General features: G+C 61.4%; 29 protein-coding genes, 2 tRNA genes and 1 pseudogene (1 of these 32 cut by a window edge). 17 read left to right on the top strand and 15 right to left on the bottom strand.

Annotated elements, in window-relative coordinates; all coding sequences use genetic code 11:
* Positions 1 to 613: 613 nt before the first annotated feature.
* Positions 614 to 844: pseudogene (locus PCA31118_RS27710) on the top strand (hypothetical protein); the annotation flags it as partial.
* Positions 838 to 1,281, top strand: a complete 444-nt coding sequence (locus PCA31118_RS22780; protein WP_150627252.1) for a hypothetical protein — start codon at positions 838 to 840, stop codon at positions 1,279 to 1,281. The pseudogene PCA31118_RS27710 and the gene PCA31118_RS22780, both read left to right, overlap by 7 nt.
* 191 nt (positions 1,282 to 1,472) lie before the next feature.
* Here PCA31118_RS22780 and PCA31118_RS22775 read toward each other — a convergent pair whose 3' ends face one another.
* Positions 1,473 to 2,345 carry a LysR family transcriptional regulator gene (locus tag PCA31118_RS22775; protein WP_150627251.1) on the bottom strand — a complete coding sequence of 291 codons (873 nt, stop codon included), beginning with the start codon at positions 2,343 to 2,345 and terminating at the stop codon, positions 1,473 to 1,475.
* A gap of 265 nt (positions 2,346 to 2,610) precedes the next feature.
* Between PCA31118_RS22775 and PCA31118_RS22770 the strand changes: the two genes are divergently transcribed.
* The 8 genes from PCA31118_RS22770 to PCA31118_RS22735 all read left to right on the top strand — a co-directional run bounded on the left by PCA31118_RS22770 (position 2,611) and on the right by PCA31118_RS22735 (position 12,287).
* Positions 2,611 to 3,936 (top strand): MFS transporter, encoded by a 1,326-nt coding sequence (locus PCA31118_RS22770; RefSeq protein WP_150627250.1) that lies wholly within the window; start codon positions 2,611 to 2,613, stop codon positions 3,934 to 3,936.
* 171 nt (positions 3,937 to 4,107) lie between these two features.
* On the top strand, positions 4,108 to 5,298 hold the full coding sequence (locus tag PCA31118_RS22765) for a M20 aminoacylase family protein (RefSeq protein ID WP_150627249.1): 1,191 nt from the start codon (positions 4,108 to 4,110) through the stop codon (positions 5,296 to 5,298).
* Between the two features lie 6 nt (positions 5,299 to 5,304).
* Positions 5,305 to 6,396 carry a M14 family metallopeptidase gene (locus PCA31118_RS22760; RefSeq protein WP_150627248.1) on the top strand — a complete coding sequence of 364 codons (1,092 nt, stop codon included), beginning with the start codon at positions 5,305 to 5,307 and terminating at the stop codon, positions 6,394 to 6,396.
* A gap of 138 nt (positions 6,397 to 6,534) precedes the next feature.
* Positions 6,535 to 7,413, top strand: coding sequence for a MurR/RpiR family transcriptional regulator (locus tag PCA31118_RS22755; protein WP_150627247.1), 879 nt, complete (start codon positions 6,535 to 6,537; stop codon positions 7,411 to 7,413).
* A gap of 302 nt (positions 7,414 to 7,715) precedes the next feature.
* Entirely contained in the window at positions 7,716 to 9,176 is a 1,461-nt protein-coding gene (locus PCA31118_RS22750; RefSeq protein WP_150627246.1) for an MFS transporter, read from the top strand.
* Positions 9,177 to 9,205: 29 nt separating this feature from the next.
* Positions 9,206 to 9,883: an aspartate/glutamate racemase family protein gene (locus tag PCA31118_RS22745; RefSeq protein WP_150627245.1), complete on the top strand. Its 678-nt coding sequence runs from the start codon at positions 9,206 to 9,208 to the stop codon at positions 9,881 to 9,883.
* Between the two features lie 193 nt (positions 9,884 to 10,076).
* Entirely contained in the window at positions 10,077 to 11,435 is a 1,359-nt protein-coding gene (locus PCA31118_RS22740; RefSeq protein WP_150627244.1) for an MFS transporter, read from the top strand.
* A 318-nt stretch (positions 11,436 to 11,753) separates the two neighbouring features.
* Positions 11,754 to 12,287 carry a DUF4410 domain-containing protein gene (locus PCA31118_RS22735; RefSeq protein WP_150627243.1) on the top strand — a complete coding sequence of 178 codons (534 nt, stop codon included), beginning with the start codon at positions 11,754 to 11,756 and terminating at the stop codon, positions 12,285 to 12,287.
* Positions 12,288 to 12,424: 137 nt separating this feature from the next.
* Here the strand turns inward: PCA31118_RS22735 and yiaY are convergent, their stop codons facing one another.
* On the bottom strand, positions 12,425 to 13,573 hold the full coding sequence (yiaY, locus tag PCA31118_RS22730) for an L-threonine dehydrogenase (RefSeq protein ID WP_150627242.1): 1,149 nt from the start codon (positions 13,571 to 13,573) through the stop codon (positions 12,425 to 12,427).
* Between the two features lie 225 nt (positions 13,574 to 13,798).
* Positions 13,799 to 15,319 (bottom strand): acetaldehyde dehydrogenase ExaC, encoded by a 1,521-nt coding sequence (exaC, locus tag PCA31118_RS22725; RefSeq protein WP_150627241.1) that lies wholly within the window; start codon positions 15,317 to 15,319, stop codon positions 13,799 to 13,801.
* Between the two features lie 323 nt (positions 15,320 to 15,642).
* Between exaC and PCA31118_RS22720 the strand changes: the two genes are divergently transcribed.
* The gene (locus PCA31118_RS22720) at positions 15,643 to 16,557 is read left to right on the top strand and encodes a sigma-54-dependent Fis family transcriptional regulator (protein ID WP_246190387.1); all 915 of its coding nucleotides are present in this window, start codon (positions 15,643 to 15,645) and stop codon (positions 16,555 to 16,557) included.
* Between the two features lie 348 nt (positions 16,558 to 16,905).
* Here PCA31118_RS22720 and PCA31118_RS22715 read toward each other — a convergent pair whose 3' ends face one another.
* From PCA31118_RS22715 to PCA31118_RS22665, 11 genes are all read right to left on the bottom strand, one after another.
* Positions 16,906 to 17,580: a GNAT family N-acetyltransferase gene (locus PCA31118_RS22715; RefSeq protein WP_150627240.1), complete on the bottom strand. Its 675-nt coding sequence runs from the start codon at positions 17,578 to 17,580 to the stop codon at positions 16,906 to 16,908.
* Positions 17,577 to 18,914: an aminotransferase class I/II-fold pyridoxal phosphate-dependent enzyme gene (locus PCA31118_RS22710; RefSeq protein WP_150627239.1), complete on the bottom strand. Its 1,338-nt coding sequence runs from the start codon at positions 18,912 to 18,914 to the stop codon at positions 17,577 to 17,579. The genes PCA31118_RS22715 and PCA31118_RS22710 overlap by 4 nt, the downstream gene beginning before the upstream one ends.
* Positions 18,915 to 18,982: 68 nt before the next feature.
* On the bottom strand, positions 18,983 to 26,734 hold the full coding sequence (locus tag PCA31118_RS22705; protein ID WP_246190386.1) for a type I polyketide synthase: 7,752 nt from the start codon (positions 26,732 to 26,734) through the stop codon (positions 18,983 to 18,985).
* A gap of 15 nt (positions 26,735 to 26,749) precedes the next feature.
* On the bottom strand, positions 26,750 to 28,282 hold the full coding sequence (locus PCA31118_RS22700; RefSeq protein WP_150627238.1) for an LTA synthase family protein: 1,533 nt from the start codon (positions 28,280 to 28,282) through the stop codon (positions 26,750 to 26,752).
* A complete protein-coding gene (locus PCA31118_RS22695; protein ID WP_150627237.1) occupies positions 28,283 to 29,068 on the bottom strand; it encodes an SDR family NAD(P)-dependent oxidoreductase in 786 nt (261 codons plus the stop codon). It abuts the gene before it with no gap.
* On the bottom strand, positions 29,058 to 30,269 hold the full coding sequence (locus tag PCA31118_RS22690; protein ID WP_150627236.1) for a capsule biosynthesis protein: 1,212 nt from the start codon (positions 30,267 to 30,269) through the stop codon (positions 29,058 to 29,060). The genes PCA31118_RS22695 and PCA31118_RS22690 overlap by 11 nt, the downstream gene beginning before the upstream one ends.
* Before the next feature lie 12 nt (positions 30,270 to 30,281).
* On the bottom strand, positions 30,282 to 31,406 hold the full coding sequence (locus PCA31118_RS22685) for a polysaccharide biosynthesis/export family protein (RefSeq protein WP_246190385.1): 1,125 nt from the start codon (positions 31,404 to 31,406) through the stop codon (positions 30,282 to 30,284).
* Positions 31,407 to 31,605: 199 nt separating this feature from the next.
* A complete protein-coding gene (locus PCA31118_RS22680; protein ID WP_217431292.1) occupies positions 31,606 to 33,201 on the bottom strand; it encodes a glycosyltransferase family 4 protein in 1,596 nt (531 codons plus the stop codon).
* Positions 33,191 to 33,862, bottom strand: coding sequence for an ABC transporter ATP-binding protein (locus tag PCA31118_RS22675; protein ID WP_150627233.1), 672 nt, complete (start codon positions 33,860 to 33,862; stop codon positions 33,191 to 33,193). Before PCA31118_RS22675 ends, PCA31118_RS22680 begins: the two co-directional genes overlap by 11 nt.
* Positions 33,859 to 34,587 (bottom strand): ABC transporter permease, encoded by a 729-nt coding sequence (locus PCA31118_RS22670; protein ID WP_150627264.1) that lies wholly within the window; start codon positions 34,585 to 34,587, stop codon positions 33,859 to 33,861. The genes PCA31118_RS22675 and PCA31118_RS22670 overlap by 4 nt, the downstream gene beginning before the upstream one ends.
* 70 nt (positions 34,588 to 34,657) lie before the next feature.
* A complete protein-coding gene (locus PCA31118_RS22665; protein WP_246190384.1) occupies positions 34,658 to 35,818 on the bottom strand; it encodes a KpsE/RkpR family capsule polysaccharide export protein in 1,161 nt (386 codons plus the stop codon).
* A 616-nt stretch (positions 35,819 to 36,434) separates the two neighbouring features.
* Here PCA31118_RS22665 and PCA31118_RS22660 point away from each other — a divergent pair.
* The 6 genes from PCA31118_RS22660 (at position 36,435) to PCA31118_RS22635 (ending at position 41,704) form a co-directional block, all read left to right on the top strand.
* A complete protein-coding gene (locus PCA31118_RS22660) occupies positions 36,435 to 37,601 on the top strand; it encodes a glycosyltransferase family 4 protein (RefSeq protein WP_150627232.1) in 1,167 nt (388 codons plus the stop codon).
* On the top strand, positions 37,601 to 39,556 hold the full coding sequence (locus PCA31118_RS22655) for a capsular polysaccharide export protein, LipB/KpsS family (RefSeq protein ID WP_150627231.1): 1,956 nt from the start codon (positions 37,601 to 37,603) through the stop codon (positions 39,554 to 39,556). The genes PCA31118_RS22660 and PCA31118_RS22655 overlap by 1 nt, the downstream gene beginning before the upstream one ends.
* Entirely contained in the window at positions 39,553 to 40,986 is a 1,434-nt protein-coding gene (locus PCA31118_RS22650; RefSeq protein WP_150627230.1) for a mannose-1-phosphate guanylyltransferase/mannose-6-phosphate isomerase, read from the top strand. Before PCA31118_RS22655 ends, PCA31118_RS22650 begins: the two co-directional genes overlap by 4 nt.
* An 84-nt stretch (positions 40,987 to 41,070) precedes the next feature.
* Positions 41,071 to 41,146 (top strand) — tRNA-Ala (locus tag PCA31118_RS22645).
* 17 nt (positions 41,147 to 41,163) lie between these two features.
* Positions 41,164 to 41,239, top strand: a tRNA-Glu gene (locus PCA31118_RS22640).
* Between the two features lie 240 nt (positions 41,240 to 41,479).
* Positions 41,480 to 41,704, top strand: a complete 225-nt coding sequence (locus PCA31118_RS22635) for a hypothetical protein (RefSeq protein WP_044457238.1) — start codon at positions 41,480 to 41,482, stop codon at positions 41,702 to 41,704.
* 82 nt (positions 41,705 to 41,786) lie between these two features.
* Here the strand turns inward: PCA31118_RS22635 and PCA31118_RS22630 are convergent, their stop codons facing one another.
* Positions 41,787 to 41,932 carry the 3' end of an acyltransferase family protein gene (locus PCA31118_RS22630; RefSeq protein ID WP_150627229.1) on the bottom strand. Its footprint extends 1,048 nt past the window's final position, so the window shows 146 of its 1,194 coding nt (coding positions 1,049–1,194); the start codon falls outside the window, past its right edge — the gene reads right to left on this strand; it ends in the stop codon at positions 41,787 to 41,789.

Here is a 41,932-nt window from a genome sequence, read left to right as displayed (position 1 = left end):
TCGCTTCTTCACTTCCGTTCCCCTTCGTTGGAACGGACTCTACACCGTCTGCGGACTATTCAGGGGGAGCAGGTCAATTCCACCGGGGACTGTTTACTTTACCGGCGTTGCAGCTCCTCAAGGCGGGCTGGTCGGCGGAGGAAATCAGGTAGTCTTTCCCCCGGATTTAGAGTGGATCAATCATGGATAAAGTGACCATGAACGCATGTAACTGGGAGGAGATTCATGGATTTGAATCTCCGAAGGAATCGGAGCGGTTTTTGACGTGGCTTTCCGCGCAGATTGACGTTGGCGTGACAGAACGCATTGCGGTAACCGCCCCGAGCGTGGACCTAATTTACGGGTTGGAGGAGCGATGGTATCGCTGTGTGCAATCGGGGGAGGTTTGGCGTTGGGTACTTCCTCAGAGCCCATTTCGTGGGTCATGGGAGCCTCTTAGATGAATACTCGACGTTTTGCTAGTTGTTGGACGTTTGAGTTCAATCCGGAGGAACAGGCATTGCTCAGATCATCCGAAAACTAACGAAGTGGCGAAGGATTTCTGTGAGGTGGTCTCGAAGCGCGTCGAATGTAGCAAGGAAGTTCGCGAAGTCGACGCAAGCATTATGCTTCTTACAAGGAAAGCTACTGCGAGGCATACGTCGATCAGCAGTCGGGCAACTCGTCGATCATCGATGCAGGGAACAATCTGACGATCAACGCCGGGTCGTTGACGGACGTCGGCAGCCTGATCACGGCGGGACTTAACGCGACGATCAACGTCAGCGGCCCGGTGGTCAACAGTGCGCAGACGCCCAATGCCTACTGGCATTCGCATTGGGTGCAAGAGAATTCGATATGGACCTAAATAATCGAAACGTGAAGCTGAGCGAGAAGGAATTTTTAGAATTGAGAAGCCTTATTCACGATGACGGCTCTCTCAATCGCTCAAATGTTGCTCGCAGAGGTTGGCTCACGTTCGAAATTGACGATAAGGCATTGTTTGACAAAGATGCGTGTCACCTTGCGAGCGCATTCAAATCTCAGGGGGCTCAATACTTTTTTGTGATTTCGATAGCAGCGCTTCTGTCGAAAAAAACCGTCTACGTTGCCTATAGATTCGAGGTTAGTGAAAAAGAAATCGAGGATTTTCAGGGAAGCGAGTGGTACCACTTGAACCTTGATGATTGCATGATGTTCAATCTTCCGATTACTTGTGCAGTTCGGCGGCCGGGGATTGTTGACGTGACGACATTTGTTGGAGACAGGCAGTTCATTGATGCGATCTCGAGGACGGAGTGATACAGAGAGGGAAATCCATAGCCTGACACTGGCTGGTCGGAAACGTCGGGCAAAGGCCTTGATCACGAATTTTCCAAAGAAGGGTTCGACCGCCACGGCCCTCATACCGCAGAGTACTTGCCAGACAACTTCTCGGCGTCATAAGCGTTCTTGAGCTCTCGATACACAGGATAGCCGCGTGGCGTCGAGACTCACCCCTGCGCCATCACCTGCTGCGCAATGGCCGCAGTCATTCCCATCTTGTCGTGACGGGTTCGTTCGAGCAGTCCGATGCTGCGTTGCTCGGTAACGCCTGGAAGGGGCATCACGCGCAGCGAATCTTCCTGTGCCCAGGAGGCGCTTCTCAGCAGCGGGACAACCGCGATCCCGACACGTTGGCGAACTAAAGCCACGATCCCTTCTATCGACGTCAATTCCAGAAAGTCGCTGACTTTCACGTGCTGACGTTTCACCGCCCGGTCGATCAGCGCCCCGGTGCGTTGCGTCCGGTCGAATCGCAAAAACCGCTCCGTCTCAAGCAACTTCGTCACTGACCCCGACTTCAACGCCGACGACGCCAGCAGTACCAACGGCTCCCGATACAACGGCGTCCATCGCACGCCGGCGGGGCGCCTCCCTGAAGCCTCCACCAGCACCGCGCAATCGATCTCGCCCGCATCGAGCTTCGCCGTCAGTTCGATGGACCGGGCCGTCTGAATCAATATCTCAAGATGCGGCTGCGCCTGCTTGATTTGCGACACCGCCCGGGCCAACGCACTCACCGCCGACTCCACCGCGCCAATCGTGACCGGACCCGCCGTCGATTCAATCCCTGCGGCCAACATCCGCATCGTCTGATACTGCGCCAGCAGTTGTTCCGCGTGCGGCAGCAAAACACGTCCCATCGCGTTGAGCGCAACCGAGCGTCCCACGCGGTCAAACAAGGGATGTCCGAATTCCTCCTCCAGCGCCCGCATTTGCATGCTCACCGCCGACTGCGTCATCGCAAGATGTTCGGCTGCCGAAGCGAACGACCCATATCTCGCGACCGTCGCGAATGTCTTCATAAAACGCAAATTGCTCATGACTCGCTCGCAAGGGTTGCTGAAAATGCATTGGAATTCGGAAGGCGATTCGTGACGAAACGCGCTCAATTCCCGCCGAACGACCCACCCGAGACCCGTTCGACACCAAGAAAACATCTCGAAACTCACCCGTCAATTCATCAAAAAAGTTGCGATGAAAGACCACAAATTCTAGCTTTTATTGGTTTTTTGGCACAAGCAGAATGGGGCGAAGCGAGTGCGGTCGGCTTGCCGCGAAAACCCTTCATAGAAGAGGAGTCTCCCCATGGAAGTTTCGGTTGGGCGCGACAGCGCCGCAAACCCTGCGGTTACCGAACGATCAGGTAAGCGCATCGACGTCGGCGTCATTGCGGTGTCCACCATCGGCAATGCGCTCGAATGGTTCGATTTCACCGTCTTCACGTTTTTCGCCGCGAACATCGCCCGTCAGTTTTTCCCCAGCGATAACCCGACCGCCGCACTGCTCGCCGCATGGACAACTTTCGGTGTCGGCTTCCTCACGCGCCCGCTGGGCGGTATCGTCCTCGGCGCCTATGCCGACAGGCACGGCCGTAAATCGGCCTTGCTGGTGACGATCTCCGTCATGGCGCTCGGCGTCGCCGTCATCGCTTTCGCGCCGACATACGCACAGATCGGCATGGCTGCGCCCGTGCTGATGCTCATCGGCCGGTTCCTTCAAGGTTTCTCCGCAGGCGGCGAAGTCGGTAGCGCCACGGCATTTCTCGTCGAGCATGCGCCCGTCGAGCGCCGGGGCGTGTACGGCAGCTTCCAGATGATTGCGCAGGCGTGCAGCATGCTGCTCGGCGCGATCGTGTCGGTCGGCATCACGCAAACGCTGACACCCGAACAGATCGACGCATTCGGCTGGCGTATCCCGTTCGTGATCGGCCTGCTGATCGTGCCGGTGGGTCTGTACGTGCGATCGCGTCTGGACGAGTCGCCCGTCTTCAAGGACGCGCGCAACAAGCCGGTCGAAAAACGCTCGCCCTTCATCGAATCGATCACAAAACACTGGCGCCAGGTCGTCGCCGGTTTCGGCCTGACGGTCTACGGCACCATCGGCACGTATATCTTCTACTACTACATGCCGAGCTACGCGACGAAGTCGCTGGGCATTCCGTTCAAGAGCAGCGTGATCGCGTCGCTGTGCGCTGCCGTCGCCTATATCGTGGGGACGTTTGCCTCCGGCCGCATCTCGGACGCCATCGGCCGCAAGAAACCCATGGCCGCTTCTGCGCTCATCAGCCTGATCATCGCGTATCCGCTGTTCCTGGCCGTGAGCCATATGCCGACGCTGCCGATGCTGATCTTCGTGCAGTGCTGCCTGATGCTCACGCTCGGTCTGTTCCAGGGCTCGTACTGCGCGTTCGTGTGCGAACTCTTCCCGTCCCATGTGCGCGCGACGTCGATGGCTATCGGCTACAACTTCGCCGTGATGATCTTCGGTGGCTTTGCTGGCGCCATCGCCACGCTGCTCATCGGATGGACGGGCGACAAACTTGCCGTGGTGTACTACGGGCTGTTCGGTGCGGCCGTGGGGTTCGTCACCATCCTGTTGCTCCAGGACCGCTCGCGCCAGCCGCTGCGCTAACGCACCCATCACGAATCAAGCATCGCGCATCAGGGCCGTCGGCGAATGCCGCCGACGCGCCCACCGAATTTCTCCCAACCTGCCCCCTGTCCAATGGCGCGAGCCGCCGACCTTGCCGATGCAAGCGTCGCGTCGAGTGCCATCCGGGGCATCTTTCAAGAGACGACTCCCATGTCCATCATTCCCGAAATCGCCGAACGCTCGGCCGAACTGCAAGCCATCCGACGCGACATCCACGCTCACCCGGAACTGCGCTACGAAGAGGCGCGAACGTCGGATATCGTGGCGCAACGACTCGAATCGTGGGGCATCGAAGTCACGCGCGGACTGGGTAAGACGGGCGTGGTCGGCGTGTTGCGCAACGGCACCGGAAAGAAGGTGATCGGGCTGCGGGCCGACATGGACGCGCTGCCCATTCAGGAACTCAACACGTTCGCGCACGCATCGACCTACCCAGGCAAGATGCACGCCTGCGGACACGACGGCCATACCGCCATGCTGCTGGGCGCCGCGCAGCATCTCGCCGAACATCGCACCTTCGACGGCACTGTCGTCTTCATCTTCCAGCCAGCAGAAGAGGGCGGCGGTGGCGCGAAAGCCATGCTCGAAGATGGCCTGTTCGAGAAGTTTCCGGTCGACGCCGTATTTGCCCTGCATAACTGGCCGGGCCTCGCCGCCGGCAGCTTCGGCGCGCGAATCGGCGCCACGCAGGCGTCGAGCAACGAGTTCCGCATCGTCGTCAAAGGCACCGGCGCACACGCGGCCATGCCGCATGACGGCATTGACCCCGTGCTCACCGCCATGCAGATCGGCACCGGCCTGCAAAGCATCATGACGCGCAACAAGCGCCCCATCGATGCCGCAGTTCTGTCCATTACGCAGATGCAGGCGGGCGAGGCGATCAACGTCATTCCGAACACGGCGACGCTCGCGGGCACGGTGCGCACGTTCTCGCTCGAAGTCCTCGATCTGGTCGAGACGCGCATGCGCGAGTTCTGCGAATCCACCGCCGCCGCTTACGGCTGCACGGTCGAGTTCTCGTTTCTGCGCAACTATCCGCCGACGGTCAACACGGCGGCAGAGACGCAGTTCGCGCTGGGCGTGATGAAAGAGATCGTGGGCCGCGATCACGTCGTCGACCCGATCGACCCGACGATGGGCGCGGAGGACTTTTCGTTCTTCCTGCTGGAGCGTCCGGGGTGCTATGCCTATATCGGCAACGGTACGGGCGATCACCGCGCACACGGTCACGGTCTGGGGCCGTGCATGCTGCACAACACCAGCTACGATTTCAACGACGATGTGCTCACGCTCGGCTCGACCTACTGGGTGCGGCTCACCGAAGCTTTCCTTGCGGAGTGACGGCCAATGCGTACCAGTCCGTTTTCGAATAGCTATCGTCAGGCGCGCGAGCGTTTCGCTGCGGCCGCCGCGCAGGCGGGTGTCGGGGTCTCGCGCTACGTCATTCCGGACATCGTCGGCCGTGAAGGCGAGACACTGGCCACCGATGTCGTGCGGCTCGGTGCTTCCGACGCACGACGGCTGTTGATCCTCACGTCCGGCACGCATGGCGTGGAGGGTTTTTGCGGCAGCGCGGCGCAGATCGCGCTGCTGGAGGACGAAGGGCTGAGAGGGCGACTCGATGCCGCCGACGTCGCAATTCTCGTTGTACACGCCATCAATCCCTATGGCTTCTCGTGGCTGTCGCGCACGAACGAGGACAACGTCGATCTGAATCGCAACAGCATCGACTTCACGCAACCGCTGCCTGTCAACGAGGCGTATGCCGATTTGCATGCCTTGCTCGTGCCGCCGACATGGCCGCCGTCTGACGACAACGTGCGTGCGATCGCCGACTACATCGCCACGCACGGCGAGGCGGCCTATCAGCGAGCGCTGACGGTCGGACAGTATGCGTTTGCGGATGGATTGTTCTACGGCGGGCGCGAACCCGTGTGGAGCACACGGCTGATGCGCACCTTGATCGAGACGCATGCGACGGCCTGCGACGCCATCGGATGGATCGACTTTCATACGGGACTCGGCCCGCCCGGGCATGGGGAAAAGATCTGCGTGGGCGCCCTCGATGCCGATGAACTGGCCCGAGCCCGCGCGTGGTGGGGAGCGGATCTCGCCAGTCCGGTCGACGGCACGACGGTGGCGTCGAACGTCGGCGGGCCGTTGCTCGACACACTGCGCACCGCCCGCCCGGATGCGAGCGTGACGGCGATGGCCATCGAGTACGGCACGGTGCCGCTCATCGACATGCTGCATACGTTGCGCGCCGACGTGTGGCTAAGACAGCATCCCGAAGCGCCGGACGCGCTGGCGTCGTCGATTCGTGAGTCGATGCGGGCGGCTTTCTGCTTCGACGACCCCGTTTGGCAAGGACAAATTCTCGGTCAGGCACGCGTGGCGATCCTGCAGGCGGTGACAGGGCTTGGGCGGACCGGCGTTTGAACGACAGGGGCAGGCGACGGATGCAGACGACGGATGCAGACGACGGGTGCAGGCGACGGATGCAGACGACGGGTGCGGGCGACAAATTTAAGCGACAATAGCCAGCCGCAGTCGCCCGCCACCACCCTGCAAACGCTCATGGCATCTCATGTGAAGAAGTCTTTCGTCGGACGCATCCGGGATCAACTCGACCAACTCTCCCCGTCGGAGCGGCGGCTGGCGGAATTCGCGCTGGATCTGCCCGGCGATCTGGCAGGCTATTCCGCGTCGGAGCTCGCCGCGCTCGCGCAAGTCTCGAACGCCACCGTCACGCGTTTCGTTCGACGTCTGGGCTACGAATCGTTCGACGAAGCGCGTAAGCACGTGCGCTCCGAGCAGCGCGCCGGTTCCCCGCTGGCGATGGCCGCGACCACTGCGGTGAGCGAGGCCGCCGCAGACGATCTCGTCGGCGCACAACGCCAGCAAAGCCTCGCCAACATCGACGCGACCTACCGCCGTCTCTCGTCCAACGAAATCGAACAGATTGCCGCGGCCATCCTCGCGGCGCGCAAGGTGTGGGTCGTCGGTTTTCGCTCCAGTCATCCGCTGGCGATGTATCTGCGTTGGCAATTGCTGCAAATCGTCCCGAGCGCACAGGTGATTCCGGGCGCAGGGGAGACGTTGGGCGAACACCTTGCGGGCATCGGGGCAGACGACGTGGTCATCGTCTTCGCGTTGCGCCGTCGGGTGCGTCAGATGTCGAGCGTGGTGGCACAACTCGCCAAGGCTTGCCCGAGCCTCGTCTACGTCACCGAGCGGGCGGCGTCCTCGAAACCGTCTTCGAGGGCTGCCGCACCTGCGCCCGCGAAGTGGACGTTGCAGTGCGACGTTCAGGGACCGGGCGTGCTCGACAACCACACCGCCGTCATCGGTCTGTGCCATCTGATCGTCACGCAGGTCATGACGATGGCTGGCAATCCCGGGCGTCGTCACCTCGGCCTCGTGGAAGCGTTCCACGACTCGCTCGACGAAATCTGACGCGTTCGTCCGGCGTGCGGGCATAGCTTTCACGACCGTCCCGGCCGCTTCCTCCCGCACGCCTGCACTCCCGCCTCGCGCCCTTCCGTCTCGGCACCCTCAGCACCCTCCGTCCGCCATTCCTTGGCATTTCCATGCCAAGGACGTTGCGTGCCCGTCGCCGCCGCAGGGTCAGGTAAAACCCTCATATGAAAAATAATTTTCAAAAACAAATAATTTGAAAAAATATTAACCAAACGGATTCATCAGAGGGCGAGGCAATCGGTCGCGAAGGCGCCAGATATGGCGCAGGGAGTTTTACGATGGGCGCAGAAGTGGTCGTATCCTCGTCGGAACCCAGGTTGCAGCAGCTCGAAAGAGCGCTTGACGACATTGGGGTGACGCCGTCACACAAGAAGATTCTTGCCTTGATCCTGTTCGGCGTGCTGTTCGACGTCTTCGAGCAAAATGCCGTGGGCCTGGTCGGGCCGCTGCTGCGCGAGTACTGGGGCATCTCTGCCGCGCAGATCGGCTTCCTCAATACGCTGACGTTCGGTGCGGCGGCGTTCGGTCGGCTGGGGTCGGGCTACATCGCGGACCGCTACGGACGCCGCACGATGCTGAGCATCAACCTGATGCTCTTCACGCTGGGGGCGCTGATCTGCGCCCTTGCCTCCAACTACACCATGCTCGCCGCGGGACGTTTCATCGTCGGCTTCGGTCTGGGCGGCGAAATCTCGATTGCCGTGACCATGCTCGCCGAGTTCTGTTCGTCGCGCTTCCGTGGCGTGGCGGTGGGGGCCATCAACGTTGCGGGCGGCGGGTTGGGGAACATGCTGGCGCCGGCGTTCGGGCTGGCCGTCTTCGCATTCTTTCCCGGTCCCGATAGCTGGCGCTGGCTGTTCGGCTGTCTGGTGCTGCCCGCGTTCTTCGTGTTGCTCTATCGCCGGTTCATTCCGGAAACGCCGCGTTTCCTCGTCTCCAAAGGACGCGTGGAAGAGGCCAACCGCGTGCTCAACGTGCTCGCGTCGGGCAAGCTTGGCAAGGGCGCGGACAGCGCGACGAAACGCTATCTCAGCGAAGCCGCGCACGGCGCACATCGGGCGGAGAAGGTGCGTCTGCGCGAGGTGTTCGTCGGGCCGCTGGCGCGTCGCACCGTCGCCGTAGGCATCGCGGTGTGCATGACGTATGGCGCGCAAATCTCCGTGCTCACGCTCATGCCGACGATCCTCATGGCGCAGGGCTACACGCTGAGCAAGAGCTTCGCTTTCACCATCGTGATGCAGTCGGGCAGCTTGCTCGGTGCGATCACGGCGTCCTACTTCGGCTTCCGGTTCCCGCGCAAGCGCGTGCTCACGCTCGGCGCCATCGCGGCCTGCGTCATCGGTTTGTGCTTCGGCTTTCTGTCGAAATCGCAGCCGCTGATTCTCGCCTTTGGCGCGGCGTTCCAGTTCTGCGTGCTGCTGCTCAACACGTCCATCTGGATCTACGCGCCCGAGCTCTATCCGACACGCGTGCGCGCTTTCGGCACGGCGTTCATTCTGGCGCTGGGCACGTTGGCGGGGGCGGCCATGCCGCTGGTCGCCGGGCGCGTGTTCGATCAGTACGGCATCGGCGGCATGTTCGGGATGATGGCCGCGATGTACGCCGTGTTCGCCATTGCGCTGACCTTCGCACCGGAGACGTTCGGCAAACCGATCGATGGGCCTGATGCGCCGGGCGAATCCGACCCCCGCGCGGCTGCACGCGCGTCTTCAGAGGCGACGGCGTCTGCCGCTTCCTGATTTTCGAAGCTTTTCGACCTGGCATTTCCATGACTCAGATCCTGCTCATCAACCCCAACACGTCGACGGCAACGACGCAAATGATGGTCGACATTGCCCGGGCGTACCTCGCCGGCGTGATGGCGTCGCCGCCGACGGTCGTCGGTGCGACGGTAGCGCGCGGTGCGCCGATGATCGTCAATGAGCAGGATCTGGCAGACGCGGCGGATGCCGTGAACGATCCCCAAATCGTGGCGCTCGCGGCGCAGGCAGACGGCGTGATCGTCGGCGCGTTCGGCGATCCGGGCATCGAGGCGCTGCGCGCGCGCCTGGACGTGCCGGTCGTGGGGATCGGCGCGACATCCGTGCGCGAGGCGGGCGCAGGCGGTCGACGGTTCGGTATCGCCACGACGACGCCCCGGCTCGCGAACTCGATTGCGTCGAACGTGCGCAAGCTCGGTCTCGGTGCAACCTTTACCGGCGCGCGTTTCACGACGGGCGATCCGCTTGCGTTGGGTGATGTGCCGTCGCAGTTGGAAAACCGTCTCGCCGATGCTGTGCAGGCGTGTATTCGACAGGACGGTGCGCAAGCCGTCGTGATCGGCGGCGGACCTCTGGGGGAAGCGGCGCAGGCGCTATGCGAGCGCTTCTCGATTCCCGTGATCGGGCCCGTGCCGGCAGCGTGTCGTGCATTGCTTCAGGCGATGCGTCTCGGGGAAGCGGCCTGACCACCTGAAGCCACCTGAAGCCGTCTGAGGTCGATTCAGACCCATTCGCTTCGGCGCCCGCGCACTGTCGTCGATCTCGCGATTCGTTTCAAAATTAGTAGCCATACCAACACCTACGTCAATATCCACGTCGACATCGAAATCAAAACGACGATGACGTGTGCCGACCCACGCCACTCCGGGAGGAGTTGAAATGCAACAACAGCCACCCTCGCTCGCCGGTGATGCGAGCCACGCGTTCGCCAATCCGTCCGAGCAAATGCTCGATCCGATTTATCGGAAGATCATGTGGCGGATTATTCCGTTCATCTTCATCTTGTGGATGCTCGCGTGGATCGACCGTGTCAACGTCGGCTTCGCGAAGCTGCAAATGCAGCAGGATCTGGGCTTTAGCGAGACCGTTTACGGCATCGGTGCGGGCATCTTCTTTCTCGGTTACTTCTTTCTGGAAATTCCGAGCAACTGGTTGCTGCTGCGCATTGGCGCACGTCGCACGCTCGCGCGTATCACACTGGGCTGGGGGACGATCTGCGTGCTGATGATGTTCACGCACTCGCCGGCCTACTTCTATGTCATGCGTTTCCTGTTGGGCGCGTTCGAGGCGGGCTTTCAACCGGGCGTGCTGCTTTATCTGACGTTCTGGTTTCCGGCGCACCGACGCGCCAAGGCGTTCGCGTGGTTCATCTCCGCGTCGGCGGTCTCTTCCGTGGTCGGTGCGCCGCTGGCAGGCGCGATTCTTAACGGCATGCACGGCGTGAACGGCTGGGCGGGGTGGCAGTGGCTGTTCCTGCTCGAAGGCGTGCCGACCGTGCTCGCGGGTGTGCTGGCCGTGTGGTTTCTCGTCGACAAGCCGGAGCAGGCGAGCTGGTTGTCGGCGCAGGAAAAGCGTTTGCTGCAAGCCGATCTGGACGTTGATCGCAAGAGCGCGGGCAAGCGCGAGCACAGTTTCCTGCTGGCCGTGCGCAGCCCGAAGCTCTGGCTGCTCACTGGGATCTATTTCGGCATCGTGGCCGCGAACGCGACACTCTCGTTCTTTGCGCCGACCATCGTTCGTGCCCTGGGGCCGACCAACCCGCTGCATATCGGGTTGCTGGTGGGGGTGATGTACGTGTTCGGTGCGATCTTTCAGATCGCCATTGGGTACAGCGCGGACAAGCGACGCGAGGCGCGCATGCACTGCGCCATTCCGGTGTTCGTGGGGGCGTGCGGGCTCGCGGGTGTGGGTCTCTTTGCCGGAAACAACGGCGTGGCGGCGTTTCTGTGTCTGGCTGTTGCCGTCTCGGGCACGATGGGCGCCATTCCGGTGTTCTGGCAGTTGCCGAATGCCTACCTCGCGGGCGGTGCCGCAGCGATGGGCGTTGCGTTCATCAACTCGGTGGCGAATCTGGCCGGATTCGGCTCGCCTTACCTGCTCGGCCTGGTGAAGGACGCCACGGGCAGCTTCAACGGCGGCCTGTGGATCGTGGCGGCGCTCGAAGCCTTCGTCGCCGTGCTGATCTGGTGGCGAATCCGTCGCCGGGAAGCACCGTCAGGCGCGCAGGCGATGGCTTGATCGGCGCGTTGCGTGAATGGCCGGAGGGCCGCGTGATTTACGCGGCCCTTTTGTATTTCACTCCTTTCGTCCTTATTACCTCGAGAATTCCGGGATGAGCGAAAAAGTGTGTCGGTAACCTAAAGAAAACCCTTCCCGTTTCCGTAATGCTTGTCTCGACCATTTCTCAATGGTCGGGAATTCCGGTGGTGCCGCCACCGCTTCCAAAGTCGCGCGTTCGTGCGGTCTTCCGGGGAGTACAAGACCGAATTGCACTGCGCCGTATGTTTCGGTGGCTGCCAAACGGCACTCTTATAAATCCAGAAAAGGGGTAACAGCATGAACGTACGTAATTTCTCACGCGCGGCGGTGGTGAGCATGATCCTCGCATTGACCGGGTGCGCTTCGACGTCTTCGGGGCCGGATTCCTCGCGTGGCGTCGATCCGGCTCTTGCTGCAACCCTGAAACAAGGGGTTGCGCTGCCGACCATCGAATCGAACGGTCACAGTATCGATGACGAGGTGAAGTCAGGGGTAATCGACGCGTTCAAGAAGCAGGCTGATAAAAACGGTATGCTGGTCTCCGCCAATGGGGTTCCGGTGAAAATTACCGTCGAGGAATACAGCACCCGTTCAGCCGTCGCCCGCGTCATGCTGGGTTTTCTAGCGGGTGGAGACCACATCAAGGCTCGCGTGGATGTGTCGGGCAAGACCTACACCGTGGAAGATACCGCGCGCTCGTCCATCAACGGTATTAGTCTGGTCGCGGAAAACGTCGGCTCCGACGTTGCGAACGGTATCGCCACGCTTGCAGGTGTGACGGTGAATACGATTCAACGTCAACAACCGCCTGTCGGCATGACGACGCGCTGATTGGTGCATCGTCGTAAAAAAGGGGTTACGGAGCGATATCTCTCCGTAACCCCTTCATCCCTTCATCCCTTCATCCCTTCATCTTTAAGCGCTTCGACGCGACTGGAAATTATCAGTCGCATCGATGTCGCACCTCATTAAAACGCCCGACGGAAAATCGCTTCGATTTCCGCCTGTTCGGCGCGGCGCGGGTTCGTGAGGCCACACGCGTCCTGCATCGCGTTCGCCGCGAGCGTGGGCACGTCGGCTTCCTTCGCACCCAGTTCGGCCAAGCCTGAAGGAATGCCGATATCCTTCGACAACCGGCGGATCGCCGCAATCGCGACCTTTGCGCCTTCCTCGTCGCTCAAGCCCTCGACCTTCTCGCCCATCGCTTGTGCAATGTCCTTCAGGCGTCCGGCACTCGTACTTGCGTTGAACTCCTCGACGTGCGGCAGCAGGACAGCATTGCACACACCGTGCGGCAAGTCATAGAACCCGCCGAGCTGGTGCGCCATGGCATGGACGTAACCCAGCGATGCGTTGTTGAACGCCATGCCCGCCAGGAATTGCGCATACGCCATGTTCTCGCGCGCCGTCATGTCGTCGCCATGCGAAACCGCCCGACGCAGGTTCTGCGAGATCAGCGTTACCGCCTTGAGCGCACAGGCGTCGGTGATCGGCGTGGCCGCCGTCGACACATAGGCCTCGGTGGCGTGCGTGAGGGCGTCCATGCCGGTCGCGGCGGTCAGGCCCTTAGGCATGGCAGCCATCAGTGCCGGATCGTTGACCGACAGCAACGGCGTGACGTTCCGGTCGACAATGGCCATCTTCACATGACGTTTTTCGTCCGTGATGATGCAAAAACGTGTCATTTCGCTCGCGGTGCCGGCCGTCGTGTTGATGGCGACGAGCGGCAATTGCGGCTTCTTCGACTGATCGACGCCTTCGTAATCGGAGATGTGGCCGCCGTTGGTCGCACACAAGGCAATGCCCTTCGCGCAGTCATGCGGCGATCCGCCGCCGAGGGAAATCACGAAGTCGCAGTCGTTTTGCCTGAGGATTGCGAGGCCCGCTTCGACGTTGGCCACGGTCGGGTTCGGCTTGGCGCCGTCGAACACGACCGATTGAATGTCCTGCTGCGCCAGCAGCCTGGTGACCTTCTCCGCGACACCTGCCTTGGCGAGTCCGGCATCGGTCACGATCAGGGCGCGGCGGAAATGGTATTGACGCAGGGCGGCAATCGCTTCGTCGAGACTGCCGATGCCCATCATATTGACGGCGGGGATGAAGAAAGTCGTGCTCATGGTCATGCTCCTTATCTGTTCTGTCGGGGGCGCTCCGCGCGCGCGGAATGCGCAGCTGCGGGCCCTCAGAAACATCTTTTGCATGCATCAAAGACAGCATCGCACTCGCCGTGCGACGCGTCTTTGATCTGCCACAAGGTCTCGCAGGTCTAGAGTAAGGACTCGACAGCGAGACGTGTCGGTCTTGCTTGCCGGAATCGCTTGCCGCACGGGGGCGGAAAGCGCTCAGAAGAAGCCCAGCGGATTGACGTCGTAGCTCACCAGCAGGTTCTTCGTCTGCTGATAGTGACCAAGCATCATCTTGTGAGTCTCACGGCCGATTCCCGACTTCTTGTAGCCACCGAACGCCGCATGTGCCGGGTAGAGGTGATAGCAATTGGTCCAGACGCGCCCGGCCTGAATCCCGCGGCCCATGCGATAGGCGCGATTGATGTCGCGTGTCCACACGCCAGCCCCCAAGCCGAACTCGGTATCGTTGGCGATGGCGAGCGCCTCGGCTTCATCCTTGAAGGTCGTGACCCCGACCACCGGCCCGAAGATTTCTTCCTGGAACACGCGCATGCTGTTCTCGCCCTTGAGCAGCGTCGGCTGGATGTAATAGCCGGAGGCGAGCGGCCCGTCCAGCATCTCGATACCCCCGCCTGTCAGCACTTGTGCGCCTTCGCGGCGCGCCAGATCCAGATAGGTCAGGATCTTGTCGAACTGCTGTTGCGACGCTTGCGCGCCGACCGCCGTCTCGGTATCGAGCGGGTCGCCGCGCGTGATGCGCTCGACGCGCTTCATCACCACTTCCATGAACGGCTCGTAGATCGACTCCTGTACGAGCGCGCGTGACGGACATGTGCAAACCTCGCCCTGATTCAAAAAGCCCAGCACAAGGCCCTCGGCCGCCTTTTCGATGAACTCGGGCTCGCCTTGCATGATGTCCTCGAAGAAGAGGTTCGGCGACTTGCCGCCCAGTTCGACGGTGCTCGGAATCAGGTTGGCGGCGGCCCGCGTGAGGATATGATTGCCGACTGGCGTCGATCCCGTGAAGGCGATCTTGGCGATGCGCTTGCTGGTCGCGAGGGCTTCGCCCGCTTCCTTGCCGAAGCCCTGCACGACGTTGAGCACGCCCGGTGGGAGCAGGTCGGCCACCAACTCGGCGAAAAGCGTGATCGAGAGCGGCGTTTGCTCGGCGGGCTTGAGCACCACGCAATTGCCTGCGGCGAGCGCCGGGGCCAGTTTCCATGCGGCCATCAGCAGCGGGAAATTCCACGGAATGATCTGACCGACGACGCCCAGCGGTTCATGGAAGTGATAGGCGGCGGTGTGCTCGTCGATCTCTGCGGCCGTGCCTTCCTGCGCACGAATGCATCCGGCGAAATAGCGAAAATGGTCGACGGCCAGCGGCAGATCGGCAGCAAGCGTCTCGCGAACGGGCTTGCCGTTGTCCCACGTCTCCGCGACGGCGAAGCGTTCCAGTTGCGATTCGAGACGGTCGGCGATCTGCAACAGAATGCGCGAGCGCGCCTGTACGGAGGTTCTTCCCCACTTGGGCGCTGCGGCGTGCGCGGCGTTCAGCGCGAGTTCGATGTCCGCGCCGTTCGAGCGCGGGAATTCGCCGATGATCGCGCCGGTGACAGGAGAGGTGTTGATGAAGTAGCGTCCCTCGACCGGCGGCACGAACTTGCCGTCGATGAAGTTCTCGTAACGGGATTGCAGGGACAGCAGGGCACCGGGCGTGCCGGGTGGGGCGTATCGCATGTCGTGTCTCCGGGTATTGTTGTGACGGTGGCGGGTCGTTTGCCAGCCACGCATGAGGCACCAAGCAATTCGCGGGCCACCTACGCCGAAACGCGTCGCCATGCGGATCCGCGCCCGATGGGGCCGCGCGTCGTGTACCGGATCCGTGACACGGGTGTCTCACACGATGACACGTCTTGTCTCACGAGCGTGACACGGTCCGGGTATCTTCAATCGCTTCGCTGCTTCCGATTGACACAGCGCATTGCAAACGATCCCGCCATGGGAGATGCTTCGGAAACGACCACGAGATCAACGAACATCCGGCACGGGGGAGACGACCAATGCCACCCACCACTGAGTCCGCGCACGCGCGTCGCGTGCTGAATGTCGTGCAGGGCCAGGCGTCATCGGGCACGGGCCCGACCGACCCGAATATCGCCAGTTCATGGCGACGTTGCCTGGACACTCATGCGCTCGATCCGGGCGCGCACAGGGCGCCGCGTGTTCTGGCGTCCTCACAGTTGCGCGATCGCCGTCATGCCATGGAGCGGTTGCGCACGGTGTCGCTGCCGGTATTGGAGCGCTTGCAGCGTCAGTTGATGAATCCGCGTCAGGCGGTATTGCTCACGGCGCCGGACGGTGTGATCGTGGATTCGCATTTGCACGACGGCACGCGCGACGACTTCCATCGTGCCGGCTTGTGGCCGGGCGCCGACTGGAGCGAATCGTGCGAGGGCACGAATGGCATCGGCACATGCGCTGTCGAGCGCGCGCCCGTCATCATCTGTCAGCAGGATCACTTTCGTGCGCGTCATACGCCGCTGACCTGTACGGCAAGCCCGGTGTTTGCGCCGCAAGGCGAACTGCTCGCCGTCATCGATGTGTCGTCGACAACCGCCGACGTCACCCGTCAGAGCCAATTCCATACGCTCGCGCTCGTCAATCTGACGGCGAAGGTCGTGGAGAGCGAGTATTTCTTTCAGCACTATCGCGATGATTGGTTGCTGCAATTGCAGGAGCAGGCAGATCATCTTGGCGGCTTCGCGCAAGCGTTGATCGCGTTCGACGATACGGGGCGTGTGCTGGCCGCGAATCAAAGTGCGCTGAATTGTCTTGGCGCAACACGTGACGAAATCGTCGGCACGCGCGTGGATCAATGGTTTGCGCAGACGCTCGACACGCTGCTCGCGCAAGCGCATCCCGTTGGGCGACGATCGGGTGCATTACCCCGGACGCTTCGTCGTATGCCAGTCTGACGTTCGGGTTGCGAAGCAGGGCATCGACGAATTCGTGTATGTCGCCCGTGTCGCGCAAACGAGCGGTCAATGCGTCCCAATGGACATAGGTAGTAGCGTCTGGGCGCAGGGCTTCGCGTACCGAGGCCACCAGCGCCTCGGCGCGCTCGGCTATCGTGACGCGCCATCCTTCTTCCGAGCGTGACAGATCCTTAAGAAACGCTTCGAGGGTGCCCGAGCCTCGCAGGAACCTCTCATATACCTTTCGGCCTTCGTCATCCGGATGTCGCCCCAGGATGCCTTCGTAACCCGCCTGCACGATGCTTCGCGAGAGCACCGTTTTGAGAATCGTTTGAGAGAGCGAGTTTTTCATGAGGCGTTTTCCTGAGGACATGCGCGCCAGTACATGCTGCGAGTGTTGAGGGATGCGGGAAGATTGCGGCTGCGCCGCGGACTTTTCGGCGCGTCGGCAAACCCGAGCCGGACGTATAGCCGTCTTGCGTCGATGTTGGAATCCAGAACGTTGAGCCAGGCTTTACCAGCGCAAAGGCGTGCCGTCGTAACGTGCCGGAACAGGCGCCGAAATATGCCCCGCGACCGCACTGCGACGTGAGTTGCACAGTGCGAAATCAGCACTTCGCCACGGTTGGGGCGTGCCAGTGTGCTCGACAAAACGTGCCCTCTGACAAGAATTCGGGCGCTCGCGGCCACACCGTAGCGGCGCAGAAGCTGCCCCGCAAATACGATGTCGCCGAGCCACAACTGGATTCGGGTATGGGTTGCCAGGGTGGCGCAGATTTGCCCGTCATTGCGCACCGCAACGTGGTGGTGTCGATATGAGAAGCGTCCGAATCGCATGGCGAACGCGTACTCTAGGAAGGCGACGCATCGTTCGTCTGTATCGTTGAACAGATACGCGAATTCCTTCGGTCCAGACGAGAAAATCAGGTCGGAACAGGCCGGCGCGTCGCTGCGCGTGGCACGACGGAACGTATAGTGATGATTGCGACAGGGTAACGCCGCCTCGGACAGCACGGCGCTCACATTGCCCCCCTGGCCAGCCGGGCCAGTGTGTCCACGGCATGGTCGATCTGTTCGGGCGTGTGCGTTGAGCAGATGAAAAATCGCAACCGCGCCGCTTGCTCCTCTACCGCGGGATAGAAAATCGGTTGAACGTTGATCCCGGCGTCGAACAGGGCATTCGCCCATTGCGCGGCCCTGAGTGAGCTGCGAGTGAGGATCGGCACGACGGCGTAGCCTTCGCTGGTGCCTGTGTCGAAGCCCGCCGCGCGTGCCCGGTGAAGGAAGCGATGCCCGCGCTCACGCAAGGTCGCAACACGTTCAGGCTCCGTCTGCATCAGCCGCAACGCTGCAAGCGACGCCGCTGCCGCAGACGGGGCAATACCCACGCTGTATAGGAAGCCTGGCGCAAGATGGCGCAGAATGTCCGTCAATACCCGACTGCCAGCGATGAAGCCGCCACAGCTCGCCAGCGTCTTGGATAGCGTACCCATCCAGATGTCGACGTCTTCCGGTGCGACGCCGGCATGTTCGCGCACGCCCCGACCGGTTGCGCCGATCACGCCGAGGGAGTGCGCCTCATCGACCATCAGAAAGGCCGCGTGACGCCGCTTGATATCGACAAAACGTTTCAGCTCGGGAATGTCGCCATCCATGCTGTACAGGCCCTCGATGGCGATCAACACACGTCGATATTCGTGACGCACTCGCGAGAGCAGAGCGTCGAGCGCGCGCCAGTCGTTGTGCGCGAAGCTCAATCGTTTCGCACCGCTCAATTGTCCGCCTTGCACGATGCTGTTGTGTGCCAGCGCATCGTGCACGATGAGGTCTCCCGGACCGAACAGTGCGCCGATAACGGTGACGTTCGTGGCATGCCCACTCACGAAGACCACGCTGTCCTCGACCTCGTAGAAATCGGCCAGGGCACGCTCCAGCGCCTGTTGAATGGGCCGCTCTCCCGCCACCATGCGGCTTGCCGAAGACGATGTCCCGTATCGATCGATGGCCGCCTTGGATGCTGCGACGACCGGCGCTTCGCTGGCCATGCCGAGGTAACTGTAGTTGGCGAAATTCAAATACGTCCGCTCGCCGATCGTCGTCGTCGCGCCCGCCATACCTTCGTGCACGCGAAAGAATGGCGAATCGACCTTAAGCGTGTCGCCCATCTGGCGCATGATGCGGACATGCTGATACTGCGACATCGTGTCGAACCTTGTCAGCTCACCGCGAGCGTCGGTATCTGCGGTGATTGCCGGTCGTGGTACGAACGGCTTGTCGGCATCATCGGCGACACGCTGCATCTGACGCTGTAACGCCTTGGCGGCCAACTGTCGTCTGACCTGCTCCCCCATTCCCATGGTTATCCCCGTGACTGATTATGTATCTCGTTATTCGTTGCATTGCCGGCATCTTCGGGCCGGGCAAATCATGCAACGTTAATTCGTCGCTGGGCCGCCGCGTTCTGCCCCAGCGTCGCTGCCACAGTGGCAGCGACCTCGTCCGGTTGCTGCATGGCATGTCGGTTGAACATCGCCGTCACCTGATCGGCGACACCGTGACTCTCGTCGTCGTGCAACGCCCCGGCGTTGCCACGTATGGCATGCATGATCGTTTGCGCCAATCCGCTGATCGTGGCGCCCTCGGTAATCGCCATGACCGACAACTTCACGCCGAACGTTTCCTGGACGGCCATGCCGAGCTCAATGCCCATTAGCGAGTCCATTCCCATGTCGATGACCGAGCGATCGAGTTCGACGTTGTCCGGGGACATATGCAAAATCCGAGCGATGTGACCTTGCAATGCGTTTTCTACCAGCGAACACGCTTGAGCCTGAGGCAGTGACCTGACCTGAGCGTGCAGCGTGTCTGTACCGTCGCCCGTGTTGTCGTCGAGGCGACCGGGAGCCAGGTCGACGTAGCGTTGCGCTCGCGCAGCGGGCATCCCACGTGCCACGGTGCGCCAGTCCAATCGGACCACTGCCTCCCCATATACGCCTCGAACCAAGGCGGATTCGAGCGCTAGCAATGCTTCGTCCGACGTAATCGAGTTCCCGCCGATGCGCGATTGCAACGCTTCACGTGTGGTGGCGTTGCGAGCAAGAAAACCGACGTCTTCGATGGGCCCCCAGGCCATGCAGGTCCCAGGTAACCCGAGCGCACGGCGTCGAGCCACGAGCGACTCCAGGAACGTATTCGCCGCGACATAACTCGCTTGTCCCGGATTGCCGAGGAAGGTGGTCGCAGACGAATAGACGACAAAGTGCTCAAGCGGGACCGAGCGTGTCGCACGATGCAGATTCCAGGCGCCTGCGACCTTCGGCGACAGAACGGAGAGGAAACGCTCGTCGTCCAGGTTACGCACCAGTCCGTCGTCGATCACCATGGCCGAATGGACCACACCACGTAGCGGATTTGGCCGCTGCGTCAACGACGTCACCAAGGCCTCGACTTGTGCTGACGACGCGATGTCGCATGTCACTGTCTCGACGGTCGCACCGGTTCTTGCCACAAGGTCGTCGAGGGCATCACGCATGTGCGCGGAAATCTGACCGCTTCGGCTGGCCAGAACGATATGTCGCGCGCCTCGCGCAATCCATCGCATGGCCGTCGCAAGACCGAGGCCGCCCGTACCGCCGGCGATCAGCCAGGTGGCGTCCGGTGAGAGCGCGAGCGGTGTCGAGGGCACCCGGCCCGGGGCAGGCGCCGGGGTTCCATGCGGATACGTGATCAGCACTTTGCCGATCTGACGCGCTTGCTGCATGTAGCGGAAAGCCGTTTCCGCCTGTGCTGCCGGGAAGGCGCGATAGGGCAACGGGTGGAGGACACCCGTCTCGAACAGGTTGATGAGCTCGCTGAACAGGCGCGCGGTCAGTTCCGGCTGCACGTTCATCAACTGATCGGCGTCGATGCCGAAGTAGCTGATGTTGTTGCGGAACGGCCTCAGGCCGACGCGCGTGTTCTCGTAAAAATCGCGCTTGCCGAGTTCCAGGAATCTGCCGAACGGGCGCAGCGCATCGATTCCCCGAACCATAGCCTCCCCGGCGAGCGAGTTGAGCACGACGTCGACGCCTGCGCCCTGCGTTCGGGTACGAATATCGTCCGCAAAGCGCAGGCTTCGAGAATCGAAAACGTGATCTGCGCCCAATAGTCGGACGAAATCCCGCTTCTCTTCGCTGCCTGCCGTGGCGAACACCTCGGCACCGAGATATTTCGCCAGTTGCGTTGCGGCGATCCCGACACCGCCTGCGCCACCATGAACCAGCACACGCTCGCCGCGCCGAACGCGCGCCAGTTCGTTAAGCGCATACCATGCGGTGAAGAAGGCCGTCGGGATGGTGGCCGCTTCCTCGAAAGTCAGCCCGCCCGGGATCGTAGCGACGGCATTGGATGGCGTCAGTACCCGGTTGGCGAACGCCCCGCTGGCAAATCCAAGGACGGCATCGCCAAGTTTCACGTTGGTGACATTGCGCCCGACGCGGGTGACTACGCCAGAGACTTCCATGCCGACGGTTGCGCCGGCAAACCCGTTCTCCACAGCCTCGTCCGACAGAACGCCCATCGCGTACATCACGTCGCGGAAGTTCAGGCCGGTGGCACGAGGAGAAATCTCCACCTCGTCATCCCCCAGGGAGCGCGCCGGACGTGCAAGCCATTTGAGATTGCGCAGCGAACCGGGCGCCTCGAAGCCGAGAGAGACGTCGACGGCCGGAATGGACAGCAAAGGCGATTCATCTGTCGCCCCTTCCCGCTGCTCGGCCACTGCGGCGCCAAGCATACGCGTCACATAGCGTTCCCGAGAGGTCAGAATGATCTCCTCTTCAGCGCTATTTCCCAGAAATTCGTCGACCAGACGCTCGGCGCGCGTGTTGTCGGCGACACGGACATCGACCACGCGGGGGCGCCATTCGGGATGTTCGTTGGCGATCACGCGCCCGAGCCCCCACAACGTGCTCTGCTCGGGGCACGCATGCGATTCGTCCGATTCGTCCGATTCGTCCGATTCGTCCGCAGGGACGACGACCGGTGCAGCCCCTTGCGTCACGATCCAAAGATGAATGGCGCGTGCGTTGACACTGCCCGATGCACTTACCATCTCGCGAACGCAATGCGTCAGTGCAAGCGGGCCGTGCGATTGTGCACGCAGTAGAGCGTCACCGTCGACGTCATCGTCCTGTTCGTTCGCCGCCCCGACCGTCGGCGACGGCGCAACGAAGGCGATGTTGACCGAGATCCCGGTCGGCGCATTCGCCAAAGCATCTGCCAATGTGGCGGGCGAGACCGAGAGCGTTCGATGTCCCCGCGAGACCAACGTCGCGCTCACCGCAGCGGCCAGGTCGTTGCCGGCCTGTGCGGATACGATCAACCAATGACCCGTCGTCTCGCCATCCGGCGATGCTGCGTCGGGCGTACGGGATTCGGACATGCCCTGCCCGGCGCGCGCTGCGAACATGACAGGCGAGCCTTCGAGGTCGAGATTGGCTTCGCGATGGACTTCGACATCACGGAAGCCTGCTTCGTTGAGCCAGTACTGCCATTGTGCGACTGATGCGACTTCGGTTTTATCGGTATCAAAGACAATTTCAGAAATGCGGGCATGCACCGGTTGCGCCATCACGAGCAACCCACCCGGCGCGAGCCAGCGGCGGGCGGCGGCGAGCAGGCGAGGCGCAGAGGCGAGATGCGGATCAGGTGCGGACTCCGCGTCGCAGGCGATCAGGTTGGCCTGGCGCCAGGCGCCCATCTGTGGACCGATGACGATCATGTCATAGCAGGGCGTTGCGTTGCCTGAACCGACGTCCAGTCTGTACTCGCCATCTCGGACGAGCGTCGCGAGCCGCACTTCGGCCCGGTCCGAGGCTTCGAAGCCATGGATTTGCGTGGCAGCGCCTGCAAGGGTGCGGTCGCATCGCGCGAGGGACACGTGGGCGTCGAGCGGGCGCACCTGCTCGTGCGCGGGAGATGCGACTTCCAGCACGCGAAGGCGCCGTCGGTGCGGCCAGCTTTGCACCGCGGTTTCGATACAGCTCGCGAGCCAGCTATTGGCGTATGCCCACGTGGGAGACGCATCGCGCCAGTGCTCCGCCAGTGCTGCAGATGTGGCGGATATTCTGCCGGGCGTCTCTCCGTCTAGTTCAGCGCGAAGTGCTACGCCGAGCCGCTTGCCACCGGTGGCAAGCAGACTTAGCTCGGCGACGTGCGCCGGGGATTGCGCGAGCACGGAACGCCAAAGTTCGTCGGTCGGCGGAAGCTCTGCGCACATCCCGACGTTCTTCAACAACTGTCCGTCCGCCACTTCGGCCAGTTCGTCTTCGACGAGCATGCGAACCAGCGCCCGATACAGTCGGGGACGATGCGCGGCGGCCTGAGCGTGCCCTGCACCGAAGGCATCGACGGATTCCAGTGCAGCAAGCGCGTAGCCGCTGGCGAGGATGTCCAGAAGAGGGAGCACCTCGGTCAAATGCGTCTCGCGACGTGCGCCAGACAAGTTGGCCTGTGTACTTGATGCAGCAGAGGCTGCGAGTTCTGCCGGTGCAGGTAGTGCTGTCGCCTGGCGCTGAGCGAGAAGTGGTTGTGGCGACGCAAAAAAGGTAAAGCGCGACGGGGCCTGTTGGCGTCTGCCGATCAGATCGACACGCCTGAAGCGACAGTTGGCCAGTCGCGCGACGATGCGTCGGCTGGCATCGACAAATTCGAAAGAGGCGACGGCGGAATGCGGATTGCGTCGCTCCACACGCGCGACGACGTAATGCACCGGTGCTTCGCAAAGATAGTCAACGCGACCGAACTGAACCGGCACGTAGGCGCTCCGATCGAGGTTTTCGCTGGCATCGGACAGCAGCACGAACAGCGCGTGCAGGCCGCTGTCCATTAACGCAGGATGCAGAACGAATGCATCGGAGGGCGTAGCCGCTTCCGCCAGTCCCTCGGGCATTGCCACTTCGGACAATGCCACGTCCCCGTGCACGCGTACCGACGTCACCCAACGAAACGCGCTGCCATATGTCAGCCCGATAGTGGCGGTCCGTTCATAGAGTTCATTGCCTGCAATGGCCGGTCGCGCCAGCATGGCATCGAGCCATACGGCGGGAACGGTGCTGTCGTCCGTGAGCGTGGTGCCGCTTGCGAGCAATCGTCCGCTTGCATTGAGCGTGTAGGGCTCATCTGTCATGCGCTCGCGCGTCTCGATCGTGAAGTAGCCGCTGTCGGGATCCACGATGCAGCGCACGCGCTTGGCGCGGGCTTCGTGAAATACGAGCGGGAGATGGATTTCGACGTTGTCGAGCGCACAGCTTTCTACACCGAAGTGCTCGCGTGCCGCGGCCATCGCCATTTCGACGTAGCCCACGCCGGGGAACGCAATAGCACCGTCAACGACGTGATCGGAAAGCAGCGGGAGCCGGGTGGGATCAATCTGGTTGCCCCAGGCCAGGGTGTGCTCGCGCAACCGATAGCCGAGCAATGGGTGCTCTCGTCTGCGATTAACGAGGTTGTATGCCTCGGGGCTTGGCGTAAGCCAATAGTGTTCGCGCTGCCAGGCGTAACCGGGCAACGGTACGCGCGCAGTGCCCGCCACCGGCGGCGCAAAGCGGCGGGTGTCCACGCGTGCGCCAAGTGCAACGCATGCGAGTACACCGTGGGCGAGGGCCAAGGCGCCGTCGCGCTGTCGCTTGAGTACCCCCGTCGCACGCCCGGCGTATTGTCCGGCAGCGAGTGTCTGTTCGACATAGGTGCGCAATATCGCATGCGGCCCGATTTCGCAAAACACCCTCGGTGCCTCAGCGGCGATGTGGGAAATGGCATCTGCGAATCGCACCGGTTCTCGGACATTGCGCCACCAGTAGTCTGCAGTGAGCGAACGGCCATCGCACGTCTGGCCGGTCACCGTCGACACAAACCGACGGGTGCCCCGCGAAGGCTCGAGACCGTCGAGTCGCGCTTCGATACGCGCGCGAATCGGGTCCATCTGGCGACTGTGAAATGCGTAGTCGAGACCCAGCAACTGGAAGAAGTCGTCTTGTGCCTGAATCGTGTCGCCAAGCATCGAGAGGGCTTGCAGGTCACCCGCGAGCGTGACCGATTGCGGACTGTTGATCCCTGCGATTTCGATTCGACCGGAGAGTCCCAAACGGGCAATGAGTGCCGTTGCCTGATCGGCGGAGATGCCCGCAGCGGCCATACGACCACTGCCTCGCGTCAATGCTTGTGCCTGACTACGTTCTCGTATGACCCGCACGGCCTGTGCGAGGCTCAGCTGCCCCCCGGCCCAAGCTGCGGCGACCTCACCGACGCTATGACCCACACAGGTGTCGAATTGAACACCTCTTGCTTCCAGTACACGCACGATCCCGACCTGCATCATGAACAGCAGGGGTTGGGCGACTTCTGTGGCGGCGAGCGCGTCGGCACCGACCCCGCTGCGAAGCATCGGCAATAGCGAAGCTTCTCCGAGGTCGCACCACAGCGAATCGACCGATTCGCATGCTGCACGAAAGACTGCGTCCTGAGCGATGAGTTCTCGACCCATCCCTTCCCACTGCGCACCGTTCCCGGAGAAGACGAGCACAGCCGGCCGTTCACCTGATGTGGCTTCGCCCAGGATGACGTCCGCGACCTGGCGGCGCTCGCCCGGCACAGACAAGGTCCGCAACGCGACCAGGCCTGCCTGAACATCCGCCGGGGCGACGATGGCACGATGTTCCAGCCACTGGCGATGTTGTGCCGCCCCTGCGGCCAGCGCTTGCCAGGAAACGCCGCGCTCAAGTTTCTCCAGATAGCGCGCGGCCATTGCCGAAATCGCGGCAGGTGTGCGGGCGGTCAGCATCAACGGGGCGAGAGGAGGCGCGTGGGGCAGCGGCGTGTCGTGGACGGTGTCCACGGTGCGTTGCGTGGGCGCACTGCGAAGCACGACGTGTGCATTGGTGCCGCCGAAACCAAACGAGTTGACGCCGACAGTCAACGTGTCTTCGCCCTGCTTGAGTGGCGTGAAGCGATCGACGACGCGCATCCGGCCCTCTCCGAAATCGATATTCGGATTGGGGGTTGTGAAATGCAGCGTGCGCGGCACGGCACGGTGTTTCAGGCTAAGTATGGCTTTGAACAGACCCGCCATACCCGATGCGGTCTCCAGGTGACCGATGTTCGTTTTGACCGAACCGACGAGCAAAGGATGGGAAGCGTCTCGCCCTCGGCCTGCGACCTGCAGCAGGGCACGCATCTCGATCGGGTCGCCGACGGCCGTACCGGTACCGTGTGCCTCGATATAGTCGACCGTGGCGGGATCGACTTCCGCGCGCCGGTAGACCTGTTCGAGCAACGCGGCCTGCGTTGCCGCCCCCGGCACGCTGATGCCGCCTTGTGTGTATCCATCCGAATTGACAGCCGATCCTGCGATGACCGCATGAATAATGTCGCCATCGGCGAGCGCGCGCTCCAACGTCTTGAGCAGGACCAACGCGCCGCCTTCGGATCGAACGTAGCCGTCGCCGGATGCGTCAAATGCCCGGCACCGTCCTGTGGGCGAAAGCATCGATGCTTTCGAGAAACTCACGAACCCGAATGGGTGAAGCAGCAGGTTGACGCCACCCGCGAGCGCCATTTCCGCTTCGCCGGATGCGAGCGTACGGCATGCCTGGTGCAAGGCGACGAGCGAGGACGAGCACGCGGTATCGACGGACATACTTGGGCCGCGCAGGTCGAACAGATACGACACACGATTGGACGCAATACTGGTGGTGTTGCCGGTCGCGGAGTACGGATCGACGGAATTCAGGTCGTCCATGCTGCGACTGCCGTAATCGGTGCTGGCGACACCGACATAGACGGCGCAGTTGCGCCCTTTCATGTCGACGGGGCGAACGCCCGCATCCTCGAACGCTTCCCACGACAGCTCCAGCAGGAGTCGTTGCTGCGGGTCCATTTGCGTCGCTTCACGCGGAGAGATGCCGAAAAATGCAGCGTCAAAACCCGCGACATCATCGAGCACACCTGCTGCAAACGTATAGCTCTTGCCGGGTTCTCGTTTCGACGGATGGCGATAGAACTCCGTGCCAAATCGCTCGACGGGGACTTCGGTGACAGCGTCTCGCTCCGAACGCAGCAGTTCCCAGAACGCCTCGGGAGAATCCACTCCGCCGGGAAAGCGACATGCCATGCCGACAATTGCAAATTGGGTGTTCATTGTTTCACTCATGATTCAGAGACCTGACGCCGCGATCTGGCGTCGCCCGGCTCGCAAGGCATGCCTGACGGCCATGCCGAGTTGCACGACATCGATGGATGCTTGCGTGGCATCGATATCGCCGAAATTTCGCCATATGAAGTACTGGCTTCGTGCTGGGGCCTGACCCAATGCGTCAAAGACGTGGCCAAGGGCGGGCACATGGTCCCCGTAAAAGCAGAGCACCGTTTCGCGCTGTCGTGTGCGCAGATAGTTGAGCAGGCGCCCGATCATGTCGTCGGCGCTCTTGAGGTGTCGTAAGTAAGCGGTGAGGTCACGCCATTGCGCATCATCGCCGAGTTCATGCCACGCGGACGACTCACCGGCAGCAACCGTTTCGAGATGCAGCGGGCCGTGGTTTTCCATCGACATGGCGAAGATGAATTGGGGCGAAGCGCGATCATCGAGGTCGGCAACGCGGAGCCGTGCCACGATCGCGTCGGCCAGCGCGGCGTCGCTCACGTATGTGCCTGCGCGCGGCGCATCGCCGAAATGCTCGATGCCCTCGAACGCGGCGAAGCCGAGCAGCGGAAGCACGCGATCCCGTCCAAAGAAGTCGACGTAATAGGGGTGCAGCGCAGTGGTGCGATAGCCGCCGCGGGAGAACCAGGACGCCAGCGATGTGGCAGCTCGTCGCACGAAAACGTACGGATAGAAGCGTCCATACCCCAAGGCAGACTCATCGACCCCGGTGAGCAGCGCGAACTCGGTTCGCATCGTATTGGCACCCCATGCCGGTACCGTGAGGTCGCCGTATTGCGTACTCTGCATACGAGCGGTGTCGAAATGTTGCAGTACCGACGGACGTATCGACGGATGCAGCGTGCGTGCATCGAAGAAAGACTCGCTCTGAATCACGACGACGTCGGGGTGCGTACCGCGCGCATGCCCGGTGGCATGCGGTCCGCTGGCGAGCGCCTCGGCAACGCGAGCGAAGGTCGAAGGACGCCAGCCGTTAATCAGGTAGGCGACGAACGTGGCCGTGAAACCGTTGGCGCGAACGTCATCGCTCGCGTGCAGGGTAAGCCTCATTCCGTTGGCGAGAACCGCGGCCAACGTCAAGCACAGACCAAGCATCGCGATTGTCGATGTGACGCCGGGCCGGGAGATGGTCGGTTCGATCAAAACCGCCGAGATGAGTATCGACGCACCAGCAACGAACGTGACAACCGTTCCGCGGCTCAGGAATGGCAGATACAAACGTGGATGCGCGAAGAGTTGCGCAAACAGGCTCAGATCCGTGAAGACGAACGGTTCGCGTAGCGATGCATGCTTCGCATTGCTGACGCCGGCCATCACCCCGACCAGTCCTAGCGTCACACCGGCGGCAAAGATCGGGCGAGCGAAGGCATAGAAAAACAGGACGAACAGCAGCGTCGTCACCACCCATAGCAGAGCCCACGCGCGCCATGGTCTGCGCCATCCGGCGTGAGGCCGGGCCATCGCATCGGGTACGGCGCAGAATATGAGCGTCACGCCCCAACAGGCGAGTAGTGGTGCGAGGCGCATTCAGGCCTCCGCCTTGGGCAGGTATGACAGTCGATCGAGAATGCGATCGGCGATGGCGACGGGTAGCAGCGCAAGGAGGCGCATGCCAAGCGCGAGCAGGGTCGGGAAGGCAATTTCGGCACGTCCTGCGGCCACCTTGCGTGCGATCAGCGCAGCAGCGCTCGGTGCGGAACGCATCATCGGTTTGTCTCCCGGAAACACGTCGCTCATCGCCGTCTTGACGAAACCCGGAAGCACGACGCTGAGGGCGATGCCATCGCGCGCGAGCATCGGACGCAGTGAATCGCCCCAGGCCTTGATGGCGGACTTGCTGGCGCAATAGGCCGGTGAGATCGCCATGCCGCGAAGTGCAGCGATCGAACTGATGAGTACGATGCGACCGTGCTTGCGTTCGCGCATGTGTGTGAGCGCGGGAAGCACGGAATTGATCGTGCCGTAGAGGTTGACGTCGACGATGCTGCGCACCCGATGCGAATCTTCCCAATCGGAAGCGTTTGACAGTGTGCTGGCGGCACCGGCATTCGCGATCAGCATATCGATGGGCCAATGGGCATCGAAGTCGTCGATCCATGACGACATGGCCGCGGCGTCGCGCACGTCGAGCGTCGCCACAACGGCCTTCGCGCCCAACGCTTCGCATTCGAAGGCACATTCGCGCAAGCGGGTCGCGTCACGGCCGCATAGTCCCAGAACGGTGCCCGGGCGGGCATAGGTATGCGCGAGTGCACGCCCGAGGCCTGCGCTCGCGCCGGTAATGACAATGTGACGTGCGCCTTCAGGCTGCATCTCGCGCCTCCAGTCGCTGCACTACGCCCACGAGCGCCATGCCAATGCCCCCTCGGGTATAAAAGTCACCATTGATCTGCGTGTTGTGAATGACAAAGTGCAGAAACGCGGTGTAAAGCGCCATGTCCGGACAATCCGGCGCTTGCCAGAATGTGTCCAGACCATGCTGCCAGGTCAGGCCCTGCATGTCGTAAATGGCTTCACCGAGCACGACGAGCGGCGTGCCGTGGTGCAGCGCGGACAACCCGACCGTACTGTTAATGACGACCACGCCCTGCGCATGCTCGAGCAGCGTTGGGAGATGTCCCGCGTCAATGAAGTGGACACGATTTGCGACCCCCAGACGACGTGCGATGCGCAATGTGTGCTGGCGATAGTTGATCAGGCCTGTGTCGAGCGGATGATTCTTGATGACAAGCTGGGTGTCGGGCGCCGCATGCGCCGCGAACGACGCAACCACGGCGTCGATAGCACCGCAAATGCCGTCGAAGGGCGAATGCACGACGACCTGGGCGTCGGAGTTGAGCTGCAACGGAAAGAGGAAGTACCGTTGTGCATGGTCGCGCAATTCACGTGTCAGGTAGTCCGCTTCGCGATGAAACCCGCGATTGCGAATGGCGCGTGCAGCGAGTCCTGCGTACTCGAACAGGCCGTTTCTCGGTCGGTGGCTTTGGTAGTGCCGATAGCGATGCGCGTACGCTGCGTTAGCCCAGCGGTAACGCATATCGTGGAATGCGCGCTCCTTGAGGTTGTAACCCGTCGCGATCGGCGCTCGAAACTGTGGAAGGTTGCGATAAACCTCGCGGTACCACGCCGGATCGCGCGGCAGCTTCGAGCGGCCATTGACGCCGTGGTTCTCAAGCGTGATCCAGTAAGGACGCACGTACCCTTCTTCGAAAACATGGACCTCGACGCCCATTCGGTGAGCGACGTCGTGCATTGGTACGTGCACATCCCGACAATCGCCAAACAGCAGAACGTCGGTTACACCACGGGTGCGCACGGCGTCGGCATACCAATCGCCGAGCGTTTCCAGCGGGGCATTAAAGTCGCAGTTTTCGGTTGACGTGCCTCCGTAGACCAGATCGCCACCGCAAAAATTGACGCGACACACCTCATTTCCCCGGACTCGCAATGCGCTCGCCAGTTGGTGGAAGAAGGGAGAGGCGGTGCCTTGCAGCACCAGATATGACCGGTTCATGGGTGAGCCCGGTCACTTGGTCGCGTTAATGACGCTCAACGTCGGATAGAGACCCGAGAACACCAGGTTCATGAACTTCTGGAGTTCCGCCACTGGCGCGTTCGAGACATAGACCAGGTCTTTGTCGTCCATCATGAAGTTCTGGGCAACGAAAAAGCTGCTCGGGTTTTTGAGGTCGACACGGTAGATGACCGGCACTTTTCCGTTCGGCGTCGTCTTGACGGGCGCATTCGGCCAGTCGAGTGCTTCTGGCGACTCGAATCGGAAGACGAAAACGCCGCGCGGATCGGAGCGACTGTCGTTCAGGCCACCGCTACGAGCGAGCGCCTGTGACAACGTGATGCCCTGCGCCTCGAAGTTCACCTCGTCGTTCTTGCCTGATGCGCCAAGCATGGTGAAGCTATAGGGTTGGAACAGCGCGGTGACCACGTCGTGCGCATGCAACGGAATGTTCTGACGCGGATCACGGATGATCGACTGGAGCGGCAGCGACTGCACGACCCTCCCGCGCGTAACCTGAATGGTGGTTTTGTCGACTGCCTGACGCGTACCGCCCGCGGCGGCGAGCGAATCCAGCAGACGCTCGTTGCCTGCGCTCAACTCCATGCGCACGCTGCTGTTCACATCGCCCACGACCGTGACGAACGCGTTGGCGCGCTTGACCACGCGTGTCATGACCTGAGGCTGGTTGGCCTTGTTTTTGAGTCTTTTGGCTATTTCACCGGAAACTTCATTGATCGTTCTCCCGGTTACCGGAACACGTCCGGCGAACGGGACATCGATCTCGCCTTCCGTATCGACGGTTTGCGCGGGGAGGACGACAGCACGGCTCGCGCCGGTGCCGAGCTCCGGCTGGAGTGGCGCGCTGAACAAAGCTGCCGGCGGCGATTCCCACACGGATACTTCCAATATGTCGCCCGTCCCGACGCGTTGAGCCGGGACCATAGCGTCGCCGAAAGTCGACGCGAAGTCCGTGGACCGGCGTTGCGCGAGAAGCTTGCGCGCGACTGCGTCGGACACGTCGACGATCTGAATTCCGTCGATCAGCCCCGAGGGTTCCTGTGCCTCGTTTTCGACTTGCGAGCGAGTCGGACCGGAAGACGGCACGAGAGAACACCCGGCGAGAGTCGTCAGCATGGAAACCGACAATAGCAACTTAACGAATCTGGCGGGCGTGCGGGGAATCATCGGGATGTACGGTAAGTGAAGACGAAACGGTAAAAGTCGAGGCATTTCCGGCGCGCGAATTCAGGCGGCAGCCTGTTGTTGACCGGCCGCTGCTAAGGCGGGAAGGGCGCACGAAGGCGCCGCACCCGCCCGCCGGAGCGTGTGTCTCTCAGGCCGCTTTTTGGGTTTTTGAGACGAACGCTACGACGTCCGCCTGCGTCGTCGTGCCGAGTTCTGTTCCGGTCACGCGTGACAAGAACGATTGCCATTGCGGAAGGATGGCCTCGGGCAAGTAGCGGCCCGACACCTCGGCACCGCGCAGACGCAATTGCTTGCGCCGCGTTTCGGCACCTTCGTCGTAGATCACTTCCTTGAGCGCCTTGACGAGACTCGCCGTCGAGTATGGATCGAAGTAACCCGACGCGTCGTCGTAGATCTCGCGGTGGACCGGAATGTCAGACGCCACGGTGACACCACCGCTTCGCATGGATTCCACGCCAGAGAAGTCGAAGCCTTCCCCCAGACTTGGGCAGACGGTTGCCAGTGCATTGCGATACAGCACGCGCAGATCCGGCGCGGGGACGGCGTTGAGTGGGAACAGTTCCCCGCGATCGATCCAGGGGCGCATCGCCTTTGTGATGGCGGCGTTGTCCCAGCCGAGGGTGCCTACGACGACCAGCTTGAGATCGGGATCGATTTCTGACTTGAGAACCTCCCAGGCCGCCAGCAGGCGGGCATGGTTCTTCCGCGGTTCAATCGTCGAGACGATCATCACGTACTTGAACGGACGGGGGCTCAAGACACGTTTGTAGAAATTCTCCTGCTCGCGCAGACTGAAGAACTTCGGCAGTAGCTCCACGCCTTCGTAAAGACGTGCGCGGATGATCTCCGGCACGCGCTCGGGCGCCGCGGGTTGATCGAAGTAATGGTGCGAGACCATGTTGTGAATCGTCACAGCGCGCGGAGCCGCTTCGGGGAACAGGCGCAACAAGTCCTGGCGCGTCGCTTCGGACACGCAAGCGAACCATGCGCCGCAGCGAACATTGCTGCCGAGTGCGTAGAAGTGGGTGGCCTGGTGAACGGACTTTTCCGGAATGGTGTGCGGCATGAACACCGGAATGGCATCGTGATAGCGCACCACAAAGGCGGTGTTCCGGCTGACCGTGGCAGGGTATGGCGTCTGCGCGATGAAGACGTCGACGCCCTCCGTCGCCAGACGCGGATAGCTTGGCGTGGACTTCGCGCTAAGGGAGCGAAGCCCGGCCATATGCATGAGGCGCCACGGCACTGAGCAGATGCGATGGTTCGCCGTGGCCACCAGCGAAAAGTCGGACGCCGGCAAAGTCTTCGAGAACAGGGTCCGCCACGTGAAGTCGGTGAAATTCTCCGACTCGAAGCGGGTAAGTTTTACGCGCGACGCGCCGATGAGCGAGCGCAACGACAGAGAGGTTGCGGCGAGTCGGCGTTCCAGGTGTCCGATCACGATATCGACGACAGTGCGGTACGGCTTCTCTGCCATGGACACGATGACGCGCGAGTATCGGTTCAGACGCCGGGCGTCCGACATGCGACGCGCCTTGGACGCCTTCAGTGGCGTGCCTTTGGCCAGCGATCGATGGGACATCTGAATCATGCCCTCTGTTTCCACGCTGTCGATCATTCGCAAACCACGAAACAGCAAACGGGTTTCCTGCGGAATGCCGGCGAATCCTTCCATTGCCGGACGCATTTCCAGCAGTACCTTGACCTTGCGCTCAGTGCTCATGCTTACCCTGTTGTTGCTTGAGTTCATAGAATCGATATGCCGCATCGATATCGTCAAAATGATGGAGCGTGCCCTTGTCCAGCACGAATCCGGTCGTGCACACGTCCCGAATGAGATCTGCGTGGTGAGAGACGACCAGCATGGCGCGGTCTTTGCGCCGCTCGAACAACTCCCGGTTGCACTTCTCCTGGAAACGGGAATCGCCCACCGCGATAACCTCGTCGATCAGGAAGCAATCGAATTCGATTGCCATCGAAATCGCGAACGCGAGCCGCGCACGCATACCGCTTGAATACTTCTTCACCGGCTCTCGAAGGTACTTGCCGAGTTCGCTGAAATCTTCGACGAAGGGGCGAACCTTCTCGTACTCGGCCCCATATACGCGGCAGACGAATCTGACGTTATCCAGTCCGGTCAGCGAGCCCTGAAACGCGCCACCGAACGCCAGCGGCCATGAAACGTTCATGCTCCGCCGAACGATGCCGTCGCTGGGCAGCTCGGCCCCGCTGATCAAACGGATCAGCGTGGACTTCCCGGCGCCGTTGCCACCCAGAATGCCTACGCGTTCGCCTCTCGCAATGCGCAAGTTCACCTTGTTGAGTACGGTGACCCGCCCGAGCCGCGTGGCATAGCGCTTCGTAACGTCAGTCAGTTCGATCATTGCAATTCCACCCGGCGCGAGGCGCCGCGCACGACAAGCAATCCCAGCCACGTCAGCACGAGATTGACAACGACCACATACGGAACGTCGTAAAACGGCTTGACAGCGGTGCCGTAATATCCGAACCGGAACAACTCGACGCAGTTCGCCGTGGGGAATAGCAGCACGATTTCCCGAATGCTCGGCGGCAGCCAACTGGCCATGACCATGGCGCCCGAGACAGGCAACTGGAAGTACGCCAGCGGGTGCCAGAACCGATCAACCAATTCGCTGTATTCGCTCAGTCCGCCGATCAGAAGCGCCATCGCTGCGCTGTACCACGCCAGCAGACCCCATCCGTAAATCATGTCCATGATGTTCACGGGCAAGTCGATGACGCCGGCTGCCGTGAACACCGCCATGAGCACGATCATCGACAGGGTCGCGCCGGCGACTTCAAGCGCAATGCGCGTGAAGAACAAGTCGATGACCTGCACATTGCGGTGGTACAGCAATGCCTGGTTCGGCACTACCGCACCTGCGCAGCGTCCAATCGTGTTGCGCCACAAAAGAATGGTCGAGTAGCCCGTGAGCGCATAGGCCGCGGCATTGATGTGGTGTGCGCTACCCGTGTCGTGGACCAAATTCCAAAGTACGAGAATGCCCAGCGTAAACATCATTGGTTCGACGAAAAGCCATGCGAAACCGATGTTGTGACGGCCGTAACGCGTGATGATCTCGCGCATCAGCAGCGCCTTGATTACGCGCAACTGAATGCGTAAGGAGCGCAGCAGCGTTCCCGGCGGCGTGCGACGCTCAGTCACGATGTTCTCGCACACTGGCCAGCAGCAAGCGCAGCGAAGCCCAGACCAGCAACGACAGAATCAGCGTGGCGGCAATGTTGCGAATTCGGTGCGGCAGCAGGGCTTTGTCAGGCGCGTTCGGCTGAGCGATACGCTCCAGATACAACTGTTGGCGAATGGCCTCGTTGCGGGCGGTTTCCAACGACACTTGCGCGGATGCGAGCTGCTTTTCCGCGAAGTCGCGGTCCAGCGCGAGGCGCTCGTAGCGGGCATTCTTGTTCGCGAGGGAATTGCGGCCACCAGCTACACCCTGCGTCGTTTCATTGATTTGTCGACGCAGCGTGTCGATGCGAGTCTTGAGCACCGGGATTTGCGGGTTTGCCGGCGCCACCGATTGCAACTGTGCCAGCAATGCGCTGCTGTTCTTCAGATCCATCTGGATCTGAGACGCTTGCTGGAGATCCAGCGCGGACTGCTTCTCCGGATCGAAAACAGACTGATGTTCTCGGAACGCCAGCAGTTCGGCGGACGTCCTGCGAACGGCATTTTGTGCGCGCTCGACCTCGCCGGCGGCGTATCGCACGGCGTCCTGCGCCGCCCGGCTATTCATCTCGTTGACGCGTTTTTCGCCCAGATCCAGCAATTGCAGATTGAACGTCTGCGCTTCCTTTGCCGAATAAGCCTCGACCGTCAGTGTCGTGATCGAGGTGGTGGTGTCGTAGTGCACTTCCACGCGGCGCTGGAAATACTTGAGCAAGTCCTCGAACGATGTGCGCAGCCCCAGTGTTCCGAACCGACTAAACACATCGCCATTGTCGCCGCCATAGGCATTTCGGAACGTCTCACCCTTGTTCAATTCCGTGAGGGCGTCACGCGAAAGCATGTAGTCGTTTACTGCATGTGTGTCGTCGTCCGCGCGGGCGAGCCCGCTGCTTTGCAGAAAGCTGCCGAACAAGCTGCCAGCTTGCGCGCTTTTTTGCGGGCTGCGGACGACAAACGTCGACGTGGAGACATAAACGTCTGCGGCAATGAACGTGAAATAGAGCGTCGAGACAAGCGACGGCAGCAGCACCACGGCTGCAAAGAGTTTGTCGATTCTCTTTAAGCGAGCGACGAAATTGCTCTGTTGACCGGCGCTGATGCCGGTCTCCCCGATTTTTTGTACGTTTTCCAATTTATTTCTTTTGTTTTTTTAATCCTCGTCGCGAAGCTCGCGCAAGGATCTTTCGCCGTACTGCCTTCGGCTAAGGTTGACTCGGGGTCTATCAACTTAGCTGTTCCAACCTAAAGAACTGTGAATATCGCCCAAAACCGACCGAATGTAATGGTGAGTAATACTACAGCAGGATGTTAAGAATTGTCACAACTTGTTGAGAATTGTTTCACGATGGTCTCACGTTGTGCACCGATGGCAGGGAATTATTTCTATGTTAATCAACGACGTGGCGCAGAACTGCTCGATTTTTGAGCACTTCGCGAAACTGTCAATTTTGATAGGTGACGGAATTTTGATTGTCATAAAGTTGCCACGTGCGTCCCCCGATTCATATGTATGGATCAAATATGTATTTTCATTTTCTTCGTTTCGATGAGAAATTGGTTATGTAAGTTTCTTGTCAGTATTCAGTTATATGTATCGTTGTACGATGTAATTTCCTCTGGCGGTGCAGGCGTGTCACATGGTTGGCGATAGTTGCCTCGTAGTTCGTGAAGTGGATTTAATTCTTGACTTGTTGGTGCGACTTCGGGAATAGTGGGCCGGCGTTTTTTTACGTCAGATGTCCGAATTAATGTCTGAATACCTGTTGGACACCTCCCGTCTCGTCTCCCGATTGCTAGATAACCTCCTGCCTACCGGAGTGGATCGGGTGAGTCTCGCTTATGTTTCGCGATATGGTTCGCGTGCGCGCGCACTGATCAGCCATCGCGGTCATGCGATCGATCTGACGCCGCGCGACTCGCAGACATTGTTCGAAATGCTGCTTGGCGGACGGCGGCCCGTGGGGGTACGCACTTGGCTGGCTGCTTCGCTCGCGCGTGGGGTGACGGCGCGGATCACAGGACGCGAAGCCCAGCGCGCCACGTTGCTGCATACCAGTCATACCGGTATGGAGCACTTGCACTACTATCGGCGTCTTCGTCGTCGCGGCGTGCGCAGCGTGATGATGATTCACGACCTTATTCCGATCACGCATGCTGAGTACTGTCGCCCACACGCCAAGCAGCAGCATCGGCGTCGCATCCACGCGGCGCTTCAATACGCCGATGGATTGGTGACGAATTCGGCTGACACGCTAAAAGCACTTTCCAGCGAAGCGGTATTGGCCGGGTTGCCGTTACCTCAGCACGTCGTTGCCCCCCTGGCGCCGGGTATCGTCAGATCTGAGGCGATGTCGCGCCCGCTCGCCTCACCATATTTCGTCATGGTGGGGACCATAGAGGCGCGAAAAAACCACTGGCTCATCCTTCAGGTCTGGCGGCGATTGGTGGAGCGATTCGGATCGGCGGCGCCGCGGCTTGTCCTCATCGGCCGCCGTGGCTGGGAGAGTGAGAACGCCATCGACATGCTTGAGCGAAGTGATGCTTTGCGTGAACACGTGATCGAGATCGGAGATTGCGACGACCGGGGGTTGCAGCAATGGCTGCAGCATGCTTGCGCGCTGCTGTTCCCCTCATTCGTCGAGGGTTATGGGATGCCTCTGGTCGAGGCGCTGACATTGGGCGTGCCGGTCATCGCGAGTCCCCTCGACGTCTTTCGCGAGATCGCCGGTGACATTCCCGACTACGTCGACGCCCTGGACGGCCCGGGCTGGGTCGCGCGCATCGAATCATTTTCCGATGCGGGCGCGTCGGCGCGCGCAAATCAGCTCCAACGCATGGCGAAGTTTCAAACGCCTACCTGGGATGACCATTTTTCTCGTGTCGATGCGTTGCTGGCGCAACTGGCCGTTCACTGATGGTCGAGAGTACGAGCGCTAATTCTGACGTTACCGCCCGGGATCGGGCGGCATCGCGCGGCCCGATCGGTTCGGGCGGGCGCTGCGCTTCGGCGTGGTTATCGTGGTTCGATCGCCCGCTGCAACGCAGCGACATTGCGCGTGCGCTGGTCAAACTCGCATCGCACGACAACGTGCGGGATGTGGATGCGTTGATGTTGCGAGTTCGGTCGTCGCAGGCGGCGCCAGTGCTGGCGCGCTGGAATCGCGCACCGACAATGCCAAGTTCGGCAAAGGTCGTGCTGCTCATTGACGAGCGTCGTCGGCAGACCAGAGTTTTCGGTGGCGACCGAAACAACTCGCACAGAGCGTTCGCGCGCATGGTAGCGCATGCCCGAGCACATCACGCCGGAAAGCGCGTGGTGATCGTGCGCACGAGAGATCCCGGGCGAGGGCGATGGTTATCCAGTCATATCGATGCGAGGAGATGGCAAGGCGTCGAATGGTACGACGGCGACGCCCATGACTACCTCGCGCACGCCACCGATGTCTATACGTTGGCGTCGAGCGAGGGCTGGTTCGGTATGCTCGCCGGTGCAACGGTGCACGTTTTCGGAACGCCGGTTTACGCCGGATGGGGGTTGAGCGCCGATGCTTTCGTCCTGCCGGTATCCGAGCGTCCAAGTCTTTCCGATCTGTTCCGCGTCATTTATCTGGAGCTTGCGCGATATCGCGATCCGGTCACGCTTGGACGCGGCACGTTGACTGATGTGCTCGACATCGTCGATGTACAGCGCGCTGTGTCCGAGCGCTATCGCGCGCTGGATCGGGTGGACGGGTTTTGTTTTGCGCGATGGAAGCGGCCATTTGCAACGCCATATCTGCGTGCGGGCGGCGGCTCGTTAGCGTGGCTCAATGCGGGCCAATCCGTCCGGACAGGCGCGCGTGTCGCCCTTTGGGGCGCTCGTGAGCGAGACGGCGAGGCTCATGAGGCGCCGCCGCTGCGCATCGAAGACGGATTTCTGCATTCACACGGGCTGGGGTCCGATTTCATTGCGCCGCGAAGTCAGGTTGTCGATCAGCGCGGCATGTACTTCAATCCGGCAACGCCCAACGATCTGACGCAAATCCTGAACGAAACTCAATTCACTCCCGAAGAGTTGGCTCGCGCCAGAGCGTTGCGTGAGCGCATCGTCAGCGCCGGCCTGACCAAGTACAACCTGGGGCGTCGGTCAGTGTCATGGCGTGCGCCAGTCGGATCGCACGTGGTACTCGTCGTCGGACAAGTGGCTGACGATGCGTCGATACGGCTGGGCACCCGACATGTGCGTACCGCTCAAGCATTGTTGGACGAAGTCCGTGCAGCGTGCCCGGGGGCATTCATCGTCTACAAGCCGCACCCGGATGTGTTGAGTGGTAACCGGCGGGGACTGATCGATGCACATGCCGTGGCGGATGTCGTCGACAGCGACGCCGATATTGTTTCGCTTATCGAAGCTAGCGACGAAGTGCACACATTGTCGTCGCTGACCGGCTTCGATGCACTGCTGCGGAACAAGACCGTACATGTCTACGGTCTCCCGTTCTATGCCGGTTGGGGGCTGACGCACGATCATGCGGGGGTGATTCCCTGGCGAGAGCGCGAGCTCACGCTGGACATGCTGGTAGCAGGAGCGTTGCTGAAGTACCCGTTGTATTTCGACTGGCGACTGGGCTTGTACACCACGCCGGAAGCGGTCGTCGCGCAACTCGCGCCGCGCGCCGCGCGACCGCTCGTCGCCGTGCGGCACTCACCGGCCCGCAGCCTCCGAAAGACGAGGCGCTGGTTGCGCAATGTCGCCATGTATTTCCTCACTTCCCTTCGCGACAGGCTTCGTAGCGAAGCGATATATGCGCCGCCACCGGATGCCGGGGCATCCGGCCACTGGCGCACCGATCCCCCCTTTTTCAACGATCGAGACCAGAGCACAAAATGAAAATTTTTCCCATCGTCCTGTGTGGTGGTAGCGGTACGCGTTTGTGGCCGATGTCCCGAGGCGGCTATCCGAAGCAATACCTCAAGCTGACCGGCGACACGACGCTGATTCAGCAAACGGTACAGCGCGCGTCGGCCCTTCCCGGCGTCCAGCCCGCGATTGTCGTCACGAACAATGAGCAGCGATTTTTGGTGGTCGATCAGCTTCGCGAGATAGGGGCGTCCGTATCAGCGATCGTGCTTGAACCGGTCGCGCGAAATACCGCCCCTGCCATTGCTGCGGCAGCTCGACTGGCGATGCGTCTGTCCCACGACGAAGATGCGTTAGTACTCGTGCTTCCGTCGGACCATGTCATCGGCAACGAACCGGCGTTCGCCGCAGCGGTTGGCGAAGCGGTGAAGGCGGCCCTGGATGAGCGTCTCGTGACGTTCGGTATTCGGCCAACGGCGCCGAACACGGGCTACGGGTATATCCGTGCGGGTGACGTGCTGGTCGGCGGCGGGCAGGCACGCCAGGTCGAAGCGTTTGTTGAAAAGCCGGACGCGCAAAAAGCCGCAGAGTTGTTGGCTGCCGGCGGGCATTATTGGAACAGCGGGATGTTCCTTTTCAAGGCATCGACATTCCTCAACGAACTCGCCCGATTCGCCCCGGCAACCGCCGAATGTGCCGGAGCGTCGCTCGATGCCGCCCAACAGGATATGAACTTCACCCGCCTGAACGCCGATCGGTTTGCCGCGTGTGCCAGCGAGTCGATCGACTATGCGGTGATGGAGCATACGGACCGCGCTGCCGTGGTGCCAACCGATGCGCTAGGTTGGAGCGACATCGGTTCGTGGGCGGCACTGACGGAACTGGCGCAAGCCGACGACGACGGCAACGCCATTCTGGGCGATGTGTTGGTCGAAGATACCCGCAATTCCTATATCCGCGCAGAGCATCGCATGGTCGCTACCATCGGTCTGGACGACGTCGTGATCGTTGAGACGGCGGACGCCGTGCTTGTGGCGCACCGTGATCGCGCGCAGGACGTGAAGAAGATCGTCGAACGTCTGAATGCGACCGGGCGTCAGGAGTCGGTGACGCATCGCCGCGTGGTGCGTCCTTGGGGAACGTACGAGGGCATCGATCAGGGTGATCGGTTCCAGGTCAAACGCATCGTGGTGAACCCGGGCGCTCAGCTCAGTCGCCAGATGCATCACCATCGTGCGGAACACTGGGTGGTCGTGCGTGGCACGGCACTTGTGTCCAATGGTGATAAGGAAATTCTGCTCACAGAGAATGAATCGACTTACATTCCGCTCGGGGTAACGCACCGTTTGCGTAATCCGGGCAAAATCGCGCTCGAATTGATTGAGGTGCAGTCGGGGACGTATCTCGGCGAGGACGATATCGTCCGGTTCGAAGATACCTACGGACGGGTGCCGGTTTGACAGGCACGGACGCAGCACGCGCGGCCTGGTCAGGCGGTGTTTGCCAAGTTTGTCCAAATACGCTATAGTCACGCCTCTTCGCGCGGGGGTATAGCTCAGCTGGGAGAGCGCTTGCATGGCATGCAAGAGGTCAGCGGTTCGATCCCGCTTACCTCCACCAAACGAATGACGATTTTTGTCCCCTTCGTCTAGAGGCCTAGGACATCACCCTTTCACGGTGAGTACAGGGGTTCGAATCCCCTAGGGGACGCCACATAACGGCAGCGGTGCCGTGGTTTGCACCGAAGTCGGCCGGCGTCAGGTTCGGCAAAGCAAGAAGCCGGATGTCTTCACGACATCCGGCTTCTTGCGTTTACATCGCTTGTGCCGATCCTTATGCGACGTTCGTGCGACCCGCCACGGCGATTCGGCGTCAGCGGGCGAACGGCCTCTGCCGGTACAATACCGCTTTTGCACCGACGCGCCCCGTCGCGCGCCGCATGATGGATTGCCGATGAGCCGACCCGCCCTGACTCTCAAGTTCAAGTGCACCAAGTGTGCCAAACCCGTCACGCTGTATCTGCAGAAGACGACCGCCTGTTCGCACATCACGCCGTATCAGGGCTGGTGCAAGTGCGGCCAGCTGATGCGCCACGCCACGGGCGACAAGGACGCCGTTGCGTCGTTCGTCGATTCGATGGACCCGCTCTGGTCGCATCACCACCATCACCATCATTGACCGGCGTGATCGCTACGTCCCGACGATGTGGCGGCACAGGGTTCGGCACGGCGTCAGCAGCACCTCAGCAACGTGCCAACCGTCAGTTCGCGGCGCCGCGCCGCGAGCGCCCGCCGAGCCAGGCCAGACGCCGCCGCAGGAACGTCTGCGCCGGTGCCTCCAGCGCCCGATAGACCCACCGCGCAAGCACGAACACCACGATCAGATAGGCCGCCAGGAACCATGGAC

The organism is Pandoraea captiosa (assembly GCF_902459775.1).
Lineage (GTDB): Bacteria > Pseudomonadota > Gammaproteobacteria > Burkholderiales > Burkholderiaceae > Pandoraea > Pandoraea captiosa.
Note: the sequence above shows the minus strand (reverse complement) of the source record. Positions and strands in the feature narration are given on the sequence as shown.

Bases quoted from the DNA above. Each gene is read 5' to 3' on its own strand.
- PCA31118_RS22780 (WP_150627252.1), top strand. From the start codon at position 838: ATGGACCTAAATAATCGAAACGTGAAGCTGAGCGAGAAGGAATTTTTA.
- PCA31118_RS22775 (WP_150627251.1), bottom strand. From the start codon at position 2,345: ATGAGCAATTTGCGTTTTATGAAGACATTCGCGACGGTCGCGAGATAT.
- PCA31118_RS22770 (WP_150627250.1), top strand. From the start codon at position 2,611: ATGGAAGTTTCGGTTGGGCGCGACAGCGCCGCAAACCCTGCGGTTACC.
- PCA31118_RS22765 (WP_150627249.1), top strand. From the start codon at position 4,108: ATGTCCATCATTCCCGAAATCGCCGAACGCTCGGCCGAACTGCAAGCC.
- PCA31118_RS22760 (WP_150627248.1), top strand. From the start codon at position 5,305: ATGCGTACCAGTCCGTTTTCGAATAGCTATCGTCAGGCGCGCGAGCGT.
- PCA31118_RS22755 (WP_150627247.1), top strand. From the start codon at position 6,535: ATGGCATCTCATGTGAAGAAGTCTTTCGTCGGACGCATCCGGGATCAA.
- PCA31118_RS22750 (WP_150627246.1), top strand. From the start codon at position 7,716: ATGGGCGCAGAAGTGGTCGTATCCTCGTCGGAACCCAGGTTGCAGCAG.
- PCA31118_RS22745 (WP_150627245.1), top strand. From the start codon at position 9,206: ATGACTCAGATCCTGCTCATCAACCCCAACACGTCGACGGCAACGACG.
- PCA31118_RS22740 (WP_150627244.1), top strand. From the start codon at position 10,077: ATGCAACAACAGCCACCCTCGCTCGCCGGTGATGCGAGCCACGCGTTC.
- PCA31118_RS22735 (WP_150627243.1), top strand. From the start codon at position 11,754: ATGAACGTACGTAATTTCTCACGCGCGGCGGTGGTGAGCATGATCCTC.
- yiaY (WP_150627242.1), bottom strand. From the start codon at position 13,573: ATGAGCACGACTTTCTTCATCCCCGCCGTCAATATGATGGGCATCGGC.
- exaC (WP_150627241.1), bottom strand. From the start codon at position 15,319: ATGCGATACGCCCCACCCGGCACGCCCGGTGCCCTGCTGTCCCTGCAA.
- PCA31118_RS22720 (WP_246190387.1), top strand. From the start codon at position 15,643: ATGCCACCCACCACTGAGTCCGCGCACGCGCGTCGCGTGCTGAATGTC.
- PCA31118_RS22710 (WP_150627239.1), bottom strand. From the start codon at position 18,914: ATGGGAATGGGGGAGCAGGTCAGACGACAGTTGGCCGCCAAGGCGTTA.
- PCA31118_RS22705 (WP_246190386.1), bottom strand. From the start codon at position 26,734: ATGAACACCCAATTTGCAATTGTCGGCATGGCATGTCGCTTTCCCGGC.
- PCA31118_RS22700 (WP_150627238.1), bottom strand. From the start codon at position 28,282: ATGCGCCTCGCACCACTACTCGCCTGTTGGGGCGTGACGCTCATATTC.
- PCA31118_RS22695 (WP_150627237.1), bottom strand. From the start codon at position 29,068: ATGCAGCCTGAAGGCGCACGTCACATTGTCATTACCGGCGCGAGCGCA.
- PCA31118_RS22690 (WP_150627236.1), bottom strand. From the start codon at position 30,269: ATGAACCGGTCATATCTGGTGCTGCAAGGCACCGCCTCTCCCTTCTTC.
- PCA31118_RS22685 (WP_246190385.1), bottom strand. From the start codon at position 31,406: ATGCTGACGACTCTCGCCGGGTGTTCTCTCGTGCCGTCTTCCGGTCCG.
- PCA31118_RS22680 (WP_217431292.1), bottom strand. From the start codon at position 33,201: ATGAGCACTGAGCGCAAGGTCAAGGTACTGCTGGAAATGCGTCCGGCA.
- PCA31118_RS22675 (WP_150627233.1), bottom strand. From the start codon at position 33,862: ATGATCGAACTGACTGACGTTACGAAGCGCTATGCCACGCGGCTCGGG.
- PCA31118_RS22670 (WP_150627264.1), bottom strand. From the start codon at position 34,587: ATGCGCGAGATCATCACGCGTTACGGCCGTCACAACATCGGTTTCGCA.
- PCA31118_RS22660 (WP_150627232.1), top strand. From the start codon at position 36,435: ATGTCTGAATACCTGTTGGACACCTCCCGTCTCGTCTCCCGATTGCTA.
- PCA31118_RS22655 (WP_150627231.1), top strand. From the start codon at position 37,601: ATGGTCGAGAGTACGAGCGCTAATTCTGACGTTACCGCCCGGGATCGG.
- PCA31118_RS22650 (WP_150627230.1), top strand. From the start codon at position 39,553: ATGAAAATTTTTCCCATCGTCCTGTGTGGTGGTAGCGGTACGCGTTTG.
- PCA31118_RS22635 (WP_044457238.1), top strand. From the start codon at position 41,480: ATGAGCCGACCCGCCCTGACTCTCAAGTTCAAGTGCACCAAGTGTGCC.